This is a genomic window from Bradyrhizobium rifense, assembly GCF_008123425.1.
Classification (GTDB): domain Bacteria; phylum Pseudomonadota; class Alphaproteobacteria; order Rhizobiales; family Xanthobacteraceae; genus Bradyrhizobium; species Bradyrhizobium rifense.
The window spans coordinates 1-54293 of sequence record NZ_VSSS01000050.1 but is presented as its reverse complement, the minus strand read 5'-3'; the positions used below and the strand labels follow the sequence as shown (position 1 = coordinate 54293).

Genomic DNA, 54293 nt, shown 5'->3' with positions numbered 1-54293 from the left:
GGGAAAGTGCCACAGAGAACGAACCGCCCGCCTCCGCAGCGCAAGCTGCGAAGGCAGGTAAGGGTGAAAAGGTGCGGTAAGAGCGCACCGCGGATCCGGCAACGGAGCCGGCATGGTAAACCCCACCGGGAGCAAAACCGAATAGGGACGGCGTAGCGGGCTGTTCGCGCAAGCGATAACGCCGCGGGGCGATGTCAGGCCCGCCGTCCGGGTAGGTTGCTCGAGGCCATGTGCAAACATGGTCCCAGAGGAATGGCCGTCACGTATCGTTCGCGCAAGCGGACGGTGCCTTACAGAACCCGGCTTACAGGCCGGCTGATATTCTAATGCGCTTTCGAGCGAAGTAGAGTTCCGGTTCGCGTGAAGAAAGCGCGTCTTAACTAGGAAGCAACGAGGGGTTCGATGCTAACGCATCGGACCCCTCACCATTTTTGCTAACCGACGATCTCGTCCAACACGCCGATCAACGCCTCCGGCGCGGTCACGTTCGGCGCGTGACTGGCCTCGAGCTCGAAATAGCCCCAGCCCTCTTCGCTCTTGGCCCGCTTCGCGAATTGCCCGAACACATCGCCCGGCGGAATGCGCTTGCAATAGATGTAGCTGCGCGGCATCGCGGATTCGCCTTGGTGAAGCTTCAGCTTCGTCTCAAAACATTTGATCGGCATGTTGATGCGGCGCGCATTGAGCCAGTCGAGATCGGCCTGCGGCGTATCCGGCGGCGGCGGGTTCGGCGGGATGCGGTAGCCATCGCCGGCGGCTGCAGCCTTGCGCATCGGTTCGCGCCCGGCCTCGTTGAGATCGAACAGCGACTGGCCGTCGCGCGGCACGAAGGCGTCGAGATAGATCAATTGCGTCACGCGCTCGCGCGTGCGATCGGCAACGCCGGTCGCGACCATGCCGCCATAGCTGTGGCCGAGCAGCACGATATCGCTGAGATCCTCGAATGTGATGACGTTGAGGATGTCCTGGATATGCGTCTCGAGATCGACCGCGGGACTGGCGAGATGCGATCGCTCGCCGAGCCCGGTGTAGGTCGGTGCGACCAGGCGGTGGCCGGCCTGCGCCATCAACGGATGCATTTTCTTCCAGGCCCATCCGCCGGACCACGCGCCATGACAGAGCAGGAAGGTTTTCGCGCGTGCGGCCATCGGCGTTTCCATCGTTCTTGTTTTGATACGATGGAGTGTAGCGGGCAGCCGTGCGATGTAAACGCCGCCTGGCGTCAAGCCACGCGCGGCGCCTTCACCAGCACGGGCGCAAGCTGACCGGTTTCCCGCCGTAGCTTGCTCGCCTCAAAGCCGTGCATCCCGATCTGCCATTGCAGGCCGACGATGGCGCCCTTGGTCGGTTGCAGCAGCGCGAGCGAAGCAAACAACGTCGCCGGCAACCACACGGACAGTTGCAGCCAGACCGGCGGCGCGTAAACGGTCTCGACCGCGAGGATCGCCGGCACCACGAGATGGCCGACCACGACCATCACCAGATAGGCCGGGAAATCATCGGCGCGCTGGTGAAACAACTCTTCGCCGCAATGATCGCAGCGGTCGGCGACCTTGAGGAAATGGCCGAACATATGCCCTTCACCGCAGTTCGGGCACTTGCCGCGAAAACCGCGCCACATCGCCTTTGCAAGAGAAACTGAACCGGTCGCCATGACGACACCTCTTCCGTTTTGATGATCCATACAATAATATCTTTTATCCATACATTCAAAGGATATGGGCCTAAATTGCATGGACTGGACCCCTACAATCTCGGAGCTGAGCGGGCCGCGCTACCAGCGGATCGTCGAGGCCATGGAGGCCGACATCGCCGCCGGCCGGCTGGTGCGGGGACAGCAATTGCCGACGCAGCGAGCGCTTGCCAAAGCGCTCGGCATCGACCTGACCACGGTGACTCGCGCCTACACCGAGGCGCGGCGCCGCGGCATCATGGAGGCCCGCGTCGGACAGGGATCGTTCGTGTCGGAGACCAGCGCACGCCGCACGGTCGACCTGCCGCATCCGGTGGCGATCGACCTCTCGATGAACGTACCGCCGCATCCGCTCGAGGCGCAGCTCGACGAGCGCATCATCGCCGGCCTCGAAGCCATTCGCGCGCAATCGGGCCTGACCGCATTCCTGAATTACCAGCCACCCGGCGGCAGCGCGCATGAGCGCGAGGTCGCCGCGCGCTGGATGCGTACGCGCGTTCCGCATGCGCATGCCGACAAGCTCGTGATCTTTCCCGGCGCGCAGACGATCCTGTTCAACCTGCTCGCCCATCTTGCGCGGCCCAGAGATGTCGTGCTGACGGAAGCCATCACCTTCCCCGGCATCAAGGCCGCAGCAGCGCAGCTCGGCGTCAAGCTCGTCGGCGTCGCCATGGATGACGGCGGAATTTTGCCCGATGCGCTGGCGAAGGCCTGCCGCACGCACAAGCCGAAGGCCGTCTATCTGATTCCGACGTTGCACAATCCAACCACGGCCACCCTTGCCCCCGAGCGGCGCAGCGCGATCGCAAAAATCGTCCGCGACGCCGATACGATGCTGATCGAGGACGACGCCTACGGGCTGCTCGATCGCTCGGCCTCGCCGATCGCCAACCTCATCCCGGAGCGGACTTATCTTGCGACGACGCTGTCGAAATGCATCGCTCCGGCGCTGCGCGTCGCTTATCTGCTCGCGCCCGACAGCGGCGCGCAGCTTCAGATGCGCGGCCATCTCCAGGCGACCGTGCAGATGCCGGCACCGCTGATGGTCGCGCTGGTGACGCACTGGCTCGAGACCGGCGTCGCCGACCGCATCATCACCGCGATCCGCAACGAGGCCGTCGGACGCCAGCAATTGGCGCAGCGCGCATTGAAGGGTTTTCAGTTCCAGGCGAAGCCGACCGCGCATCATCTGTGGCTGCACCTGCCGGAGGGGCGACCGGACGTCGCCGCGCATCTGCTGCGCAACGGGCTCGCGATCGTTGCCGACGACGCCTTCACCGTCGATGGAACCTCGCCGCATGCGGCGCGCGTTTCACTCGGCGCGGCGCGCAACAGATCGGAATTGACCGAGGCACTGCGCATCCTCGTCGGCGCGCTGCACAAGCCCGCCGACACGAGGCAGATCGTCTAACGAATTACGCTTGCGCGCGGTTTTGAAATTGACCACCCGCGCCGCATCTGTGCTATGCGCCATGAGGCGATCACGGCTCGGGCATCGCCGGCAACGGCAGGGATTCATTGGTGGAAACGCTCACTTACGCGCTGCTCCTGTTCGGCGCGCTGGCCGGCGGCTTCGTCTCGGGGCTGGCAGGATTCGGCACGGCGCTGATGGCGCTCGGCATCTGGCTCTACGTGCTGCCGCCCTCGCTCGCGGTGCCCCTGGTGCTGATCTGCTCGGTGATCGCGCAGACCTCGACGCTGCCCTCGATGTGGAAGAGCTTCGACCTGTCGCTGGTGTGGCCGTTCCTGATCGGCGGATTGATCGGCGTACCGCTCGGGACCATGCTGGTCGCCTCCGCCGATCCAAAAGTGTTCAAGCTCAGTGTCGGCGTGCTGCTGCTGATCTTCTCGACCGCGCTGTACCTGAACAAGAAGCCGCTCGCCATCACCTTCGGCGGCCGCATCGCCGACGGTGCGATCGGATTTGCCGGCGGTATTCTGGGCGGCCTCGCCGGGCTGTCCGGGCCGCTGCCGATCCTGTGGGCCAACATCCGCGGCTGGAACAAGCACGAGCGGCGCGGCATCTTCCAGCTCTTCAATTTCACGGTGCTCGCCGCCGCGCTGGTGTTGCAGACGGCCTCAGGCCTGGTCGCGTTCAAGGTGGTCTGGCTCGCGATGGTCGCATTCCCGGGCACGCTGATCGGCGCCTGGGCCGGCGCGCGCGTCTATCACGCACTGAGCGACAAGCATTTCGGCGATGTCGTGCTCGGCCTGCTGTTCCTGTCAGGTGCCACCCTGGTCTGGAACAGCATCGGCTCGCTCTAGCTACCTGCAGCCCGGCAAACGAGCCGGTGCTGCAGGGATGAAACATGCTGTCGTTACGCGGGCTCGCGTGCGAGCGGCACGACGGGCTCGGGGCTCGCCGGTCCTGCAACTTTCCCCTTCGGAGGCACCAGCCGCTTCCTGAACTCGCGGCGCAGCAACCACAGGCTCTGGACCGCCTGCAGCGTTGTCGCCGCGTTCGACAGATACCAGACGTACTCGATCCGAAAGCCCGGCCGCGTCGAGAGCCAGATCGCCGGCAAGGAGTAGGTGAGCACGCGCGTCGCCGAGCTCCACAATACCGGCTTGGTGTTGCCGAGGCCCTGGAACATGCTGGAGCAGGTGAAGATCAATCCCTGCGCCACCATGTTCAGCGAGATCATCTTCAGAAACAGCAACGCGACGCTCATCGTCTCCGGATCATTCGAGAAGCCGGCGAGCAGCAATCCGGGCTTGAGCTGCGCAAGGATCGTCAGCGCGATCATCACGACGGTCGCGATCAACGCCGCCTTGACGAAGGTCTCCCGCACTCGCTCGTAATTGCCCGCACCGAAATTCTGGCCGACAATGGGCCCTGCCGCCAGGGAGACGGCAAGGGCCGGCATCTGGATCAGGCCCACGACGCGCGTCCCGATGCCGAAGCCCGCCTGCGCCGCGGGACCAAGATCGCGCAGCACGTAATAGATCGCCGCCATGAAGATGAAGATCATCACGAACTCACCGCCCGCAGGCACGCCGACATTGAGGATCCTTCTCCATTGCCGGAGTTGCGGACGCCATTGCGCCGGATGGAACGCGACATAGCGCTTCAGCCTGCGAAAATAGTAGAACAGCATCAGCGCGCCGATGAAAACGGCGATCGTGCTCGCCAGGCCCGCCCCGGCGACACCGAGCGCATATCCGGTGCCCCAGCCCGTGATCAGGACCGGCGCCAGCGCAATATTGATGATGACCGCAAGCGCCTGCACCAGCATGCTCGGCCGCACGATGCCGGTAGCCCGCAGCGCCGCCGCCATCACCTGCGTGACGAATTGCAGCGCCAGCGCCGGCATGAACCAGAGAAAATAGGTGGTGCCGGCATTGATGGTGGCCTCATCGGCGGCAATCGTGCGCATATAAGGGCGCGCCAGCGCAAAGCCGCCGAGCAGCGTCAACAGCCCGAACAGCACCGACAGCACGACCGCCTGGTTGAACACGAGATTGGCGTCGTCGCGATCCTTGCGGCCCACGGCGTGCGAGACCAGCGCCACCGTGCCGACACCGAGCATCTGCATCAGTGCGTTGACGAGGAAGCCGGCGTTGCCGGCCGCAGCGACGCCGGCCACGGCCGCATCGCCGAGCCCGGACACGAAGTACAGGTCGACCAGCTGGCAGATCATGATCGTGATCATGCCGACCACGATCGGTGGCGCCATGCTCAGGATGTGGCTCACGATGGAGCCGCGCGTCAGGTCCTTCATCTCATCCCACCTTCGGCGACGTGACGGCGGGGCTCTCGCCCTGCCGCCACGCGCCTCATTCCGCTGCTGCGATATGCCCGAGCTCCACCACCTGGCGCTCGAACAGGCTGCGATAGATTCCGCCAGGCTTGCCCGCGAGCATGGCATGCGTGCCCTGCTCGACGATCTCGCCGCGGTCGAACACCAGGATGCGATCGAGGCTGCGCACCGTCGACAGCCGGTGCGCGATCACGATCGAGGTGCGGCCTTTCATCAGCCGCTCCATCGCCTGCTGGATCAGTGCCTCCGATTCCGAATCGAGGCTCGAGGTCGCCTCGTCCAGGATCAGCACCGGCGCATCGGCCAGGAAGGCGCGCGCCAGCGCCACGCGCTGCCGTTCGCCGCCCGACAGTTTCACGCCGCGCTCGCCGACCAAGGTGCCGTAGCCCTTCGGCAGGCGCAGGATGAAGTCGTGCGCATTCGCCAGCCGCGCCGCCTGCTCGATCGCCTCGAGGCTGGCGCCGGGCCGCCCATAGGCGATGTTCTCGGCGAGTGAGCGGTGAAACAGGATCGGGTCCTGCTGCACGATCGCGATCTGGCTGCGCAGCGATTGCTGCGTGGCCAGGGCGATGTCCTGCCCGTCGATCAGCACGCGGCCACCGGTGACGTCGTAGAGCCGCTGCACCAGCTTGACGAACGTCGTCTTGCCGGAGCCGGAGCGACCGACGAGGCCGACACGCTCGCCGGCACGGATCCTGACCGACAAGCCGTCATACAGCGGCGCGCGATGGCCGCCATAATGGAACGTGACGTCGTCGAACACGATCTCGCCGCCTTCGATCGCGATCGGCCGCGCGTCCGCGGCATCGGCGATTCCGATCGGCTCGTCATGGATCGCCACCAGCTCCTCCATGTCGTTGACCGAGCGCTGGAGGTTGTTGATGTGCATGCCGACGTCACGCAGATAGGCGTGGATGACGTAGTAGCTCGTCAGCACGTAGGTGACGTCGCCGGGCGAGGCATGCCCGTACAGCCACAGCAGCACCGCGCCGCCGATCACGGACCCCCGCAGGCATAGCAGCAGCGAGAGCTGCGCCATGGCGGTGTAGTTGTAGCGGAACCAGGTCCGCCGCACCCGCACGCGCCAGCGCTTGATGACGCGGGCCAGCCGCGCATCCTCACGCGCTTCCGCGCCGAACGATTTCACCACCGCATTGCATGTCAGCGCATCCGCCAGCGTGCCGCCGACCTTGGTGTCCCAGGCGTTGGAGACACGCGCAGCCGGCGCGATATAGCGCGTCGAGAACAGCACCGTCATCGTGACATAGGCAGCCGCGCCGAACGCGATCACTGCGCCGAGCGAAGCCCAGTGCACGCCGAGCAGGATCATCGATCCGATCAGCACGGCCAGCGACGGCAGCAGCGCCAGCAGGATGGTGTCGTTCAACAGATCGAGCGCCCACATGCCGCGCGTGATCTTGCGCACGGTCGAGCCCGCGAAGGAGTTGGCGTGCCAGTCGGTCGAGAAGCGCTGCACGCGCAGGAATGCGTCCTGCGCCACGTCCGACATGATCTTCAGCGTGAACGGCACGATCACTTGCAGGCCCGTCAGGCGCAGCACCATCGAGGCCGCGCCCAGCACCACGATGCCGCCCAACGCCACCAGTGCGGCGTGGCGGGCGGCAGGATCGGACGGGCCACGCGTCAACGCGTCGACCAGGTGTCCTGAAAACACCGGCATGAACAGGTCGGCGACGGTTGCCCCCAACAGACCGGCGGCAATGGCGAGCGTGCGCCCCGGCTGATTCAGCCAGTGCCGGAACACAAAGGGCAGGACCACACGAATAGCCGCGGGCTTTTTTGACAGAGCGGTCATGGCGTCATCCGGCCGCTTTGCTGCGGGCCGGCTCCATCGATGGACGCAGGCCAGCCGCGAGGGCCGAGACGGCGTCACTTAAAACTGAATTTGACTTGGGAAGCGGAGCGATCGGGGAAAAAAGCCCAATCGAAGCTGGCGGAAGCGGCCTCTAACAGGCCGAGAACGTACCGAGCCAGACCATCATCGAGCGCGGAAATGCGATCTGCGAATGCGACGAAATCATGCAAATCTCTCCCCGGTTCGATTGAATGAGGTGCGCTTTATAGATGTGTGATTCGCGATTTGCAACGGGCCCCGCGCGAGTTCACGCACGAGTGTTGCATTTTGGTGCGCCGGACGCCTGGTCAAGCCGGGCGATGACACCGAATGTGTGACCGCTAATGCGCGTCGCCGCCGGAGCCGAACGGCGAAGCCGGCTTGTTCAACAGCGTGACCAGGAGGCTGAGGCTCAGATAGAACAAGGTCAGAATGAAGAACGCGTCGCCAAAGCTCATCACCACGGCCTGGCGGTGCACGATCTGGCTGAGCTGCTTCATCGCCATCAGCGTCGAGTCGCCGAGCCCCTGGAACTTCTGCTGGAGCATGGTCAGGGTTTCGGTCGCGGTGGCGTTGCCCCAATGCACACGCTCCTGAAGGCGGCTGATGTGCAGGTCGGCGCGATCATTGAGCACGGTGTTGATGACGGCGAGCCCGACTGCACCGCCGAGATTGCGCATCAGGTTGAACAGGCCGCTCGCATTCTTCACCTTGTCAGGCGGCAGCGTGCCGAGCGCGATGTTGTTGGTCGGCACCATCGCGAACATCATGCCGATGCCGCGCAGGATCTGCGGGATCAGGAGCTCGTAGAAATCAAAGTCGCGCGTGATCCAGGTCATCTGGTAGGAGCCGATCGCGAACACGATCAGGCCGAACGCGATCATGTAGCGCATGTCGAGGCTCGCCATCAGCCGCCCGACCAGCGGCGCGACCAGGAACATGGTGATGCCCGAGACGAACATGGTCTCGCCGATCATCAGCGCGCTGTAGCCACGCACCTCGGCGAGATAGCGCGGATAGATGTAGGTCAGGCCGTAGAGGCCGATGCCGATGCAGAATTGCAGCGTCGAGCCGACCGCGAAATTGCGGTTGGTGAAGGTGCGCAAATCGACGATCGGCTCGGCCGCGGTGAAGACGCGCACGAAGAAGGCAATCGCCGAGGCGGCGCAGATCCAGGCGCAGATCGCCACCGTGGTGTCCTGCAGCCATTCATATTGCGGACCTTCTTCCAGCACATATTCCAGCGTGCCGAGGAAGCCGGCCATGAAGATCAGGCCCCACCAGTCGAAACGGTCGAGCAGCTCGAAATGCGGCTCGTCGAAATCGACCAGCGCCCACACGCCGAGGGTGATGGCGATGCCAGGCACGACGTTGATAAAGAACAGCCAGTTCCACGACATCAGATCGGTGATGTAGCCGCCGACCGTCGGCCCGATCGTGGGAGCCAGCGTCGCAACAAGCCCGATGATGGGACCGACGATGTGGAATTTCGAACGCGGGAACACGGTGTAGGCCGAGGCGAACACCGTCGGGATCATGCCGGCGCCGAGAAAGCCCTGGAGCGCGCGCCAGAGGATCATCTCCTCGATGGTCGTGGCGAAGCCGCAGAGCAGGCTCGAAATCGTAAAGCCGGCGGCCGAGATCGCAAACAGCAGCCGCGTGCCGAAGGCGCGCGACAAAAATCCCGAGAGCGGGATCGCGATCACTTCGGCGATCAGATAGGCGGTCTGGACCCAGGAGACCTCGCTGGAGCTTGCCGACAGGCCGGCCTGGATTTCGCTTAAGGAAGCCGAGACGATCTGGATGTCCAGGATCGACATGAACATCCCGAACACCATGATGATGAAGGCGATCAGCCGCTTCGGCGCGATGCGCTCAGAATCGGCGGCCGCCATCATGGCAGGTGAAGCAGTCGTCGCGTTCGCCATGGTCTGACCTCGCAGCGCTGGGTCGCGCTTACTGCGGATGGATCATGGTGGGATCGTCGAGATCGATCTCGCTGTCGGCGTCGGCGGCACCCTTGTTGGTGTCGACCGTCGCGTAGACCGACATGCCGGCGCGGAGCAGGTTCTGCCTGGCAACCGCCTTCGGCACGCGAATGCGGACCGGCACGCGCTGCACGATCTTGGTGAAGTTGCCGGTGGCGTTGTCAGGCGGCAGCAGCGTGAACACTGAGCCGGAGCCGGCCGCGATGCTGTCGACGACGCCGGAGAACTTGCGCATGCCGTAGGCATCGACCTTGATCATCACCGGTTGGCCGGGACGGATGCGCTTGAGCTGCGTTTCCTTGAAATTGGCGTCGATATAGACGTCGTCGAGCGGCACGACATTGCCGAGGCGCTGGCCGACGGCAACGAAGTCGCCGGCGCTGACGAGGCGGTTGGAGAAGATGCCGTCGATCGGCGCGCGCACCGCCGTGAAGGCGAGGTCGCGCTCGGCCTTCGCGAGCGTGGTCTTGAGCTCGGCGAGCTGCGCCTGGGCTTCGGCCTGCTGTGCCTTGGCGACATCGACATTGCTCACGGCAACGTCGTAGGCGGCCTGCGCGGCCTTGACCGCGGCGGCGCCCTGGTCGCGCCCGGCTTCCGCGGTTTCGAACGTGGCGCGCGAGGCAAAGCCCTTGGTGCTCAGCGCCTGCTGGCGCTCATAGTCGAGATCGGCGCGCTTGAGGCCGGCCTCGGCAGAGACGAGCTGCGCCTTCGCCTGCGCGACCTGGCTGTCGAGCGCCGCGATCTGGCGGCCGATGCGGTCGATGGTGGCCTGCTGGGTCGCGATCCGGGTCGCGGCAGCATCGACGGCGATCTTGTAGTCGCCATCGTCGATGCGCAGCACGGTGTCGCCGGCATGCACCAGCGTGTTGTCGCCGGCCAGGATCGAGGAGATATGGCCAGCCACGCGCGCGCCCAGCATGGTGTTGTTGGCGCGGACGTAAGCGTCGTCGGTGGACACGTAGAAGCGGCCGACCAGCGTGTAGTAGCCGGTATAGCTTGCCGCCGCGAGCGCCAGCACGAGGCCGATACCCATCATCACGAATTTGCGCTTGCCCGACTTCGGCGCGGCGGCGGGTGCGGTCGGGGCCGGCTGGTCGGTCACAGGCTTCTCCGGCGCCTCATTGGTGCGGCGCTTGGTTTCTTCGGCCACATGAGACCGTAGCTGTTCGGCGAGGACTGCAGGTGTCCCGGTCGCAGCCTCACCGTCCGCCGTCGTCGTCTCCACCGCTTCCTGGCGAAGGACGCGCGCAGCCTGGTCTCTCGATGTGGCCATAAAGGCCTCCCCAATAAAACGCGACCCGGGGCAGCCGTCTCACGGCCGCTGTCCCGCTCGCCCATCCCAAATATCATTGACCGAACGGTTCGGTCAATATACTTGTATTCTCGGGCCGGACCCTACTGGCCCGAATCCTTTATTTACGTTTCATGGTCCAAGCCCCGGTCCAAAACTTTCCGAGACCCTAAACCAATGGTTGTAGCTGACCGCGAACATCTGCACGTCCTCCAAGAGGAGGACAGCTCCAAGCGCCGCCAGATCCTGGACGGCGCCCGTAAGGTATTCATGGATCTGGGTTTTGACGGGGCCAGCATGGGCGAGATCGCGCGCGCGGCCGGCGTCTCCAAGGGCACGCTCTACGTCTACTTCGCCGACAAGAGCGCGCTGTTCGAAGCCATCCTCGAGGAGGAAGCGCTCCAGTACGGTCAGGTCGTGTTCAATTTCGATCCGGCGCGCGACGTCGAGACCACGCTGAACGATTTTGGGCAGGCCTACATTCGCCTGCTCTGCCGGCCCGGCGGCGGATCGGCGATCCGCACCGTGATGGCGATCGCCGAGCGCATGCCCGATGTCGGCTGCCGCTATTATCTGCGCGTGCTGGACAAGACCATCAACCGGCTATCCGACTATCTCAAAGCCCATGTTGGACCCGGCGATCTCGCGATCGACGATTGCGACCTGGCCGCCTCGCAGTTCATGGAGCTGAGCAAGGCCTCACTCTTCCTGCCTTTCGTCTTTCAGGCCGCGCCGCCGCCGTCGGAACAGCGCATGACGGAAGTGGTCGACAGCGCAACGCGGATGTTCCTGGCCGCGTACAAGGCGAAGTAACGGCGGCGGGCCACGCGTTGCGCGTGCGGTTCGTGTCGCATTATATTAAGCGCCATGTCCCGTGATCTTCGCCCGCCGGTCGATATCCTCCATTACGAGATCGTTCAGGAACAGGCCTCCGCGCTTGGACGGATGGGCCGCGCGCTCGAACAGGCGCTGGCGCAATTGCGCGAATTCGACGCCACGCATGCGCTCCCGGAGATACCGCCCGCGCTGCAGCCGGCCCGGCGCAAGCTGGTGATGGCCGCCGGCCAGGCGCTCTGGATGTTGGTGGTGCAACGCGAGGCGACCGGCTTGCGCGACAGCCGCCACATCATGCGGACCTACAACGTCCCCAGCGAGGTGCAGCTGTGCATGGGCATGGCCCCGGCGCCGTCGAAGCCGTCTTCGAGATGATTTTCTAGCTTAGCAGCGCTACGCCCCGCCTCTTCCATCTTGAGATAGCGGACGATGTCGGCAGGCATTTCGGGTCGTGTCCGACTAATCGTCCGAGAACTCGTCTTCCTCGTTGACCTTCTCGTGCTTGCTCTTGTGCATGCCGAGCGAACCGGTCACGGAGGGATCGCGCGCGTTCGCGTAAGGCGTGCGCCGCTGCGCGCGCGCGGCGACTTCTTCGCCGGAGACTGCGGCCGGCTGGCAGATCAGGCGGCGGCTGGCTCGGCGCATCAGGTCGACGTGAATGTGATCGTAGTGATAGACGTTCGAGCCCGGCGCGAGCACGGTGGTGAAATGCGCGCACGCGCCCGACTGGACGTCGCGCAAGAACCCCTGCTCTTCCGGCATCCCGTGCCAGCCGTCCTTCACACTGATGCGGCGGCCGTCGGCGAGCACGAAGGCGGCGACATCGAGCGCGTTGCCGAAGGCATGCTCGGAGATATGGGCGCTCGGGTTACCGTTCATGCCGCGGCAGGAATAAGCGGAGATCTGCTTGATCTCGACCACGCGGGCGCCGAACCAGCGCATCGCCGAAGGCTGCACGCTGTCGGCGAACCAGCGGTCGAGTTCAGACACAATTGGACAGGCGAGCGTCGCCGTCGGCTTCACCGCGACCGGACCGACAGCGGTGACGGGATCGCCCTGCGCGGGCCCCAGCCGTGGCGGCGGCTGTTGCGCAGGCGCCTGCGAATAAGGTGACGGACCGGGCTGCCTCGCCGGATAGCTCGGCGCATTCATGTAGCGCGCGGCGCCCGCGGCATCGGTGCCCTCGGGCGGCAGGTCGATCTCGTCTTCCTGCGGCGCCACGCCGGGCGCGCTGAGCGACACCGGGCCGGAGGACGCGCCATAGCCGGAAGGCTGGCGCACCGCGCTCTCGGGATAGTTCGGCCGCTGCGGATAGCCGGGCGCCGGATAATTCGATTGCGGCTGGGTCACCGGCCAGCGCGGCTGGTTGCCGACGCTACCGGGCGGGCGCAGCTCTTCATCGGCGAAACCGTAGCTGCTCGTGCCCTCGCCGATGGCGGCGACCTTCAGCGGAAACTCGGCGCCGCACATGCCGGGGCCCGAGATCGGCTCGATCCGGACGATGTCAGGGCTCTCTTTCACGGCGCCCGATTTCAGGCACGCCGCTTCTGCCTCGGCCCGCCACGGTTCACGTTCGGCCTGGAACAAGCCGCGTCCGCAACCCGCGAGCGAAACGAGGACGATGGAGCCGACGAGATACAAACGAACTCCGCGCGTCATGCGCGCACGTTCGGTGAATTTACTTAAAGACTCTTCAACGTGTTGATTTCAGCTTTCCTTTACCACGACGCGTCCACGCGGCCGCAGACGAACGACAGTGAGGCTTACTTTTTAAAACGGTGAGTTTCTGTTAACCATAACGCTCGCGCGCAAAGCGGCGCGCAGAGGGAGCGATCCCAGGCGGGATCTCAGGGAGCAACGTCATGACGTTCGTCGGGAGACTGAGCGTTGTCACCGCGTATCTTGCCATGGCCTTTGTCGGCGCCATCGTGCTCGGCATGATCTAGCAGCGTCCACCGACCGCATCACGGGCCGCCCGGCTGAGCCAGATTGTCTGGCCGCCGGGTGCTGTGCGTTGCTCAGAAATTCGAGCAATCCGATCCGGTGATGCCGCCGATCTTGAAATCGCGGCATATCATGCCGGGATTATCAGGATCGGGATAGCGATCGTCCTTCTCGCGCACGGTGTGGCCGAAGCGCCAGCCGCGTGCGCGCATGCAACGCTTGTACTCTGCCGATGTCGCCGTGCCGTTCTGCGGCGCGCCGAGCTGCGCATCGCAGAACGAGCTGTCGACATTGAGCGCGTCGTCGCCGCGCTTCTGCTTCAGCACATTGGTCCAGATGTCGGTGTCGGCGTGAGCCGAGATCGCGCTGCCGATCAGCAGCGCAGCGATGAGGCCAAGAGGTTTGCCAAAACGTTGACCGGGGCGTTTCATATGCAATCTCCTTGCATGCGTCGTCAGCCATCGGTCGCGTCGAAGCGAACTGCAGGTTCGGTGCAGGACGATTACAAATTGGACGGGCGAGATGCGTTGCCTATGACCGCGCGCCCCACTGGCGCGATGTCGTGATCAGCTGCTCCGGCCGCGCCTCGACCCGCGTCCAGTCATTGCCGGAGCACCAGAAGCGGCTGAGCGCGCAGGCTTCGACGTGGAGCGTGCCGGAGCTCTTCAGCGTCATCGTCGCATAATAGGTGTTGCCGCTGGAACGGCTGTAGATGTTACCGGTCCAGACGTCGTGCGCTTTCGGCTTCATGTTGACCAGCACGCTCTCGCCGCGGGTCGACGCCTCGGTCAGCGCGTAACCGCACAGCGCGGGACCGCAGCGTTCGATGCGGACCGTGCCCTTGGCGCCGTCGCTCTCCCATTTGCCGAGCGGCATATAGGCCGTCTCGTCGTCACTGCGCTGTGCGACGCTTGCAGTCTGCGTGATCTCGGGCCGCGGGGCGACGACCGGCTCCATGCGCGGCGGATCTGTGGGCGATAGCTCGACCCGTGGCGGGTTGGGGCTCAGAGCTTCGACCCTTGGTGTCTGCAGCTTTGGCGCCGGCGGCAACACGATTGGCTGCGAATTCGCCGCGGCAAGGACGGGGACTGTCGGCGCCGGCGGCGGCGCGACCACGCTCGCTTGTGGCGGGCGAATCGGGGCGGCGGGAGTGACCGGCTGCAGCGCCTGGACCACCGGCGCTGGTGGCGGAGCTGGTGCCGTGGCGACGTCCTCGGTCGGTCGCAGGCTACGATCGGTAGAGATCGAAACGCACGACGTCGATCGGCAGTTGCGCGGCGCATCGACATGGAACCGATGGCCGCTGATCGTAAAGGCGTAGGAACCGGCCTGCGCCGCGGGCGCGATCACCGTCAGAGCGATCAACGTCCCAGGCAAAATCGCAAGCCGTTTCATCGACGTCTCCCTCTCGATCGCGAGGATGTTACGCAGATGAAGGGCCGTCGAATGTGCGCTGGCTCACCCTGGCAGCCGTTGTGAGGTCCATCACAGAAGGGCGGGGGCATCGAGCATAGGGTCGAACCACACCCGGTCCACGACCGACTTCAGTCCATATCGGGACCCACGCCATTTCGGAGGTTGTCATGAACAAGCTCACCATCGCCGCCACCGCCCTCTTCCTCGCATCGACCGCCGCAGCCCATGCCGGCAATTCGGTCTCGTTCCAGATCGAAGGCCAGCGCATCCGCATCGAGACGCCGCGTAACTGCGCCTCGCTCGATTGCGTGACCATCGTGGCGCCGGGCCTGTCGGACAAGCCGATCAAGCTGAACAACATCAACCTCAACGGCCTTGGCGGCTCCAAGGACGATGACGACACCACGCCGGCGACGACGGCAAAGCCCGCGCCGGCTCCGCTGCAGCAGCAGCCCGTGCAGCAGGCGCCCATGCAGGCTACCGCGCCGGTTGCTCCCCCCGCCCCGGCCACGACCGTCGCCGCGGCGCCGTCTGTCGACACGACGACGCAGGCTGCGCCGGTTGCAGCCCCTGCTCCGGTTGCCGCTCCCGCGCCGGTCGCCGCTACTCCTGCTTATGCGCCGGCTCCGGCACCTGCTCCCGTCGCGCCCGTGCAGGCCGCGAACACGCCGGTCGGCGTGTGGGCGACCGAAGAGAACAAGGGCAACGTCCGCGTCGAACAGTGCGGCACCAACCTCTGCGGCTATGCCGAGAAGAGCAATGAGCGCATCCTGATCAACATGAAGCCCGACGGCGCCAAGTGGAGCGGCCGCATCCACGATCCCGACTCCGGCAAGAACTACGACTCGACGATCGCGATGAAGGGCCCGAACGCAATGCGCGTGCAGGGCTGCGCCTTCGGCGGCATGTTCTGCGGCGGCCAGACCTGGAAGCGGGTCAGCTGATATCGACGCCGCTGCCAAGCATTTTTGTTCCCATCATGACGCCACGTCCCTGACACCGGGACGTGGCGTTTGAATATTGGCGTTTGAACGTTCGCCCGTCCCGTGCGACAGACGTTCATCCGCCATTCAGCCAGCTCCGGCTGATATCGGCCGATCTCGCCTCGTGTTCTCACCGGGACCTCATTCGTGGCTTTGATGGTGGCTTGGCGCCGCGTCGTGTTTGCTTTGCCGCTGCTGGCGCTGCCGCTGGCCGGCGCGGACAGCGCGTGCGCGTCCGATGCAATCGAGCTGGCCCAGGCACAAGCGCAGCCGCAGGCACAACCGACGCCCGCCCCCTCCCCCGCGCCATCGGCCTCGCCTGCGCCCGCCGCGGATGCGCAGCCCGCCGCCGTGGAGCCGATCGGCAACGTCGCGACCGTGACGGGGATCGCGACCGTGATCCGCGACAAGAATTCCTATCCGCTGAAGGTGCGCGACGACATCTATCTCAACGACGTCGTGCAGACCTCCTCGAACTCGTCGCTCGGCATCACCTTCAACGACGCCACCACGTTCAACCTCTCCGCCAGCTCCAAGATCACCATCGACAATTACGTCTATGAGGACGGCGGCAAGCAGAACTCGGCGATCTTCGACATCGGCAAGGGCACGGTCGCCTTCGTCGCGGCGGCGGTGGCGAAAACCGGCGACATGAAGATCGCAACGCCGACCGCAACGCTCGGCATTCGCGGCACCACCGGCGTCGTCGACGTGCCCGAGAACGCGACCGCGAACACTGCGAACAACGTCAACATCAAGCTCTATCCTGACGCCGACGGCCGGGTCGGCCATATCGACGTCAACGACCGCGCCAGCGGCACGCGGCTCGGCGCGCTGACCCAAGCCTCGAGCGGCTTTGCGATCCGGCCAGGTGCGGCCGGCCCGGGCGGCATGCGCTTTGCCGCAGTGCCGATCACAATTCCAGCGCAGCAGATTGCGCGCGACCGCGGCTTCGTCAGCCAGGTGCATGCGGCGCAGACCACCGGCCGCCAGATCGTCACCGAGCAGCGCGACTTCCGCCGCGCCAATCCGGCCGCGGTCAGCCGCATTCCGCGACCGGCGCAGCCGCCGCAACAACAGCAATTGCGTCCGAACACGGCGCCGAACCAGCAGCCGCAGCGGCCGAACGGCCAGCCGGGTCAGAACAACCGTCCGGGTCAGCAGCAGCCGGCTGCGCCGAACCGCCAGGGTACGCCAGGCACGCAGACGCCGCAGCGGCAAGGACAAGGCGGCGCCGTGCAGCCGGGCACACCGCGCGCGGGCCAGGGTCAGCAGCAACCTGGCCAGCCGCAAGGCACGGGCCAGCCGCGCACCGGACAAGGCACGCAGCCCGGCGGCGCGCCGCAGACGCAGCCCCAGCGCAGCGGACAATCTCCGCAAGCACCCGGCGCGGTCGCGCCTCAGCCGGGCACGACGCCACAACCGCAAACGCCGCGCACCGGATTGCAGCCCGGCACACAGCCGGCCGCCCAGCCGCAACAAGGCGCCGCACCACGCCAGCCCGGCCTGCAGCAGCGCCTGCCCGCCGCACAACGCCCCGCCGTGCCGCGCCGGCCTGCGCCGGCTCCGAAGGAAAAGAAGAAGCGGTAGCGCCGAAGCACGCGGTGCGCTCCCTCGCCCCGTTCTTACGGGGAGAGGGTTGGGGTGAGGGGCTGCTTCCGCGAGTTCGATTTGAATTGCGGATCGAGGATCCAACTCCACGGTCGTGATGCGAGTCGGATGGACTTCCCTCTTGGCAACGGAGTGCCATGCCCCTCACCCGGATCGCTTACGCGATCCGACCTCTCCCCGCAAAAGGGCGGGGAGAGGTGAACAGAGAAACCTCACGCCTCGCCGCGCAGCCAGGCTCGCACCTTTTGCAGCAGGCCGTGCCGCAGCTCGTCGACGGAGGCAGCTTCCGCGGGCGTGAGCGTCTCCAAAGCGGCGTCGACGTCGTCGGCCGCGAGCATTGGCGCCGGCTCCGGCGCTGGAGGCGATGCGAGGCCGGCGGCGGCGATCGCGATCGGGCCGACCTGGGTCAGGAACGCACGCTCATATTCGCGCGACAGGCGTGCGAGCGCGTCGTCCAGCGTCAGCCAGTCGATGGCCTTGATGTCGTTCATCAACTTGCGGACTTGGACGCCCTCGGCCTCCATCCGCCAGAAATGCACGATCTTGATGGGGCCGCCGGACTGGTAGGCGATCGTGCCCAGAAACTCGTGCACGACTACGTCGTGGCCGGTCTCTTCCAGCACTTCGCGGTGCGCGGCTTCCTTCGGCGTCTCGCCGTCGTCGAGCTTGCCCTTGGGCAGCACCCATTCATTGCGCTTGCGCTGACGCACGATGGCAATCAGCGGCGTGTCGCCACGCCGCAGCACGATACCACCCGCCGCCATCACCGGCGCCCGCGCCATCACAAAATCCGTATCGAGCGAATTGTCCCGGCGACGATATAGGCGGCCGAGACGGCGGATTGAAGGCTATTTTTTCCTCAGCAGCGCCTGACCTGCGCGGATGCGCGTCCCTTCGGCAATGCCATCGCAGAACGAAAAATCGCCCGGCGCCAGGATGATGATGGTCGAGCCATGTTCGAACCAGCCGAGCTCCTCGCCCTTGGTCACGTTGACGTCGCAGGGGAAATTGACCGGCCCCTTGGTCTGCGCGTTCAGCACCATGTCGAGGAAGTGCAACCGGATGCTGGCAACCAGGATCGCTGCAACCGGTACCAGCGTCACGGCCTCGCCGGTCGACAAATGCGTGCGGATCACCGCGCGCTCGTTCTTGCAGAAGAGACGCTCGACCCGCTTCAGCGCGATCGGGTTGACGTTCCAGACGTCGCCATGGATCAGCGTGACGCGCTCGATATGCGCATCGAACGGTGCGTGGAAGCGGTGATACATGCTCGAGGTCAGCCGCAGCGTAACGAAGCTTCCGTTGCGGTGCTGCTCGACCAGCGCAGGGTCGCCAAGCAGGTCGAGCAGCGAATAGGGCGCGCCCTTGACCTGGAACAGCTCGGTATCGGCAATCCGGCCATGGGCGCCAACGATGCCGTCCGAGGGACTGGCGACCACCGACGGATCCGGATCAAACGGCCGCAGGCCCGGCTTGAGCTCCCGGGTGAAGCAGTCGTGCAGACTCCTGAAATGGTCTTTCTTCGCCTCCGACAGATCGAGGTCAGAGAACAGCTTCCACAGCGCGATGGAGGCGTCCCGCACCAGCGGATTCTCGATCTTGGAGAACCAGCCCATGAAGCGGGTCAGTGCCGCGCGGGGGATGCGGTTGGTCAACAGGAAGTTGAGGTCTTCCTGCTGGGTGAAAGAGGCGATGAGGGCTTTGACTGTCATGAATCTGTCAGCTCGCAGTATTAGCGCTTGTTGTCATGGAAACGACACTCCCGATTCTCTCATTTTCCGTGGCCGCCGCAGCGTCCGCTGCCGCCGCCTTCCCGAAGCTCAAGGCGCGGCTCGAACTGTCCCGCGCCAAGCATCGCTCGCTCGCCGGGCACTCCAAGATGTCGCGCCGGGTGGCAAAGCTGCTCCCGTTCTACGAGTTCGAGGGCGACAAGTATTTCGGCTGCGACGGCGCGCCGGCGAACGTGGTGATGCAGCGCAAGGAGGCCTTCTTCCGCCTCGCGCGAATCTACGCCGATCGCTACCCCAAGGGTCGCGCGATGACGAAGGAGGCGGCGGAGACGATCTCCGACCTCAACTTCACCGAAACCTACCGCGTGCCGTTCCAGTTCTCGCGCCTCGTTCGCGAGCATCTCGGCACCTCGACCTTCATGGAATCCTCGAGCGGCGTCACCGTCACGGATGTCGACGGCAACACCTCCTACGACCTCACCGGATCCTACGGCGTCAACATCTTCGGCAACGACTTCTACAAAGAGTGCATCGAGGGCTCCGAGAAGCGGGCGCACGCGCTCGGCCCGGTGCTCGGCCCCTACCATCCCGTCATCCTCGAGAACGTGCAGCGGCTCTGCCAGATCTCGGGCCTCGACGAGGTCTCGTTCCACATGTCCGGCACTGAAGCGGTGATGCAGGCGGTGCGGCTCGCGCGCTACCACACCAAGCGCACGCACCTCGTTCGCTTCGCCGGCGCCTATCACGGCTGGTGGGGCGACGTGCAGCCGGGTGTCGGCAATCCGATCGCCGCGCACGAGACCTACACCCTCTCCGAGATGTCGGAGAAGACGCTGCATGTCTTGCGCACGCGCAAGGACATCGCCTGCGTGCTGGTCAATCCGCTGCAGGGCCTGCACCCGAACGGCAACGCGCCCGGCGATTCCTCGCTCGTCGATTCGTCGCGCGGCGGCAATTTCGACCGCGCCGCCTACACCGAATGGCTGCACAAGCTGCGCGAGGTCTGCACCGAGCGCGGCATCGTGCTGATCTTCGACGAGGTCTTCGTCGGCTTCCGTCTCGCCGCCGGTGGCGCCCAGGAATATTTTGGCGTCAAGGCCGACATGGTGACCTACGGCAAGAGCCTCGCCGGCGGCCTGCCGGTCGGCGTGGTCTGCGGCAAGAAGGATCTGATGCGCCGCTTCCGCGACGATCGTCCCGCCGACATCTGCTTCGCCCGCGGCACCTTCAACTCGCATCCCTACGTCATGACGGCGATGGACGAATTCCTGAGCCGGCTCGCCAGCCCGAACTTCCGCGCCATCTATGATGGACTGGATGCGACCTGGAACGGCCGCGTCCAAAAACTCAACAAGATGATGACGGATGCCAAGCTGCCGGTGCAGTTCGCCAACTTCTCGTCGATCTGGACGGTGAAATACACCACCCCATCCCGCTACAACTGGATGCTGCAATATTACCTGCGTGCCGAAGGCCTGTCGCTGAGCTGGATCGGCACAGGACGGCTGATCTTCAGCCTGAACTACACCGACGCCGACTTCAGCGAAGTCGCCGACCGCTTCGTCCGCGCCGCCGAGAAGATGAAGGCCGATGGCTTCTGGTGGCACGACGGTGTGCTCACCAACAAGAACATCAAGCGGCAGATTTTGAAAGAGATGCTGGCCAAGCGTCTTGGACGCTGAGGCTACACCGCGCGCGCTCGCTCCGCCTCTCCCGCTTGCGGGAGAGGCCGACGCGCTCGCAGAGCGCGGCGGGTGAGGGTTCTCGCCACACAGGGACATCCTCAGCAATCCTCGACAATCCCGACGCGGAGACACCCCCACACCAGCCCTCCCCCGCAAGCGGGAGAGGGAGCCCACTGCCGAGGCCGCTGCATTGTGTGCATCATATGCGATTGCCCTACCGCGCGCCGGGAGAGGCGAAGAAACCCCCAAGACGTGAATGCCCGGGACAAGCCCGGGCATGACGTAGCCAATCGACATCGGAGTATTTTGTGAGAACAGCGCGCTCAGGCGTGCTGCTCTTCGAGCGTGGGCTCGGAGATGAGGCCCAGCGTGTGCTCGGGGTTGAGGTGCAGGCCGGGATCCATCAGCTCGCCGCGCATCAAGGCGAGCGGAGCGCTGCGATAGAGCATCAGATCGTGGAAGGGATCGGTCAGGATTTTGGTCATCCAGACCAGGCCAGTCTCGACGTCGCGGATGAAGAACAGGTGCACGGTGCGGAACAGGAGACCGCCGCCGCCGATCACGAGCCAGATCTTGGCAACCTGACGCATGAAGTCGGTCGCGGAAGCCCAGGGCGTGAACAGGCCGAATAGCGTCGGATCGACGAACAGCACCAGCGGTGACAGCGCCCAGATCGCCATCAGCACGACCTTGCGCTGAAGGTTGTAGCCGACCTTGATGTCTTCCTTGTACTCGTGCGTCGCCTGGTTGATGTGGTCGTAATCGTGCGGCTCGAAGAAGAAGTGACCGGCCTGGCGCGAGGTCATCGAGACCAGCCAGCCGACCAGCGCCGAGATCATCGGATCGACGAACAGCCAGACATAGGCAAAGAGGAAGCTCAGCGCGCTGACGAAGTGCAGGCTCTGATTGATGCGGCTGTGGTGATAGTAGCGATGGTCGTCCCAGCGCTGGATCCGCAGCTGCTTGAGATAATTCTTGATCATGCTATGCCCCAAAATGCTTTCGGGTAAGGGATTTACAGGGATTCGATGTACGCCGTGTGACATCATCATTTTGTCATGGGACGATGTGCAGCGACGCGATGACGCACGCGAACGCGTGAGCGGCGGATCGAACCGCCGCTCTCTCGCAGCCTTGCTCAGGCTGCCTTGGCGACGTCGACCTTGCGGAAGCGCACCAGCGAGAAATGACCCAGCGGCGGAATCAGGCGACGCTCGGCGAGTTCGATTCCCTTGGCGCCGGCGAGCCATTTGGCGTAGCGCGACCAGGCGAACTCGGCGGTGCGGAAGCCGAGCGGACGCACCACCGGCTGGAGCTTCTGCTCGATGAAGCGGCGCATGCCGGTGTCGGCGCTGACGCGGGTGAGGATGATCAGCTCGCCGCCCGGACGCAGCACGCGGGCGAATTCGTCGAGCGCCGTCTCCGGATTCGGCACCGCGGTAACGACATATTGCGCCATCACGACGTCGAAGGAATTGTCGGGGAATTCGAGCTTCTCGGCGTCCATCACTGCGAGGCCCTCGACGTTCTTGAGGTTACCTTCGCTGACGCGGCGGCGCGCCTTGTCGAGCATCGCTTCCGAAATGTCGGTGCCGAAGATGCGGAGGTTCGGGGCATAGAGCGGCAGCGAGATGCCGGTGCCGACGCCGACCTCGAGCACGCGCCCGCCGATCTTGTTGGTAGCTGCGATCGCGGCCTGACGGCCCTTGGCGAACACGCCTCCGAACACGAGATCGTAGACCGGCGCCCAGCGATCATAGGCCTGCTCGACCGTACCGCGGGTGAGGTCGAGCTGCTGGGTGCCGTCAAGGTTCATGATCTTAGCCATCGATGAGGTTCTCGCTGTGGGTCAAAGTATGATCAGCCGCGCACCGGCCGCCGCGCCATGCGAGGCGTGGCGCGCAGGATGCGGCTGGGCTGGAGTGAGGTGAGATTGCCGACGAACTGGCGCGCGCTGTTCTCCCAGGAGCGCTCCAGCGCGAAGTTGCGGCAGGTCTCGCGCGACATGGTGAGTGCGCGCAGGCAAGCGGCGCGCAGGTCGTTGTCGATCGCGCCGATCGGATGATCGGCGATGACGTCCTTCGGGCCCGTCACCGGAAACGCCGCAACCGGCGTGCCGCAGGCGAGCGCTTCGAGCTGCACCACGCCAAAAGTATCGGTGAGGCTTGGGAACACGAAGACATCGGCGGCGGCGAGATGCGCGGTGAGATCCGCGCCCTTCTTCTCGCCGAGGAAGACGGCGTCCGGATATTTCTTCTCGAGCGCAGCTTTCTGCGGGCCGTCGCCGACCACGACCTTGGTGCCAGGCAGGTCGAGCGAGAGGAACGCCTCAAGATTCTTCTCCACCGCGACGCGGCCCATGGTCATGAAGATCGGGCCCGGCAGGTCGAGCTTGGCCGGAGCATCCGGATGGAACAGCTCGGTGTTGACGCCGCGCCCCCAGAAGCCGAGCCGCTTGAAGCCGCGCCCGGAGAGCTCCTGCCGCAGCGACGGCGTCGCCACCATGGTCATGGCGGCGGCATCGTGGAAATGGCGCAGCACGGCATAGCCGACGGCGTCAGGGATGCCGGTCCGCACCGAGACGTATTCCGGAAAGCGCGTCGTGTAGGAGGTGGTGAAAGCGAGGCCGTTGCGGCGGCAATAGGCCCGCGCGGCCCAGCCGATCGGCCCTTCGGTTGCGATATGCAGCGCTTCGGGCGCGGCCTTCTCGATCCGCCGTGCGATCTCTTTGCCGCTCGGCAGCGCGATGCGCAGGCCCGGATAGGTCGGCAGCGGCCACGACCGGAAGCCGTCCGGCGTCAGGAAGTCGATCTCGACATCGAGGGCCTTGGCGGCGGCCGCCAGCGAGGTCAGCGTCCGGACCACACCGTTGACCTGCGGATGCCAGGCGTCAGTCGCGATTAATACCCGCATGGGGAAATCCCGAGAGTTTGATGATTCTCGGCTTAGGACCATCAACCACGGATATTTCAGGCGTGTGACGTCACATAAATGTCGGCGCGCTGTTTTGTTCGTTAACAACCTGGCCGAGCCACGAAACTGTCATGAAACAATCCTTGCCGCGATGAAACCGTTTTCGGTTTTCCGCGCAAACGTCCCGAAACTTCTTTCCATTAATGAATTAGGCAACGGAGCACCGAAACGGTGCCGGGGTGACCAAGAAACACCACGCAAACAGGGGCGACCAATGTTCAATCTGGACACGTTCAAGACGTATTCGCGCGCCGTTGCCGTCAGTGCAGTGGCTGTGACCGCAATCGCTTTTGCCGGCCCGGCCAAGGCCGCGCCCGTGCAGCTGTTTCCGTTCTTCCAGCCGCTGCCGGAGATGACCGCGCCGCAGCCGCTTCAGCCTTACCAGCCCTATCAGGCGCCGACCTATCAGACCGCGCCGTCCGAGGATCAGGACGCCGTCGAGACGCCGGCCCGCTTCCGCCGCCAGACCGTTAGCTATTCAACACGTGAAGCGCCGGGCACCATCATCATCGATACGCCCAACACCTATCTCTATTACGTGCTCGGCAACGGCCAGGCGATCCGCTACGGCATCGGCGTCGGCCGCGATGGCTTCACCTGGTCCGGCACCCAGTCGGTGACCAAGAAGGCCGAGTGGCCGGATTGGACCCCGCCGCCGGAAATGATCCAGCGCCAGCCCTATCTGCCGCGCCACATGGCCGGCGGCCCCGGCAATCCGCTCGGCGCCCGCGCCATGTATCTCGGTGGCACCGTCTACCGCATCCACGGCACCAACGCCCCCGAAACCATCGGCAAGCACGTCTCCTCCGGCTGCATCCGTCTGACCAATGACGACGTCTCCGACCTCTACTCCCGCGTCAACGTCGGCACCAAGGTGGTCGTGCTGCCGATGACCGAGCGCCGCGCCGAACTGCGGTAGCGCGAGGCGCTGAGCGATACAGGACAATGTGACGCAAAACGGCCCCGGAACAGACCGGGGCCGTTTTCGTTTGCAACGAGCACGCCGAGTCACCCCAAGCGGAGCCGCAGATGCAATCACGCCTGCAGACATCGCGCGACATATGGCTCCCGCCGATCGCCGCCGTGGGAGCCTTGACGCTGCTGCTCTGCGCGTCATCCGCGCTGGCGCAGCAGCCGGCGGGCGGTGATGCAGCCCAACAGGCTTTCAACAATTCCTGCCGCACCTGTCATTCGGTGAAAGAAGGCGACAATCGCCTCGGTCCCAACCTGAACAGGATCGTCGGACGAAAGGCCGGTTCGCTGCCGAACTATAACTACTCGCAGTCGATGAAGGAAGCCGGCTTCGTCTGGGATCAGGACAAGCTCACGCGCTTTATGCTCAAGCCGGACGAAGTCGTCTCGGGCAACAAGATGCAGCCCTATGGCGGCATCCCGTCCGACGAAGCCGCCAAGGTGGTTGCATATCTGCGGGCGACATCGGGGTCGCAGTAGCGGTCCGGAGGACGAGCCAACCTCGATCCAGGACGGGCAATTGCATCGCCACCACCCCCATGGTTTGCTCTGCGATCATGACGCCCGCCCCACACGCCACCCCGACAATCAAACTGCTCACACCGGCCGACGCCGCACGCTATCGCACAATCCGGCTGGAAGCGCTCGCGGCGCATCCCGAGGCCTTTACCAGCACGTTCGAACGCGAGCGGGAAAAACCTCTCGCGTGGTTCGCGGAGCGCCTCGCGACATCGGACGTGTTCGGCGCGTTCATCGCGGACGAGCTGGTGGGGACCGCCGGCTTCCGCCGGGAGGACGGCGCGAAGACTGCGCACAAGGCGGTGCTGTGGGGCATGTATGTGCGGCCCGGCGCGCGCAGATCCGGCACGGGAAGGCTGCTGGTCGACGCGATCGCGGCTCACGCGGCACAGCGCGTCGAGCAGCTTCATCTCGTCGTCGTCAGCGAGAACGTGGCCGCGTTGCGCCTCTACGCGGCTGCAGGGTTCGTCGAATACGGCCGCGGCGTGAGGGCGCTGAAGCACGATGGCCGATACTACGATGAGACGCTGATGGCCCTGTTCTTCGACGGCAGCGGCGCGATACGGCCCCGATAGTGCCGGGGCCGCTCCCTCGCTCGTGCCGCTTACCCGCCGCCCCAACGCCGTGCCGAGATCAGCCTCAGCCACGCCGCCGAGTGAAACGCGCTCATCAGCAGATACATCGGCACCATCCCGCCCAGCGACAGCCCGTGTCCGGCGGAGCAGAGCATGTCCGCCGGACCGCCACTGATCACGGCCGTCAGCACGGCCATGATCGCGAACGTCGGCGTGGCCGCAAGACCCAGCCATCGGGCGAGGCGGGATGCGGCCTCGCTGCCGTCACAGTTGGCGCCGGCGGGATGGACGGCGCTCACTGCGCGCCCGGCGTGCGGAGCGCGATCTCCCCGGCGTCCGACACCTCGACCCATTTCTTGTCGGGTGCCGCACCCACCTCGTAGCTGTCGTTCCAGTTCCACCATTTGTAGGTGGGCGACTTCGGATAGCCGGCCGGCGAATCCTCCCAGGGCTCCTGGCGGCCGAGCGGGGTGATGTCGAGGTAGTTCCAGGTGCCGCCCATCTGCTCGTCGCCGCGGCTCTTGATCAGATAGGTGCGGAAGATGCGCGTCCCGTCGCGGTAGAACACGTTGGTGCCGTGCCACTCGCCGACGCCGAAATCGGCGTCAAAACTGTCGGTGATGGTGACCCACGGGATGTTCCAGCCCATCCGCGTCTTCAGCCGCGCGATATCGGCCTGCGGCGCGCGCGAGGCGAACACCAGCGTGGTGTCGCGGGCGTTCAGATGGGAGACATGGGCGACCTGGTCGGCCACCATGGAGCAGCCGCGGCAGGCATGGTCGGGCCAGCCGAACACGCCCGGCTCGAAGAAGGCCCGGTAGAGAATGAGCTGCTTTCGGCCCTGGAACAGATCGAGCAGACTGGCCTTGCCCGAGGGCGCCTCGAATGCGTAGGTTTTGTCCACTTCCATCCACGGCATCCGCCGGCGTTCGGCGGCGAGTGCATCGCGGGCGCGGGTATGCGCCTTTTCCTTCACGAGCAGTTGCTGACGGGCTGCCTCCCAGTCCTGCGGCGACACCACTGGCGGTGTTTGCATGGTGGCGTTAGTTCCTGCTGATGTCATCATGGCTCTCCAAGCTTCCTGCTCACCGCACATTGTCGGCCGTCAACGATTTCTGGCACCAAGCGGTTGCGTGGTGGGAGTAACAAGTGTGGCGGGATTTTCATGGAGTCGCTGATCACGGCCGCCGCGCGCGCGTTAGAGGCCGGCGATCCGCTCGGCGCGCTGAACCGCGTCGCGCTGCGCAACGATGCACCGTCGCTGGCGCTGCGCGGCATCGCGATGGCGCAGCTCGGCGATCTCGCGAAAGCCAAGACGCTGCTGCGCAGCGCCGCGCGCGCGTTCGGTCCGCGAGAAGCGGTCGCGCGCGCCAGATGCGTGGTGGCCGAGGCCGAGATCGCGCTCGTCTCGCGCGACCTGAGCTGGCCGGCGCACACGCTCGCAAGCGCACGCGCAACGCTCGCAAGCCATGGCGATCTCGCCAATGCCGCCCATGCCGGCCATATCGAGGCCCGCCGTCTGCTCCTGCTCGGACGCGTCGACGAGGCCGAGCGCACGCTGGCCGAGATCAGCGTCTCCCCGCTCCCGCCTGCATCGCTCGTCGTTCGCGAGCTGGTGGTTGCCGGCATCGCCATCAGGCGGTTGAAAACAAGAGATGCGCGCGCAGCGCTCGACCGCGCAGGCAAGGCAGCGCAGCTGGCAAGAATCCCGGCGTTAGTGGCTGAGGTCGACAGCGCGAGCCTGATCCTGAACACGCCGGCCGCGCGCCTGATCGCGCGCGGCAGCGAGCACCCGCTGCTGCTCGGCGAGGTCGAGCGACTGGCGACATCGACGGCGCTCGTCATCGACACCTTCCATCATGTCGTGCGCAGGCAAGGCACAGCCGTATCGCTCGGAACGCGCCCCGTGCTGTTTGCGCTCGCCCGTCTGCTGGCGCAGGCATGGCCCGCGGACGTCTCGCGCGAGGCGCTGATATCAGGTGCGTTCCATGCTAGGCACGTCGACGAGTCACACCGCGCGCGACTGCGCGTCGAGATCGGGCGGCTGCGCACCCAGCTCAAGCCGCTCGCCGAGATCAGCGCGACCAAGCAGGGTTTCGAGCTGGCGCCGCGGAGGACACGCGACGTCATCGTGCTGGCGCGGCCCGTCGAGGAGAAGCACGCCGCGGTCCTCGCCATTCTCGCCGACGGCGAACCGTGGTCGAGCTCGGCGCTCGCGCTCGCGCTTGGCATGAGCGCACGCACGGTGCAGCGAGCCCTTGAGGAGCTCGCCCGATCGGACAAGGTGCAGTCGTTCGGCCACGGACGGGCGCGGCGCTGGATGACCCCGCCCGTCCCCGGATTCCCGACAGGCTTGTTACTCCCCGGACCGCTGTTAAAAGCGTAGGCTGGTCGCATCACAGGGATCGGGCAGATGAAGCGTTCCGCCGCCGAGATCATCAGGGAGTACGGGCCTTTTCCGGGCGTCGAGGCCGTGCACGGCGTCACCTATGACGGCACCCATGTCTGGTTCGCATCGGGCGACAAGCTGAATAGCCTTGATCCGGCCAACGGCAGAATCGCGCGCTCGCTCGATGTCGCCGCACATGCGGGCACGGCGTTCGACGGCCGCCATTTGTTCCAGATCGCGGAGGATCGCATCCAGAAGATCGACGCTGCGACAGGCAAGGTGATCACCACGATCCGCGCGCCCGGTGGCGGCGGCGATTCCGGATTGGCCTGGGCCGAAGGCTCGCTCTGGGTCGGTCAATATCGCGAGCGCAAGATCCATCAGATCGATCCGGACACTGGCAAGGTGCTCCGCACCATCGAAAGCAAGCGCTTCGTGACCGGCGTCACCTGGGTCGACGGCGAGCTCTGGCATGGCACCTGGGAAGGCGAGGACAGCGACATCAGGCGGATCGACCCTGACACGGGCAAGGTGCTCGAGCAGCTCGACCTGCCGGCCGGGACGATGGTCTCGGGGCTGGAATCCGACGGCGGCGATCGCCTGTTCTGCGGCGGCGGCGAGGCCGGCAAGCTGCGCGCGGTCCGCCGTCCCAAGCGTGGCTAGCCGCCTGAACAGACGGACACAGCCGTTAACCCATCTGCCCCAATTCCACCCCATCGGTGCGCTCTAGCGCCCCTCTCGCCTGCCCTATAAACTCCGGCCTGGGCGGCCTGGGGGATTGATGCGTCTGACGTTGAACTTGAAGACTGTCCTGATCGCCGTTGCGGTGCTCGCGGCGTCGTTTTTCATCAGCCTGAAGGCGATGGATTTGCTGTCGCCGCGTGCGACCAATTCGGCGCCGCCGGTCGCGCAATTGCCGCCGCTGCCGCCGGTCTCGAAAAGCTCGATCGTGGTGGCGCCGGTGGCGATCGCGCTGTCGGCGATCCGGGAGCAGGCCGAGAAGGCTTCACCGCGCAATTTCGCCGGCAAGGCCGAGAATCCGATCTCGCAGATCCTGCAGGACGCCGATATCGGCTGGGCCGCCGTCCGCGGACCGATGTCGGCGACCGGCGACAAGGACGTGCTGACGCTGTCGACGCCGATCACCGGCAAGCTGAACGTGACGGGGTCGCTGTCGGCGAAAGCCACCGGCGCGCTCGGCGATGCGCTGGGCAGCGTGCTCGGCGGCGACGCGGCGAAACGGATCGGCGCGGTCAACATCAAGAATCTGAATGCCAGCGCCGAGATCAAGGGCAACGTCGTCGTCACCGCGCGCCCCAAGCTCGCGGCCGCCTGGCATCTCGAGCCGAATTTGGGCGCGCAGGTCAATCTCGGCGACACCAACCTCAACGTCGCCGGCGCCAAGGTCAACGTACCGGCGCAGGTCAAGCCGCTGATCGACAAGACGGTCGGCGATCAGCTCAACGTCGTCTCGGAGCGTATCCGCAACGACCCCAGCCTGCGCGAGAACGCGAAGGTGCAATGGGCCAAGGCCTGCCGCTCGATCCCGCTGCAAGGCAGCGGCTCCACGGCCGCGCTGCCGCCGCTCTGGCTCGAGATGAAGCCGACCCGCGCGATCGCGGCGCAGCCGCGCGTCGACGCGCAGAACGTGACGCTGCTGCTCGGCCTCGAGGCCGAGACGCGCGTGACGTCGGCGCAGACCAAGCCGGACTGCCCGTTCCCCGACAAGATCTCGATCGTGCCGCCGACCGGCACCGGCGTGAACATCGGCGTTCCCATCGACGTGCCCTTCACCGAGATCAACAAGCTGATCGCAGCCCAGATGGTCGGCCACACCTATCCCGAGGACGGCTCCGGTCCGGTCGAGGTCACGGTGAAGAGCGTCAACGTCGTCCCCTCCGGCGAGCGGCTTCTGATCTCGCTGCTGGTGAGCGCCAAGGAAAAGAAGAGCTGGCTCGGGCTCGGCGCCGAGGCGACCGTGCACATCTGGGGCCGGCCGATGCTCGACCAGGCGCAGCAGACGCTGCGGCTCGCCGACATCCAGCTCGCGGTGGAGTCCGAGGCGGCCTTCGGCCTGCTTGGCGCTGCCGCCCGCGCGGTGGTGCCGCAGATGCAGCAGGCGCTGGCGCAAAAAGCGACACTCGACCTGAAGCCGATCGCCGCCAACGCGCGCGAGAAGATCGCAGGCGTCATTGCCGACTTCCAGAAGAGCGAGGACGGCGTCAAGGTCGAGGCCAATATCAGCAGCCTGACGCTGTCCGACATCGCCTTCGATTCCAAGACACTGCGCGTGGTCGCGGAAGCCGGCGGGACGCTCAACGTGTACGTGACGAAGCTGTCGGGGATGTAGCGCGCTTTCATGCACGGAATCCGCGCAGCCCTTATCGCTTGCGCCGCTGGCATTCTCGTCGGAGGGTGCTAAGCTGTTTCTCGCAACCTCGAACGAGGCTGCCGACCGCATCGTAGGGGACACGCGAGGACAACATGGAAGCCGGCATGGTGACGCCTGCGCCGGCATTGGTGCGCTTTTCCGGCATTCAGAAGACCTATGATGGCGAGCACCTCGTGGTGAAGAACCTCGATCTCGACATCAAAAAAGGCGAGTTCATCACCCTGCTCGGTCCGTCCGGCTCGGGCAAGACGACCACGCTGATGATGCTGGCCGGCTTCGAGGTTCCGACCCAGGGCGAGATCTACCTCGCAGAACGGCCGATCAAGAACATGCCGCCGCACAAGCGCGACATCGGCATGGTGTTCCAGAACTATGCCCTGTTTCCGCACCTGACGATCGAGGAGAATGTCGCCTTTCCGCTGTCCGTCCGCAAGGTCAGCAAGGCGGAAACGCAGGCGCGCGTCAAGGCGGCGCTGCGCATGATCAAGATGGAAGCCCTGGCGCAGCGGCGGCCCGGGCAATTGTCCGGCGGCCAGCAGCAGCGCGTGGCGCTGGCCCGCGCGCTGGTCTTCAACCCGCAGCTCGTGCTGATGGACGAGCCCCTGGGCGCCCTGGACAAGCGCCTGCGCGAGCAGATGCAGCTGGAGATCAAGCAACTGCACGAGACGATGGGCATCACCGTCGTCTACGTCACCCACGACCAGAGCGAAGCGCTCACCATGTCGGACCGCATCGCCGTGTTCAACGACGGCATCGTGCAGCAGATCGACAGGCCCGACGCGCTGTACGAGCATCCGGTCAACAGCTTCGTCGCCAATTTCGTCGGCGAGAACAATGTGCTGGCCGGCACCGTGGAGACGATCGAGAAGGACTATTGCCGCGTCGCGCTGGCGGCCGGCGGCTCCGTCATGGCCCGTGCGGTCAACGTATCAGGCGCAGGCGCATCGACCTCCTTGTCGGTGCGCCCGGAGCGGATCGCGATTATCCCCGATGGCACCTCCAGCGACGGTCCGAACCGGCTGCCGGCCAAAGTGCAGAACACCATCTATCTCGGCGACCACGCGCTGGCCGTGCTCGATGTCGCGGGGAATGCCGAGTTCATGGTCAAGCTTCAGCCGGGGGTGCATGATAGCTTGAGGCCTGGTGACAATGTCTTCGTCACCTTCGGCCCCAAGGACTGCCTCGCCCTCGATCCCGTCTGATCCAACCAGCGCACCGCAATCAATCGACCTCAACGCAACGCAGATGAAGAAGGAACAAGGACCATGCTGAAGCGCAAGATTGGCAAGATTGCTCTGGGTTTCGCCGCCGCGTTCAGCGCCAGCGCCGCGCTCGCCACGGTCGCCCAGGCGCGTGACCTCACCGTCGTATCGTGGGGCGGCGCATATCAGGATGCCCAGAAGAAGGTCTATTTCGAGCCGTTCAAGAAGACGGCCGGTGTTGCCATGAACGACGAGTCCTGGGACGGCGGCGTCGGCGTGTTGCGCGCCAAGGTCCAGGGCGGCGCCGCCACCTGGGACCTCGTCCAGGTCGAGAGCGACGAGCTCGCGGTCGGCTGCGAGGAAGGCCTGTTCGAGAAGCTCGACTATTCCAAGATCGGCGGCGAGGCCGCCTACATCCAGCCGTCGGTCAATCCCTGCGGCGTCGGCGCCATCCTCTACGATTTCGTGCTCGGCTACGACAAGGACAAGCTGAAGGACGCGCCCAAAGGCTGGGCCGACTTCTTCGACACCAAGAAGATTCCGGGCAAGCGCGCCCTGCGTCAGGGCCCGAAGACCACGCTGGAGATCGCCCTGATGGCCGACGGCGTCGCGCCGAAGGACGTCTACAAGGTGCTGGCGACCGACGAGGGCGTCGATCGCGCGTTCAAGAAGCTCGACACCATCAAGGGCGACCTCGTCTGGTGGAAGGCCGGCGCGCAGCCGCCGCAACTCCTCGCCTCCGGCGAGGTGGCGATGACCTCGGTCTACAACGGCCGCATCGACACCGCGAACAAGAACGAGAAGAAGAACTTTGGCATGGTATGGGACGGCGCTCTCTTCACGCTCGACAGCTGGGTCATCCTGAAGGGCAGCCCGAACAAGGACGCGGCCTACAAGTTCCTGGACTTCGCCGGCAAGGCGGAGAACCAGTCGAAACTGTCGGAGAACATTGCCTACGGCACGTCGAACAAGGACGCCGCCGCCCTGATCCAGCCGGCCGTCCTGAAGGACCTGCCGACCGCGCCTGACAACATCAAGAACGCGGTCGAGATCAACGTTGCCTTCTGGCTCGAGAACATCGACCGCCTGACCGAGCGCTTCAACAAATGGGCCGCGAAATAGCGCGCCCAGCAAGGCTCGACCCAGGGATCGACCAATGACGGAAGCGCTTCTGACCGGCGCCAATGCGTCGACCGAGGTGCCGCTCAAGCGCCGATTGAGGCGTGCGGAGCGGACACGCCAAGTCAAGGCATTGGCGCTGGTGCTGCCGCTTCTCGTTTTCCTGCTCTTCACTTTCGCTGGGCCCATCGCCGGCATGCTGTGGCGTGCGGTCGATGACCGCGAGGTGCGCCAGGCTCTGCCTCAGACCGTCGCGGCTCTCGCCAACTGGGACGGCAAGGACCTGCCGGACGAAAAGGCCTACGCGGCGCTTGCAGGCGACATCCTGGCCGCGCGCGCCTCCGGCACCATCGCCATCGCAGCCAAGCGGCTCAACTACGCCCTGAACGGCTTTCGCACGATCCTCACAAGCACCGCACGCAATCTGAAGGCGGTGCCGGAGCCCGGCACCGCGAAGGAGACGCTGGGCAAGATCAACCCGGCCTGGCGCGAACGCACCACCTGGACGACGATCAAGGATGCCGGTGGCCCGGTCACCGGCTTCTACCTTCTGGCTGCGCTCGACCTGACGCGGAACGTAGACGGCGCGATCGTCGCGGCTCCGGCAGATCAGGCGATCTACCGCGATGTTTTCGGCCGCACCTTCCTCATCAGCCTCGGTGTCACCGCGCTCTGCCTGATCCTTGGCTTCCCGGTCGCCTACCTGCTGGCGACACTGCCGCCCGGCCGGTCGAACCTCTTGATGATCTTCGTGCTGCTGCCGTTCTGGACCTCGCTTCTGGTGCGCACCTGCGCCTGGATCGTGCTGCTGCAGAGCAAGGGCGTCGTGAACGACAGCCTGCACTGGCTTGGCATCATCGACGAGCCGTTGCGCCTGATCTACAACCGCTTCGGTGTCTGCGTGGCCATGACCCACGTGCTGCTGCCGTTCATGATCCTGCCGCTGTACAGCAGCATGAAGGCGATCTCGCCGGCTTACATGCGTGCCGCCGCCTCGCTCGGCGCGCCACCTCTCACCGCCTTCCTGCGGATCTATTTGCCGCAAACCCTGCCCGGCATCGGCGCGGGAGGCCTGCTCGTCTTCATCCTGGCGCTCGGCTACTACATCACGCCTGCCCTGGTCGGCGGCGCCGCCGATCAGATGATCAGCTATTTCATCGCGCTCTACACGACCGAGACCGCCAATTGGGGCCTTGCGTCGGCGCTAGGTGCAGTGCTGCTGCTGGCCACCATTCTGCTGGCTCTCGTCTACGGCAAGCTGGTGCAGGGCCAGCAGGTCACGGGAGGGATGAAGAATTGAGCGACAATGCTTCCATCCGCACGCCCAGCCAGCGCATCGCGTGGACCGCAACCATATTTATCTCGACGCTGGTGTTCATCTTCCTGATCACCCCCATCCTCGCGATCATGCCGCTATCGTTCAGCTCGGGCTCCTACCTCACCTATCCGCTGCCGGGCCTTTCCTTGCGCTGGTACGACGATTTCATCAATTCGCCGCGCTGGATGAATTCGCTGAAGAACAGCATGATCATCGGCGTCGCCTCGACCATGCTGTCGATGGTTTTGGGCACGCTGGCCGCGCTGGGGCTCGCGCAGTGGAAGAGCCGGTTCAAGCCGCTGGTGCTGGCCTTCGTGCTGTCGCCGGTGGTCGTGCCCGGTGTCATCACCGCAGTCGGTCTCTATTTCTTCTTCGCGCCGATCGGGCTGACCGGCAGCTATCTCGGCCTGATCCTGGCTCACACCGCGCTGGCGACGCCGTTTGTGGTGATCACGGTCGGCGCGACGCTGCAAAGCTTCGACACCAACCTCGCGCGCGCCGCCGCCTCGCTCGGCGCCTCGCCGCTCGAAGCGTTCCGCCGCGTGATCCTGCCGCTGATCCTGCCGGGGCTCGCGTCGGGCGCGCTGTTCGCCTTCGCGACCAGCTTCGACGAGGTGGTGATCGTGCTGTTCATGGCGGGGCCAGAGCAGCGCACCCTGCCGCGCGAAATGTTCAGCGGCATCCGCGAGAACATCAGCCCGACCATCACTGCAGCCGCGGTGGTCCTGACGACGGTCTCGGTCATCCTCCTCGCTACGCTGGAAGGCCTGCGCCGACGCAACGAGCGGCTCAAGGGCAGCAGCGTCTGAGCGTAGGTGTTGCTCCTCCCTCTCCCGGCTTGCGGCGGGGCGATCGCATATTGGAATGATTTCCCTGTGGCCATCCTTCGAGACGCCCGCCGTTGGCGGGCCCTCAGGATGAGGACCGAGTGTGCGGCCGTCATTTTGACGAGCACCGGTGCCGCTTAGCCTCATCCTGAGGAGACCGCGAAGCGGTCGTCTCGAAGGACGAGGCGCGCGCTTAGGTCGTGCAAATGCCATATGCCATCGCCGCTTGCGGGAGAGGCGAAGGAAACACCGCCGCCCCCTACTTATTTCTCACCCCTCTCCATACCCCCCCGGCTTTGCCCCCGCGACGGTTTGTCGCTAGAACAGTCCCCGCAACAAAGCCCCAAACAACAAGGCTGAGGGAGAAAACGATATGCAGAAACTCATCGCCGCGGTCGCGGCCGGCTTCGCCATCGCCGCTACCTGCGGCACGGCGCAGGCGCAGATTTCCGACAACGTCGTCAAGCTCGGCGTGCTCACGGACATGTCGAGCCTTTATGCCGACGCGACCGGCAAGGGCTCGCTCGCCGCTGTCGAGATGGCCGTTGCCGATTACGGCGGCAAGGTCGCGGGGGTGCCAATCCAGATCGTTTCCGCCGACCACCAGAACAAGCCCGACGTCGGCGTCAATATCGCCCGCAACTGGTACGACAACGAGAAGGTGGACGCAGTCCTCGACGTGCCGACCTCTTCGGTCGCGCTGCCGATCTCGGCGCTGACGCGCGAGAAGAACAAGATCAACATCAATTCCGGCGGCGGCTCCTCCGACATCACCGGCATCGCCTGCTCGCCCAACACGGTGCACTGGACCTACGACACCTACGCGCTGTCGAACGTCGCCGGCAAGGCGATGGTGAAGCGCGGCGAGGACACCTGGTTCTTCGTCACCGCAGACTACGCGTTTGGCATGGCGCTGCAGCGCGACGCCGCCAACGTCGTCAAGGAGAGCGGCGGCAAGGTGCTCGGCGAGGTCCGCCATCCGCTCAACTCATCCGACTTCTCGTCCTTCCTGCTGCAGGCCCAGGCCTCCAAGGCCAAGGTGGTCGCGCTGGCGAACGCCGGCGGCGACACCACCAATGCGCTGAAGCAGGCGGCCGAGTTCGGCCTGGTGCAAGGCGGCCAGAAGATGATCGCGCTGCTCCAGGAGATCACTGACACGCATTCGCTTGGCATCAAGGCCACGCAGGGCCTGATCGTCACCGACGCGTTCTACTGGGACATGAACGACGAGACCCGCGCCTTCTCCAAGCGCTTCAACGAGAAGGTCGGCCACATGCCGACCATGATCCAGGCCGGCCTCTACTCGGCGACCATGCACTATCTGAAGGCGATCGAGGCCATCAAGACCGACGAAGCGCCGAAGGTGATGGAGCAGATGCGCAACACGCCGGTGAACGACTTCTTCGCCAAGAACGGCAAGATCCGCATCGACGGCCGCATGGTCCACGACATGTATCTGTTCGAGGTGAAAAAGCCGGAAGAATCCAAGGGCGAGTGGGACCTCTACAAGCTGATCGCCACCGTGCCCGGCGACGAAGCCTTCCGCCCGCTCGACAAGGGCGGCTGCCCGCTGGTGAAGTCGAACTGAGGCGAAGCCTCGACCACACTGCCAACTCCTCATCCTGAGGAGCTTGCGAAGCAAGCGTCTCGAAGGATGAAGGCCCGGCCGGTGGCCTCGCCCTTCGAGACGCGCGCAAGAGGCGCGCTCCTCAGGGTGAGGGTCAACACCCCACAATGACGGGAGTGAAAAAAGACACGACAGCGCGCCCGGTGAAAACCGGGCGCGCTTCGTTTAGGCCATCACGCGATCCGCACTACTCCGAGTACTTGAACTCGGGCATGTTCTTCAGCTCGTCCTTGGTCGCATTGAACACGGCGTGATCCGGATACCACTTCGACGAGGACGACGCTGTGGTCGTGGTCGTCGTGGTCTTCTCGGTGCCGGTCGCAGCGCCGGTGGTCGTGGTCGCAGCCGGCCTGGTGCCCGGCGTCGCGCCGGTGCCGGCCGCGCCGGTATAGGCAACTGCCTCGTTGACGAATTTCAGCTTCTCATACGGCACCGCGACGAGATGCTCGCCCATGCCGAGGAAGCCGCCGACGCCGATGACCGCGATCTTCACGGCGCCGCTCTTGTCCATCAGCAGGTCGTTGATCGAGCCGATGCTCTCGTTGGCGTCGTTGTAGATCTTCAAGCCGGCCATTTTCGACGCGCGCCACTCGCCCGAAGCGGTCGTGGTGGTCGTCGTCGCGGTGGTGGCCGCGGTTGGCGACTTGTCGGTGGTGGCGGTGGGGTTTTGCGCAAACGCAACGGTCGCAAGCAAAGCGGTGCCGGCAAGACCGGCGGCGATCGATTTCATCAACATTGTTGTCCTCTCCTTCAGCAGAAAACGCATGTGGAGAGAACAGCCACGATCACTCGCAGTTCCTAAGCTGCGGCAATTTCGTCGCGCCATTATGGCGCTGCGTTGCGAGGAAAGTTCCTGTCGAGGAACGTGCGAGATGCACAGTTCCTCGCCGACGATCTTGCGCCCTGGGATGTAGCACGATCGCGGCGAGGAACGCGCCGACCCGCGTCGCTCAGGTCAGCTCTGGTAGTCGATCAGAAGCGCGGAGATGTCCGTGCTGCTTGAAGAGCTCGTCGTGCCGTTCGCACTGTAGGACGAGCTCGACGAGGACTGCGATTGCTGCAGGGCCTGGAGGAATTGCTCGAGGATTTTCGCCGTGCTGGAATCCGTCGAGCTGCTGCTCGTCGAGTCCGTCGACGACGAATCCGAAGACGAGCTGTCGTCCGAGGGCGGCGGTCCGGGCGGCGGGCCGCCTGCACCATGCGCGCCGCCGGGACCACCGGGCCCTTTGCCGAAGGCGGACTGAAACACGCCCTTCAGCTCGTCGGCCTGGACCGACGTCAGCGTCCCGTTCGAGACCTCGTTGGAGATGAGATCGTCGATCTTCGACTTCAGGCCGTCCTTGGACGGCTTGGTGCCGCTGGACTGATCGCTCGACTTGCTCTGCTGGAGCGACGTGTCGATGTCCTGCAGGGCGGTCGTGAGCGCGGACTGGTCCGAGGAGGAGATCGTCCCGTCGGATACTTCAGATTGCAATTCCTGCTGCAGCTTCTGCAGCGGCGACTGGTAATTACCGGCGGAGGCCGCCGAAATCGAGGTCATGAGTGCACCGTGGTTTTTGCGGGGTTTCGTACGCGACTGCCCCACGGTATGGTTAACGGGCTTAACGAGACCTTGCCGTATAACGACCCAGTCGTTGCGGGGTGTTGCGGAAATACATTCGGAAACAAACTGAAACAAAAATCTTCGCCTTTTGGCCCGAATCTTGGACAAACAAAGCGCATGGCCAACCTCTCTCCCAACATCCTGGTCGTCGAAGACGACCGCGAAACCCGGACGTTGATTGCGAAATATCTCCGCAACAACTCCTGCAACGTTACCGCTGTGAGCGACGGCCGCGAGATGTCGCGTGCCATGGCCGACCACCGCGTTGATCTCATCATCCTCGACGTCATGCTGCCGGGCGAGGACGGTCTCAGCCTGTGCCGCAAGGTGCGCTCGGAGGCACAGACGCCGATCATCATGCTGACCGCGCGCGGCGAGGACGTCGATCGCATCGTCGGCCTCGAGATGGGCGCGGACGATTATCTGCCGAAACCGTTCAACCCGCGCGAGCTGCTCGCCCGCATCAACGCGGTGCTGCGGCGCCAGGCCTCCGCACAGGCCGCGAGCTCGATCGAGGGCGCCTCCACGCTCGCCTTCGAAGGCTGGCGCATCGACCTGCGGCTGCGCGAGCTGCGCAATCCGGAAGGCGCGCGCGTTGCGGTGACCAGCGCCGAGTTCGACCTGCTCAGGACGTTCTGCGAGCGTCCCGGCCGCGTGCTGTCGCGTGACAGCCTGCTCGACCTCACGCAGGGCCGCAACACCGGCTCGTTCGAACGCTCGATCGACGTGCTGGTCAGCCGCATCCGCCGCAAGATCGAGCCCAATCCGGCCGATCCCACCATCATCAAGACAGTGCGCTCCGGCGGTTATTTGTTTACGCCCAGAACGGAAGCGGTTACGACGCCCCTGAGCAACTGACGGGGCGTTAAGACGATGAGGCCGTTCGGGTTCTTCCACCTCAAGGGCATCGGCGGGCAGATCGCCGCGCTGGTGCTGGCCTCGACCGTCGCGCTGCATCTCGTCGTCACCACCGCCTTCCTGATCAGCCGGCCCGATCGTCCGGACACGCCGCCGGACGGCGCTCCGCAATTGCTGGATGCGGCGCTGCTGCTCGGCTCGGCCAGGCCGGACGATCGGCCGCGTCTCGCCGCAGATATCGCGCGCGCCTTCCCGAAGCTCAACATCGAGATATCGGCGCCGGGCACGGCGACGGTGGTCGAGGACAGCGAAAGCCAGCACCTGCACGGGCTCCGCCGCCATCTCGGCCGCGGCTACAAGGTGGTGCAGCTCGCGCCGGAGGGCGATGCCCACCGCATTGGCGTGGTCTTGCCTGACGGCACCACGATCGCCGGCCATGTCGAGAACGGTCCGCGTCCCTGGTTCTGGGGCGCGCCATGGCTGGTGACGCTGATGACCGCGTTCATCTCCATCAGCGTGCTCGGCCTGTGGGCGGCACGTGCGCTGGCGACGCCGTTGTCGTCCTTTGCCAAGGCCGCCGAGGATTTCAGCCTCGACGGCACCTCCGAACCCCTGCCCGAGCGCGGCCCGGAGGAGATCCGCTCCGTGGCCCGCGCGCTCAACCGCATGCATGAGCGGATCGGGCGGCTGATGTCGGATCGCACCCGCATGCTGGCTGCGATCAGCCACGATCTGCGCACGCCGATCACGCGGCTGCGCCTGCGCGCCGAGTTCATCGAGGACGAGGGCAACCGCAAGCGCATGCTGATCGATCTCGACCAGATGCGCTCGATGCTGGAAAGCGTGCTGTCGCTGCTGCGCAACGACCGCAAGATCGAGGCGATCACGCTGGTCGACATCGCGAGCACGCTGCAGCTGATCGCCCACCAGTTCGGCGACATGGGCCATGTCGTGCACTATGACGGCCCGTCATCGGCGACCGCCGCGGCACGTCCCGACGATCTGCATCGCGGCGTCACCAATCTGGTCGAGAACGCGGTGCGCTTCGGCGCCGAGGTGACGATCCGCCTCGATGTAGACAGCACAAAACTCGTCATCGACGTCGAGGATGACGGCCCCGGCATTTCGGACGCGCGCAAGCAGGAGATGCTGGAGCCGTTCGTGCGCGGCGACGATGCGCGCACCATGGACGATTCCACCGGCTTCGGCCTCGGCCTGTCGATCGCGCGCGCGATCACGCTCGCCCATGGCGGCGAGCTGTCGCTGCACGACCGCCAGCCGCACGGGCTGATCGTGCGGATGCAATTGCCGGTGTGGCAGCAGCCGAGGCTTTCGGCGCAAGCCGCCGCTTAAGCCGCGAGCGGCGGATACGCGACTGCGGGCTCGTCGAAGATCGCGATCGCCTCGAAGCGATAGTTGCAGGCATGGCAAGTCCAGAGATAGGAGACCCGCCCCTCGCCCGGCTCGATCCAGTCGGGCTGCGCGATCGGCGCGCCGCACTGGGCACATGGGTTCTGTCGGGGAATGTCGCTGCCGTGGGTGTTGACCATGGTTGTTTTTGTCATGGCACCTCTCCCGTTTCGCAGGCGCTTCATACTCGCTTTCGAGGGCCCGCGCGACTAGACAGGCTTGCTGTCGCGACGCGCGTGTCCGCCTGAGGAACTCCTGCGCCAGCATTGAGTCGTAACCACGGCTCTGCGCCGCGAAATCGCGAGCGGCGGCGTTTGGCCACATCATCGCCGCGTTCGGGAGGCCTAACGGCAAACGGCGCAGGTCGCTTAAAAATTGCCACTCAGGACGTCCGGGATATCTGATGAAAATTTTACGCATCGCCGCGTTCGTCGCGGCCGGACTGGTGTCGCCGCAGGCCGCATTCGCGGGCCAGGCCGACTATACCGAGATGGTCGCCATGCATGCGCGCGCCAACGGCGTGCCGGAGGCGCTGGTGCATCGCGTCATCATGCGCGAGAGCCGCTATCAGCCTGGCCTGGTCGGCCGTGGCGGCGCGATCGGGATGATGCAGATCAAGCTCGCGACCGCCCGCGGCCTTGGCTACACCGGCGATGCCGCCGGCCTGCGCGACCCCAACACCAACCTCACCTATGCGGTCAAATATCTCGCCGGCGCCTATCACGCCGCCAACGGCGATCACGACCGCGCCGTGCGTTATTTCGCGGGCGGCTATTACTACGTTGCAAAGCACCAGCGCCAGCAGGCCATTCGACAGGCGAGCTTCGAGCCTCAACTCGAGCCAAACGGCAATCCGCAGCCGATGTTCGGCGCGCCGCCGCATCGCAAGCTCGCCCAGCACATCCGCAACGCGCGGGCGCAGGTTCCCGGGAACATGCGTTGACACCAGCCGTCACTAGCCTACATTAGAGCCGTTCCGAGGGGTGCTCCGAGGAGGAGCTGAGATACCGCTAAATGGGTCAGAAGGCCCAGGACCGCGGTGACCCTTTGAACCTGATCCGGGTCATGCCGGCGAAGGGACAGGGATGTTGCAGACGACCAAGCGACCGGAGTCTCCGGTATCCATCATCGGTGCAGGCATAGCCGGAGCCTGGCAGGCGCTGTTGTTCGCGCAGGCCGGCCATGCCGTGACGCTACACGAGCGCAGTGACGCAGGCATGACCGACGCCACCAGCCATTGGGCCGGCGGCATGCTCGCACCTTATTGCGAGGCGGAGGTCGCCGAGCCCATCATCAGCCGGCTCGGCCTGCGTTCGCTCGACATCTGGCGGCGCGAATTGCCGGACACCCCCTTCAACGGCTCGCTCGTCGTCGCCCATCCGCGCGAGCGCAACGATTTTGAGCGCTTTGCGCGGATGACCGAGGGCCATCGCCGGCTCGATGCAGCGGCCTTAGCCGCGCTCGAGCCGTCGCTGGAAGGCCGTTTCCGCGATGCACTGTTCTTCCCGACCGAAGGCCATGTCGAGCCGCGCCGCGTGTTGCCGAAACTGCACGCGCGCATCGTTGCGGCCGGCGGCACCATCAAGTTCGGCAGCGACGTTACCGCCAGCGATCTGGACGGAATCGTCATCGACTGCCGCGGCCTTGGCGCACGCGACGAGCAGCCCGAGTTGCGCGGCGTCAAGGGCGAGATGATTTTGATCGAGACCGGCGAGGTGCAGCTTTCGCGCCCGGTGCGGCTGATCCATCCGCGCTGGCCGCTCTACGTGATCCCGCGCGAGGACAATCTGTTCATGCTGGGCGCGACCTCGATCGAGGCCGAGGATACCGGCGTCAGCGTCCGCTCGGCGCTGGAGCTGCTGGGCGCCGCCTATGCCGTACATCCGGCCTTCGGCGAGGCCCGCATTGTCGAATTCGGTTCGGGCCTGCGCCCCGCGTATCCCGACAATCTGCCCCGCATCGGCGTGCGCGGCGGCAAGATCAGCGTCAACGGGCTCTACCGCCACGGCTTCCTGCTCGCGCCGGCGCTCGCCGAGCTGACGCTCCACTTCGTCGAGCGCGGCCAGATCGACAATGAGGTGATGCAATGCGCGTGATCGTGAACGGCGAACAGCGCGAGATCAATGCGGCCAGCGTCGACGCGCTGCTCAGCGAGCTCGACTACGAAGGCACGCATTTCGCCATCGCGCTCAATTACGACGTCGTGCCGAAAAGCCGCTGGGCCGAGACCCACCTGAAGGCCGGCGACGAGATCGAGATCATCACGCCGCGGCAGGGAGGGTGAGGACATGGTGACCTTCTACGGCAAAACCTTCGCCTCGCGCCTGCTCATCGGCAGCGCGCTCTACCCCTCGCCCGCCATCATGCAGGACGCGATCCGCGCCTCCGGTTCGAACATCGTCACGGTCTCGCTGCGGCGCGAATCCGCCGGCGGCAAGACCGGGGACGCATTCTGGAATCTCATCCGCGAGCTCGACGTCACCGTGCTGCCGAACACCGCCGGCTGCCGCAGCGTGCGCGAAGCCGTGACCACGGCAAAGCTCGCGCGCGAATTGTTCGGGACGTCCTGGATCAAGCTCGAAGTGATCGCCGACAACGACACGCTGCAGCCCGACGTCGTCGGCCTGGTCGAAGCCGCCGCCATCCTGATCAAGGACGGCTTTGAGGTATTCCCCTATTGCACGGAAGACCTCTCGGTCGCAAACCGGCTGGTCGATGCCGGCTGCAAGGTGGTGATGCCATGGGCCGCGCCGATCGGCAGCGCGAAAGGCATCACCAACCGCGACGCACTCAAGCTGATGCGCGAGCGGCTGCCCGATATCACGCTGGTGGTCGATGCCGGCATCGGCGCGCCCTCGCACGCGGCCGAGGCGCTTGAGCTCGGCTATGACGCCGTGCTGCTCAACACCGCGATCGCAAAGGCCGCGGACCCGATCGCGATGGCCAAGGCCTTCCGCCTCGGCTGTGATGCCGGCCGCACCGCGTTTGAAGCCGGGTTGATGAACGCCCGCGACTTCGCCTCCCCTTCCACCCCTGTCGTTGGGACCCCGTTCTGGCATGCCGTATCCTGATCGTTTTTATCCCGTCGTCGACAGCCTCGCCTGGGTCGAGCGCCTGACCAAGCTCGGCGTCGGCACGATTCAATTGCGCACGAAGGACCTCGACGACTCGCAGGCCCTGCAGATCGTCACCGATGCGCTGGCCATCACCAACGGCACGCAGGCCAAGCTGGTCGTGAACGACTATTGGCGCGCCGCGGTCGTCGCGGGCGCAAAATACCTGCATCTCGGCCAGGAAGATCTGGCGGAAGCCGACCTCAAGGCGATCCGCGAAGCCGGCCTCTCGCTCGGCGTCTCCACCCACGACGACGCCGAGCTTGAAACCGCGCTCGCGGCAAAACCCGATTACGTCGCGCTCGGCCCGATCTTCTTCACCACGCTGAAATCGATGCGCTTCGAACCGCAGGGCATTCCAAAGATCACGGAATGGAAGAAGCGCATCGGCAGCATCCCACTGGTCGCGATCGGCGGCATCAAGTTCGAGCACGCCGCGGAGATCTTTGCGGCGGGCGCCGATTCCATCGCCGTCGTCAGCGACGTCACCCAGAACGCCGACCCGGATGCCCGCGTGCGGCAATGGCTCGGCCAATCCGCGGAGGCGGCGTGATGCGCCTCGCTCTCTTCACTCGTCATTGCGAGCGAAGCGAAGCAATCAAGAGTCTCTCCGCAGAGACAGTCTGGATTGCTTCGTCGCAAGTGCTCCTCGCAATGACGGAGCAAGAATTCACCGCCGTCGCCCAGACGCACACACCACAGAATTAAACCGGAGGATCCCATGAACATCCGCTCCAACCCCGACAAGACCGTCCCCGCCGTCACCACCGGCCCGCTGCCGTCCTCGCGAAAGATCTTCGCGTCGCCCGACGCCGCGCCGGATATCCGCGTGCCCCTGCGCGAGATCATTCTCTCCGAGGGCGCTGGCGAGCCGAACCTGCCGGTGTACGACACCTCGGGCCCCTACACCGATCCGTCCGTCACCATCGACGTCAATGCCGGCCTCGCACGCGGCCGCAAACAGTGGGTGCTGGAGCGCGGCGGCGTCGAGGAATATCAGGGCCGGCAGATCAAGCCGGAGGACAATGGCAGCGTCTCCACCGACAACGCCGCGCGTTCCTTCGCCGCCTATCACCAGCCGCTGCGCGGCCTCGACGGCCACAAGATCACCCAGCTCGAATTCGCCCGCGCCGGCATCATCACCAAGGAGATGATCTACGTCGCCGCCCGCGAAAACCTCGGCCGCAAAGAGCAGCTCGAGCGCGCGGAAGCAGCGCTTGCCGATGGCGAGAGCTTCGGCGCCGAAGTCCCGGCTTTCATCACCCCGGAGTTCGTCCGCTCCGAGATCGCGCGCGGCCGCGCCATCATTCCCTGCAACATCAACCACTCCGAGCTCGAGCCGATGATCATCGGCCGCAACTTCCTCACCAAGATCAACGCCAATATCGGCAACTCGGCGGTGACCTCGTCGGTCGAGGAAGAGGTCGAGAAGATGGTGTGGGCGATCCGCTGGGGCGCCGACACAGTGATGGACCTCTCGACGGGCCGCAACATCCACACCACCCGCGAATGGATCTTGCGCAACGCGCCGGTGCCGATCGGCACCGTTCCCATTTATCAGGCGCTGGAGAAGTGCAACGGCGACCCGGTGCAGCTGACCTGGGAGCTCTACAAGGACACGCTGATCGAGCAGTGCGAGCAGGGCGTCGACTATTTCACCATCCACGCCGGCGTACGCCTGCAATACATCCACCTCACCGCCAGCCGCGTCACCGGCATCGTCTCGCGCGGCGGCTCGATCATGGCGAAGTGGTGCCTGGCGCATCACAAGGAGAGCTTCCTCTATACTCATTTCGACGAGATCTGCGACCTCATGCGCAAGTATGACGTCTCGTTCTCGCTCGGCGATGGCCTGCGTCCGGGCTCGATCGCGGACGCCAACGACCGTGCGCAGTTCGCCGAACTCGAGACGCTCGGCGAGCTGACCAAAATTGCGTGGGACAAGGGCTGCCAGGTGATGATCGAGGGCCCCGGCCACGTGCCGATGCACAAGATCAAGATCAACATGGACAAGCAGCTCAAGGAGTGCGGCGAAGCGCCGTTCTACACCCTCGGGCCCCTGACCACCGACATCGCGCCGGGCTATGACCACATCACGTCAGGCATCGGTGCGGCCATGATCGGCTGGTTCGGCTGCGCCATGCTCTGCTACGTCACGCCGAAGGAGCATCTTGGGCTACCCGACCGCAACGACGTCAAGGTCGGCGTCATCACCTACAAGATCGCCGCCCACGCCTCCGATCTCGCCAAGGGCCACCCCGCCGCTCAGCTCCGCGACGACGCCCTCTCCCGCGCCCGTTTCGACTTCCGCTGGAGCGACCAGTTCAACCTCGGCCTCGATCCCGACACCGCAAAAAACTTCCACGACGAGACCCTGCCGAAAGAAGCCCACAAGGTCGCGCATTTCTGCTCAATGTGCGGCCCGAAATTCTGCTCGATGAAGATCACGCAGGACGTGCGGGACTATGCAGCGACGCTGAACGATCCGAACTCGATCGGCATGTCCATGAGCGGCACCGCCGAGGACGGCATGAAGCAGATGAGCGCGAAGTTCAAGGAGATGGGCTCAAGCGTGTATCTGGATGCGGAGAAGGTGAAGGAGAGCAACAAGGCGCTTTCCTGAGAGATCTCGTCGCCTATTCGAGCGAGAGGCCGGGCAACTAGCCCGGCCTTGTTGTTAGTTCATCGCGTCGAAATGAAATCATTTCTCCCTCGTCGTGCCCCCCGGGCTTGACAAGGGCATCCATAAAGCCGGGTGAATGCCCGGCTTTCTTCATTCGAACATCTTCATCTGGGGCATTCCATTCGTATGCAATCTTAGCTAGAATTAATCCATTTTCGTCGTATTGGATGGAGCGTGCCATGACTGCAGAATGCAAGCTATTTTCCTCGCTCTTGCATGATCTCGTAGAATCTTCGGCGTTCGCCCTGCTAAACTCGTCCGCTCAAGTTGATATCGAATCCATCGGTTGGGATGTTGTCCCCGCGGGCGTCAAAAATCAGGCTCTCGGCATGGGAGCAAACCTGATGAACGGGATTAGCCAAGTTCGAGCTGCAACCGTCGGAGGGTGGGACATACAATGCAATCTCATCCAGATAGTTAGTCCTGGGAAGACATGGTGCGTCATTCTTGCCAAGACATTCGATCCCATCTCTCTGCAAAAGATTGCGCGAGAAGATGCTGGGCCGATCTATCCCTATTAGAGCAGTGACGTGGCAAGCGTAGCCCGGATGAGCGAAGCGACATCCGGGATCGACAGTTGCCCCGCATGTCGCTGTCGCTCATGCGGGCTACGGAGTCGCACCGAGCGCAACGTCAGCTCAGCTCAACGACGCAAGCTCCCGCGCAAGGTTGTCGCGCGCCGTCCGGTCATATTTCGCGGCGAAGCCACCATCGGGATAGATGACCGTGCGGGCGGCGAACTGACGCAACACCCGGGCACGGCCGGCGCGATAGTCGCTGTCGCTGACGTGGATGAATTCCTGTCGGATCGCAGCCGCATACGCGTCGTAGCGCGCGGGCGCTGCGCCGAGAATGCTGAGGTCGATCGAGATCAGGATCGCGCCGAGGCGATCGTCCGCTTGGACCGCATGCGTCTTGGTGAGGCGGATCAGGCGGCCCACCTCATCGCGAAGATCGGCGCGGATGTTCCTCTCGGCCAGCTGCGCGCTGAGCTCTTCATTGTCCGATCGGGTCGGATCGTAAACGATGTCATGCCACCAGATCGCCTCCGACAGGATTTCACGCTCGGCTGCCGAGATCCCTTCCACTCGTGCGAGCGCAGCGAGACAGTCCTCGATGTGCGAGAGGTTGTGATAGTGGCGGCCGGGCGCCGCATAGGCGGCGGCCAGTTCCTCGCGGTTCGTCGGCACGGCCTTAATCCTCGAACAACTCCTTGAACAGCGCCTTCGCCCGTTCGAGTCCCTCCTGGGTGAACACCACCGACTTTACCTTGCCAACGGGATCATCAATCATTCCCTTGTCATGCAGGCGGCCGAGCACATCCCAGTCGAAGCCCTTCCACGCTCGATAGTCATCGTGCAGAGTCAGATAGAGCAAGGCCAATGCCGCGTCATCGATTTTGTCCTTGCTGACGGCCATCGTAAACCTCCCGCGTGACGTTGGGACTATCCTATTCGGCATTATGCAATCCGCAATGGTTCCCTCCAACGCGCCATATGCAATCCAATTGAGCGAGCTGATTGGTCTCACCGAAATGCCCGTGCCCACTCTCCAACGCCTCCCCGACCAGCTCCGCCCCAACCTCCGCCTCGTCTTCGTCGGCACCGCCGCCAGCACCCGCTCGGCCGAACTCGGGCACTACTACGCCCATCCCGACAACCGCTTCTGGCGCGCGATCCATGAGGCCGGGATCACGCCGCGACGCTATCAGCCGGGCGAGTTCGCTTCGCTGATCGAGCTTGGGATCGGCTTCACCGATCTCTCCAAGTCGGGTGCGGGGATGGATCATCAGATCGAGGCCGCATCGATCGACGTGTTGGGGTTCAGGGCAAAGATGGAAAAATATCGGCCAAGGACGATTGCGTTCACAAGCAAGAAGGCGGCGAGCTTGTTTTACGGCCGGCCGTCGAGCAGCATTGCGCTGGGGCGGCAGCCGCGGGATGAGAGTTTGCCGGAGATTTTTGTGTTGCCGTCGCCGTCCGGTGCGGCGTCCGGGCATTGGACGCTGGAGCCGTGGCGGGATCTGGCGGATTGGATCGCTGTGCTGAACGTTCAACATCCACAGACCTCATCCTGAGGAGACCGCGAAGCGGTCGTCTCGAAGGATGGCCGCGGGTGAGATACGGGGCCTGCATGGTTCGAGACGGCGCTTCGCGCCTCCTCACCATGAGGAGGAGCACCGTCAGCTTCGTAGGATGGGCAAAAGGCGCTCTTGCGCCGTCCCCACCATCACTCCTCAAATCCGGTAGGACGGTAGGCACGCTTGCGCTTTGCCTACCCTACGGCGCTGTCGGAATCCGCCCCGCTCGTTCGTCCTCTGGATCCAAAGCGCCATCACCCCGGAGACCCCGCATGCCCACCATCACCGCCTTCGCAAACTCGCCCGACCGCGGCAGGGGACAGGCGCGCGACATGCGGGTGCGCTGGGCGCTCGAGGAGGTGGGGCAGCCCTATGACGTTCGCCTGGTGTCGTTCGAGGCGATGAAGCAGCCGTCGCATCTCGCCCTGCATCCGTTCGGGCAAATCCCGACCTTCGAGGACGGCGATCTCGCACTGTTCGAGACCGGCGCGATCGTGCTCCATATCGCCGAGCATCATGACGGATTGCTGCCGGCCGAGCCGAACGCCAGGGCGCGCGCCATCGCGTGGATGTTTGCCGCGCTCAACACGATGGAGCCGCCGATTGTCGAGCTCGGGATGGCGATGCTGTTTGAACGCGACAGGAGCTGGCATGACGAGCGCCTGCCTGTCCTCCAGAATAGCGTCCGCGTCCGGCTCGACGAATTGTCCCGCCATCTCGGTGGGGCCGACTGGCTCGACGGCGCATTTTGCGCCGGCGATCTCCTGATGGTGACGGTGCTGCGCAGGCTGAACGCATCGCGCATCCTCGACGGCTATCCGACCCTCTCGTCCTATGTCGCCCGCGGTGAAGCGCGCCCGGCCTTCCGCCGCGCGTTCGATGCGCAGCTGGCGGTTTTCACGGCGGCGTCGACGAGTTAAGCCCGCCACACCCACCGCCCTCATCCTGAGGAGACCGCGAAGCGGTCGTCTCGAAGGATGGCCGCGGGCGAGATCGGGGCCTGCATGGTTCGAGACGGCGCTTCGCGCCTCCTCATCATGAGGAGTTAGAGCACGCGCCGCCGCCCTACAGATCGAAATTGGTCGGCAGCATGACCACGTCGCGGATGGTCATGCCGCGCGGCCGGGTCAGCATGAACATCACCACGGTAGCCACTTCACTGGCCTCCAGCAGGCTGCCCGAGTCCCTGGCTTCCTGCAGCTTCTCAGGTGGCCAGTCCGCGAGCAGCGAGGTCACGACCGGGCCGGGCGAGATCGAGCCGACGCGAATGCCGTGCTTGAAGACCTGGCGCCGCACCGTCTGGACGAAGCAGTTGATCGCCCATTTGGACGACGCATAGACCGGCTCCCACGGCGTCGGAAAATGCGCCGCCAGCGAACTCGTGACGATGATGTCGCCGGTCCGTCGCGCGATCATGTGCGGCAGCACGTCGTGCACGTTCTTCATCACGACGTTGACATTCAGGTTCAGCATCCGGTCGATCGCCATATTGTCGGCATCGATGAGATCGCCGCCGACATAGGTGCCCGCATTGGCATGCAGGATGTCGAGCTGCCCTGCCTTCTCCAGGACGCGCGGCAGCAGCGTTGCGCAGTCCTTGGGATCCAGCAGATCGACGACCAGCGGGATCACCGCGTCGCCATGCTTGCTGCCGAGCGCCTTCAGCGCGGCCTCATCGCGGTCGACCATCACCACGCGCGCGCCCGCGGCCAGCATTGCTTCAGTGCTCGCCAGCCCGATGCCCGACGCGGCCCCGGTCACGGCGGCAATTTTGCCTGCCAATTCGTTTCCCATGAGATCACCATTCTGCTGAGGTCGGCAGTATAGCGACCCAGGGCTAACGGGCGAAGTGGATCGCTGCGCAGGGTGGGCTGGCGCAGCCCACCGGGGCCTCCCGTTTGCAACATTTTCCCGGAATAGGAACTTTGACGGACAGAGGAGATTGACGCCGGCAAATGTGATGGAGGCGACAATGAACGGTTTGATTTACCTCGTGGGCTTGGTCGTGGTGATCCTCGCTGTGCTGTCCTTTTTCGGCCTACGCTGAGCAAGGATGATGGAAATGTCCATGGAAAGTCTTCCCCCGGCACCGCGCGCCGATATCGAGGCGTACCGCGCCGATCGCGGGCCGCGATATCTGCAATGGTCGCCGATTCTGCTCGGCGCGTTTGCGGCAACGGCGCTGTCGTTTGTCCTGGTGACATTCGGCGCCAGCGTCGGGCTGGGCGTCACGTCCGCTTCGCCGACCTGGCGCGACGCCTCCGCGGCGTTGTGGATCCTGTCCGGCATTTACCTGATCCTGCAGGCGATCCTCAGCTTCGGGTTGGGCGGCTATGTCACCGGCTGGGTTCGAACACCGGCCGCCCCGGGAGGCCCCGTGGAGCACACCGAGCAGGTGGATGGCCTGCATGGGTTGGCGGTCTGGGCCCTGGCCGTTGTGATGGGCGCGATCCTCGCCACGCTGCTGGGTGCGGCGACCTTGTCGCGCAATCCTGCAGGCGCGACGTCGGCGCGGACGAGCGCCGCCGAGCCGTTGCTGAGCTATGAACTGGACCGGCTTTACCGCGCCGGGCGCCGGGCCCCCACGACCGATCTCAGTTCGGAACGCGCTGAAGCGGGCCGCATCCTGCTCACATCGTCAAGCCATGACGGCATGAGCACGGACGACAGGAGTTACCTGATCCAGCAAGTCGCCGGCGCAACCGGCCTCGCGGCGACCGACGCCGAACGCCGGGTCGACACCGTCATTGCCAACGCCAAGACCGCGATCGCGCGATCCCGGCGGAGCACGATCATCCTGGCGTTCTCGGTGGCAACAGCCATTCTGCTCGGCGCCATCGCGGCCTGGGCGGCGGCGTGCGCGGGTGGCAGGCATCGCGACGGCGAGCCGCTGCCGCAATGGATGGTCCATTCGAATTCGTTGGACCGGCGGCGAACCGTGTTGCCATAAGGATGAGGTTCGGATGTAAAATGCCGGCGCGACGAGCGCCGGCATGACTGTCGCCCTCACCCCGCATACGCCTTGTCCAACTCCGCGATCACGATCTTCTGCATCCCCATCATCGCCTGCATGACGCGGTTGGCCTTGGTCCGATCGGCATCGCCGAGATATCGGCCGAGCGCTGATGGCACCACCTGCCAGGACAGCCCAAACTTATCCTTCAGCCAGCCGCAGCGGGATTCCTCGCCGCCGTCGGCGGTGAGGCGGCTCCAGAAATAATCCACCTCGTCCTGCGTCTCGACGCTGATGAAGAACGACACGGCCTCGTTGAAGCGGTATTGCGGCCCGCCATTGAGTGCGTTGAAGCGCTGCCCTTCGAGCTCGAACACCGCCATGAAGTCGCTGACGGTCTCGACCTTCGCATTGGGGAACACCGATTTGTAGAAGGCGACAGCTTCCGGAACGTTGTTGTCGAACCAGAGAAACGGCGTGATGGAGGTCATATGCGCTATCCTTTGCCTCGAACCGGACGCGCACACGCGCGCCGTCGCTCGAAGGACGAACGCGCGGGCGATAATCCGACAGGCGGAATAGCACTTTTTCGACCCTGAGAGGCGCGGCCTCAGCCAAACGAATGATATCTGGCATCCTCCGATCGATCGACGTCGCGTGCGGACTATTGCAAGGGCGTGATGGCGGCGATACCACTTGGGGTGGAAGAACGTGGGACGGAACAGCCGAGCCTCAACCGGCGCACTTCATGTCGAGGAAGCCACTGCTGTGAGCGACGATCTCTCCGGTGCCTGGGACGGCACATACATCCAACCCGGCACGGGAATGGTCACGTTCACCGCGACGCTGGTCGAGGCCGGCGGCGCGATCGAAGGCCACGTCACCGAACCCTGCTCGAATCCGCGCTGCCCGGTGCGAACCCACAGCGCCTCGATCACGGGCCATCGCGCCGGCAGCGTCGTGTCGTTCGTCAAACGCTATGAGCCGCCGGGCTACGGCTTCGACATTGTCCAGTACGACGGCATCATGAACGGAGAGGCGACCGAGATCGACGGGCGCTGGCAGCTGCCGGGCACATCAGGATCGTTCCTGATGATCCGCTCCAGCAAGCGAGCGCAGGCGAGCACCACCGCCGACCAGGTGCCAACACGTTGATGGCGCGTTGAGATTGATTGACTCGACGCGAGCCCGGAAACCGGTCACCTCTCCCGTAGGGAGAGGTGGTCGACAGCCGATGGAGCTTGATTTCGTCAACCACGAACCAGGAGCGAGATGTCAATGCTGACCCTCTATTCCTATCCGCAATTGTTCGGCGTCGCCGACAACAACGGCTACGGGCTCAAGGTCTACGCGTTCCTGAAGCTCGCGGGCGTGCCGTTCGTGCACGAGCACGTGTTCGATGCCTCCGCCGCCCCACGCGGGCAGCTTCCTTACATCGTCGAAGACGGCGAGACTATCGGCGACAGCGAGACGATCATCGCGCACGCGATCGCAAAGTATCATCTGACCATCGATGCCGCGCTGTCGCCGGCGCAGCGCCGCACCCATCATCTCGTCACGCGCATGCTCGACGATCTCTACTGGGTGATGTCCTATTCGCGCTGGAAGGACGAACGCTATTATCCGGCGTTTCGCGACGGTTTCATCGCGCAGCACCCGCAGATCGACGCTGATGGCTTCGAGAAGGCGAAGGCCTATAATGCGCAGCGCTATCACTACCAGGGCATCGGCCGCTACACGCCCGAGCAGGCTTACGCGCGGGGGCTTGCCGATCTGCAGGTGCTGGCCGAGATCGTGCCGGCGAACGGCTTTGTGGATGGCGAGCGGCCGACCAGCTGTGATGCCGGCATCTACGGCTTCATCGCGAATATCTATTATTTCCCGATCCCGACGCCGTTGAAGGCATTCGTCGATGCGCAGAAGAACCTCGTCGCGCATTGCGAGCGGGTTCATGCGATGGTGAGCGTGTAATCGGTTCCGTCATTGCGAGCGTAGCGAAGCAATCCAGAATCTTTCCGCGGCGACGGTCTGGATTGCTTCGCTGCGCTCGCAATGACGATGTTGATGCAGCGCGCTCCTACCGCATCGTGATCGCAAGCCCGCTCAGATCCGCATTGGCCATCAACCCGGTCTGGTAGCCCGACAGCTCCAGCACCGCGCCCTTCTGGTTGGTGAGTACGATGGCGCGGGCGCCGCGGCCGACGGCGAGGCCGGCACCGGCAGCGCCATAGACGCCGGCGACATCGGAGGGACGGTTGATGTTGGAGACGCGGCCGCGCAGCACGGTCTTGGAGCCGCCGAAGACGAGACCGTAATCAAGCCCGCCGGTCGAAAGCGAATAGGCGCGGCCGCGGAAGTTCAGCACGCCCGAGCCACCCGAACCACCAATGATCCAGCCCGCCTTGTAGATCGTCAGCACCACGGTGCCGCCATCGGCCAGCGCCGCGGTCGAGAGGCCGGCCAACGCGGCAATGGCGACCAGCGCGGCACGCAAGGTGGAAGCAATCTTCATGGGGCGTCTCCGGGGGCTATTTTTCAAGGGGAAAGCGAATCAGATGCTGCAATCTATCCGATCGATCGCGGCGGCAACATGATGGGGATGGCGCGCACGGTGCACTCCCTCGCCCCGTTCTTACGGGGAGAGGGTTGGGGTGAGGGGCCGCTTCGGCAATGGAGGTAGCAGTCGGACTCGCGAAAGGTCCTCATTCTCCGTCATTGCGAGCGAAGCGAAGCAATCCAGGATCTTTCCGCCGAGACAATCTGGATTGCTTCGCTGCGCTCGCAATGACAGGTAGATGGATTCCGGCCTCTCCCGCCAGCGGGCCGCGCGGGTAGAGGCGCACACCCACGCATCCCACCGTGCCATCCTGCCCCTGTTTTGCCCGACCA

General features: G+C 64.9%; 56 protein-coding genes, 1 other RNA gene and 1 riboswitch (1 of these 58 running past the window's edge). Of the genes, 33 read left to right on the top strand and 24 right to left on the bottom strand.

Annotated features, from left to right (window positions below; translation table 11 throughout):
• An RNA gene (gene rnpB / locus FXB40_RS30090) (RNase P RNA component class A) lies at window positions 1-323 on the top strand; it begins 108 nt to the left of the window's first position.
• Between the two features lie 111 nt (window positions 324-434).
• Here rnpB and FXB40_RS30085 read toward each other — a convergent pair.
• Both FXB40_RS30085 and FXB40_RS30080 read right to left on the bottom strand, forming a co-directional pair.
• Entirely contained in the window at window positions 435-1148 is a 714-nt protein-coding gene (locus FXB40_RS30085; RefSeq protein WP_187437241.1) for an alpha/beta fold hydrolase, read from the bottom strand.
• Between the two features lie 74 nt (window positions 1149-1222).
• Window positions 1223-1684: a DUF983 domain-containing protein gene (locus tag FXB40_RS30080; RefSeq protein ID WP_187437240.1), complete on the bottom strand. Its 462-nt coding sequence runs from the start codon at window positions 1682-1684 to the stop codon at window positions 1223-1225.
• Window positions 1685-1733: 49 nt separating this feature from the next.
• On the opposite strand from FXB40_RS30080, the gene FXB40_RS30075 reads away from it, so the two are divergent.
• The gene (locus tag FXB40_RS30075; protein ID WP_187437239.1) at window positions 1734-3104 is read left to right on the top strand and encodes an aminotransferase-like domain-containing protein; all 1371 of its coding nucleotides are present in this window, start codon (window positions 1734-1736) and stop codon (window positions 3102-3104) included.
• Between the two features lie 110 nt (window positions 3105-3214).
• Window positions 3215-3958: a sulfite exporter TauE/SafE family protein gene (locus FXB40_RS30070; protein WP_148775734.1), complete on the top strand. Its 744-nt coding sequence runs from the start codon at window positions 3215-3217 to the stop codon at window positions 3956-3958.
• Window positions 3959-4011: 53 nt separating this feature from the next.
• Here the strand turns inward: FXB40_RS30070 and FXB40_RS30065 are convergent, their stop codons facing one another.
• The 4 genes from FXB40_RS30065 to FXB40_RS30050 all read right to left on the bottom strand — a co-directional run bounded on the left by FXB40_RS30065 (window position 4012) and on the right by FXB40_RS30050 (window position 10570).
• Window positions 4012-5415: an MATE family efflux transporter gene (locus tag FXB40_RS30065; RefSeq protein WP_148775733.1), complete on the bottom strand. Its 1404-nt coding sequence runs from the start codon at window positions 5413-5415 to the stop codon at window positions 4012-4014.
• Between the two features lie 55 nt (window positions 5416-5470).
• A complete protein-coding gene (locus FXB40_RS30060) occupies window positions 5471-7270 on the bottom strand; it encodes an ABC transporter ATP-binding protein (RefSeq protein WP_148775732.1) in 1800 nt (599 codons plus the stop codon).
• Between the two features lie 380 nt (window positions 7271-7650).
• Entirely contained in the window at window positions 7651-9237 is a 1587-nt protein-coding gene (locus FXB40_RS30055; RefSeq protein WP_148775731.1) for a DHA2 family efflux MFS transporter permease subunit, read from the bottom strand.
• Window positions 9238-9265: 28 nt separating this feature from the next.
• A complete protein-coding gene (locus FXB40_RS30050) occupies window positions 9266-10570 on the bottom strand; it encodes an HlyD family secretion protein (RefSeq protein ID WP_148775730.1) in 1305 nt (434 codons plus the stop codon).
• 195 nt (window positions 10571-10765) lie between these two features.
• On the opposite strand from FXB40_RS30050, the gene FXB40_RS30045 reads away from it, so the two are divergent.
• Together FXB40_RS30045 and FXB40_RS30040 are read left to right on the top strand one after the other, a co-directional pair.
• Window positions 10766-11401, top strand: a complete 636-nt coding sequence (locus FXB40_RS30045) for a TetR/AcrR family transcriptional regulator (RefSeq protein WP_148775729.1) — start codon at window positions 10766-10768, stop codon at window positions 11399-11401.
• Window positions 11402-11455: 54 nt separating this feature from the next.
• On the top strand, window positions 11456-11797 hold the full coding sequence (locus FXB40_RS30040) for a DUF6665 family protein (protein WP_148775728.1): 342 nt from the start codon (window positions 11456-11458) through the stop codon (window positions 11795-11797).
• Window positions 11798-11881: 84 nt separating this feature from the next.
• On the opposite strand, the gene FXB40_RS30035 is transcribed toward FXB40_RS30040, so the two are convergent.
• The 3 genes from FXB40_RS30035 to FXB40_RS30025 all read right to left on the bottom strand — a co-directional run bounded on the left by FXB40_RS30035 (window position 11882) and on the right by FXB40_RS30025 (window position 14761).
• A complete protein-coding gene (locus tag FXB40_RS30035) occupies window positions 11882-13081 on the bottom strand; it encodes an extensin-like domain-containing protein (RefSeq protein ID WP_148775727.1) in 1200 nt (399 codons plus the stop codon).
• A 359-nt stretch (window positions 13082-13440) separates the two neighbouring features.
• On the bottom strand, window positions 13441-13797 hold the full coding sequence (locus FXB40_RS30030; RefSeq protein ID WP_148775726.1) for a hypothetical protein: 357 nt from the start codon (window positions 13795-13797) through the stop codon (window positions 13441-13443).
• 100 nt (window positions 13798-13897) lie between these two features.
• Window positions 13898-14761 carry a DUF2147 domain-containing protein gene (locus FXB40_RS30025; protein ID WP_148775725.1) on the bottom strand — a complete coding sequence of 288 codons (864 nt, stop codon included), beginning with the start codon at window positions 14759-14761 and terminating at the stop codon, window positions 13898-13900.
• Between the two features lie 188 nt (window positions 14762-14949).
• Here FXB40_RS30025 and FXB40_RS30020 point away from each other — a divergent pair, with 188 nt between their 5' ends.
• Both FXB40_RS30020 and FXB40_RS30015 read left to right on the top strand, forming a co-directional pair.
• The gene (locus FXB40_RS30020) at window positions 14950-15726 is read left to right on the top strand and encodes a DUF2147 domain-containing protein (RefSeq protein ID WP_148775724.1); all 777 of its coding nucleotides are present in this window, start codon (window positions 14950-14952) and stop codon (window positions 15724-15726) included.
• A 195-nt stretch (window positions 15727-15921) separates the two neighbouring features.
• On the top strand, window positions 15922-17355 hold the full coding sequence (locus tag FXB40_RS30015) for a FecR family protein (protein ID WP_187437253.1): 1434 nt from the start codon (window positions 15922-15924) through the stop codon (window positions 17353-17355).
• Between the two features lie 233 nt (window positions 17356-17588).
• Here FXB40_RS30015 and FXB40_RS30010 read toward each other — a convergent pair whose 3' ends face one another.
• Entirely contained in the window at window positions 17589-18158 is a 570-nt protein-coding gene (locus tag FXB40_RS30010) for an NUDIX hydrolase (protein ID WP_148775722.1), read from the bottom strand.
• 66 nt (window positions 18159-18224) lie between these two features.
• Complete coding sequence (gene asd, locus FXB40_RS30005; RefSeq protein WP_148775721.1) at window positions 18225-19088, bottom strand: archaetidylserine decarboxylase; 864 nt, start codon at window positions 19086-19088, stop codon at window positions 18225-18227.
• A 35-nt stretch (window positions 19089-19123) separates the two neighbouring features.
• Between asd and FXB40_RS30000 the strand changes: the two genes are divergently transcribed.
• The gene (locus FXB40_RS30000) at window positions 19124-20788 is read left to right on the top strand and encodes an aminotransferase class III-fold pyridoxal phosphate-dependent enzyme (protein WP_148775720.1); all 1665 of its coding nucleotides are present in this window, start codon (window positions 19124-19126) and stop codon (window positions 20786-20788) included.
• A 326-nt stretch (window positions 20789-21114) separates the two neighbouring features.
• Here the strand turns inward: FXB40_RS30000 and FXB40_RS29995 are convergent, their stop codons facing one another.
• From FXB40_RS29995 to FXB40_RS29985, 3 genes are all read right to left on the bottom strand, one after another.
• Window positions 21115-21774, bottom strand: coding sequence for a hypothetical protein (locus tag FXB40_RS29995; protein ID WP_148775719.1), 660 nt, complete (start codon window positions 21772-21774; stop codon window positions 21115-21117).
• A gap of 155 nt (window positions 21775-21929) precedes the next feature.
• Window positions 21930-22619 (bottom strand): class I SAM-dependent methyltransferase, encoded by a 690-nt coding sequence (locus FXB40_RS29990; protein ID WP_148775718.1) that lies wholly within the window; start codon window positions 22617-22619, stop codon window positions 21930-21932.
• A gap of 32 nt (window positions 22620-22651) precedes the next feature.
• Window positions 22652-23704, bottom strand: a complete 1053-nt coding sequence (locus tag FXB40_RS29985) for a glycosyltransferase family 4 protein (RefSeq protein WP_187437238.1) — start codon at window positions 23702-23704, stop codon at window positions 22652-22654.
• Window positions 23705-23978: 274 nt separating this feature from the next.
• On the opposite strand from FXB40_RS29985, the gene FXB40_RS29980 reads away from it, so the two are divergent.
• The 3 genes from FXB40_RS29980 (at window position 23979) to FXB40_RS29970 (ending at window position 25830) form a co-directional block, all read left to right on the top strand.
• A complete protein-coding gene (locus tag FXB40_RS29980) occupies window positions 23979-24683 on the top strand; it encodes a L,D-transpeptidase (protein ID WP_148775716.1) in 705 nt (234 codons plus the stop codon).
• Window positions 24684-24793: 110 nt separating this feature from the next.
• Window positions 24794-25216, top strand: a complete 423-nt coding sequence (locus tag FXB40_RS29975; protein ID WP_148775715.1) for a c-type cytochrome — start codon at window positions 24794-24796, stop codon at window positions 25214-25216.
• 77 nt (window positions 25217-25293) lie between these two features.
• Window positions 25294-25830 carry a GNAT family N-acetyltransferase gene (locus tag FXB40_RS29970; protein WP_187437237.1) on the top strand — a complete coding sequence of 179 codons (537 nt, stop codon included), beginning with the start codon at window positions 25294-25296 and terminating at the stop codon, window positions 25828-25830.
• Between the two features lie 29 nt (window positions 25831-25859).
• On the opposite strand, the gene FXB40_RS29965 is transcribed toward FXB40_RS29970, so the two are convergent.
• Together FXB40_RS29965 and FXB40_RS29960 are read right to left on the bottom strand one after the other, a co-directional pair.
• Complete coding sequence (locus tag FXB40_RS29965; RefSeq protein WP_148775713.1) at window positions 25860-26183, bottom strand: hypothetical protein; 324 nt, start codon at window positions 26181-26183, stop codon at window positions 25860-25862.
• Complete coding sequence (locus FXB40_RS29960) at window positions 26126-26896, bottom strand: DUF899 domain-containing protein (protein ID WP_148775712.1); 771 nt, start codon at window positions 26894-26896, stop codon at window positions 26126-26128. The genes FXB40_RS29965 and FXB40_RS29960 overlap by 58 nt, the downstream gene beginning before the upstream one ends.
• A gap of 99 nt (window positions 26897-26995) precedes the next feature.
• On the opposite strand from FXB40_RS29960, the gene FXB40_RS29955 reads away from it, so the two are divergent.
• The 8 genes from FXB40_RS29955 (at window position 26996) to FXB40_RS29920 (ending at window position 36665) form a co-directional block, all read left to right on the top strand.
• Window positions 26996-28216 (top strand): helix-turn-helix domain-containing protein, encoded by a 1221-nt coding sequence (locus FXB40_RS29955; protein WP_148775711.1) that lies wholly within the window; start codon window positions 26996-26998, stop codon window positions 28214-28216.
• Between the two features lie 27 nt (window positions 28217-28243).
• Window positions 28244-28882 (top strand): Vgb family protein, encoded by a 639-nt coding sequence (locus FXB40_RS29950; RefSeq protein WP_148775710.1) that lies wholly within the window; start codon window positions 28244-28246, stop codon window positions 28880-28882.
• 118 nt (window positions 28883-29000) lie between these two features.
• The gene (locus tag FXB40_RS29945) at window positions 29001-30569 is read left to right on the top strand and encodes a DUF4403 family protein (RefSeq protein WP_148775709.1); all 1569 of its coding nucleotides are present in this window, start codon (window positions 29001-29003) and stop codon (window positions 30567-30569) included.
• A 134-nt stretch (window positions 30570-30703) separates the two neighbouring features.
• Window positions 30704-31813 (top strand): ABC transporter ATP-binding protein, encoded by a 1110-nt coding sequence (locus tag FXB40_RS29940; RefSeq protein WP_148775708.1) that lies wholly within the window; start codon window positions 30704-30706, stop codon window positions 31811-31813.
• 63 nt (window positions 31814-31876) lie between these two features.
• Complete coding sequence (locus tag FXB40_RS29935) at window positions 31877-32935, top strand: ABC transporter substrate-binding protein (RefSeq protein WP_148775707.1); 1059 nt, start codon at window positions 31877-31879, stop codon at window positions 32933-32935.
• A gap of 34 nt (window positions 32936-32969) precedes the next feature.
• Window positions 32970-34232: an ABC transporter permease gene (locus FXB40_RS29930; protein ID WP_148775706.1), complete on the top strand. Its 1263-nt coding sequence runs from the start codon at window positions 32970-32972 to the stop codon at window positions 34230-34232.
• Window positions 34229-35059, top strand: a complete 831-nt coding sequence (locus FXB40_RS29925) for an ABC transporter permease (protein ID WP_187437236.1) — start codon at window positions 34229-34231, stop codon at window positions 35057-35059. Before FXB40_RS29930 ends, FXB40_RS29925 begins: the two co-directional genes overlap by 4 nt.
• A 391-nt stretch (window positions 35060-35450) precedes the next feature.
• Window positions 35451-36665, top strand: a complete 1215-nt coding sequence (locus tag FXB40_RS29920; protein ID WP_148775705.1) for an ABC transporter substrate-binding protein — start codon at window positions 35451-35453, stop codon at window positions 36663-36665.
• 226 nt (window positions 36666-36891) lie between these two features.
• Here FXB40_RS29920 and FXB40_RS29915 read toward each other — a convergent pair whose 3' ends face one another.
• Window positions 36892-37440 (bottom strand): PRC-barrel domain-containing protein, encoded by a 549-nt coding sequence (locus FXB40_RS29915; protein ID WP_148775704.1) that lies wholly within the window; start codon window positions 37438-37440, stop codon window positions 36892-36894.
• Window positions 37441-37659: 219 nt separating this feature from the next.
• Window positions 37660-38244 (bottom strand): hypothetical protein, encoded by a 585-nt coding sequence (locus FXB40_RS29910; protein WP_187437235.1) that lies wholly within the window; start codon window positions 38242-38244, stop codon window positions 37660-37662.
• A 180-nt stretch (window positions 38245-38424) separates the two neighbouring features.
• Between FXB40_RS29910 and FXB40_RS29905 the strand changes: the two genes are divergently transcribed.
• Both FXB40_RS29905 and FXB40_RS29900 read left to right on the top strand, forming a co-directional pair.
• Window positions 38425-39165: a response regulator gene (locus tag FXB40_RS29905; RefSeq protein WP_148775703.1), complete on the top strand. Its 741-nt coding sequence runs from the start codon at window positions 38425-38427 to the stop codon at window positions 39163-39165.
• 15 nt (window positions 39166-39180) lie between these two features.
• Window positions 39181-40518 carry an ATP-binding protein gene (locus FXB40_RS29900; RefSeq protein ID WP_148775702.1) on the top strand — a complete coding sequence of 446 codons (1338 nt, stop codon included), beginning with the start codon at window positions 39181-39183 and terminating at the stop codon, window positions 40516-40518.
• Here the strand turns inward: FXB40_RS29900 and FXB40_RS29895 are convergent.
• Window positions 40515-40730 (bottom strand): hypothetical protein, encoded by a 216-nt coding sequence (locus tag FXB40_RS29895; RefSeq protein WP_187437234.1) that lies wholly within the window; start codon window positions 40728-40730, stop codon window positions 40515-40517. The two genes, FXB40_RS29900 and FXB40_RS29895, sit on opposite strands and share 4 nt — an antisense overlap.
• Before the next feature lie 248 nt (window positions 40731-40978).
• Between FXB40_RS29895 and FXB40_RS29890 the strand changes: the two genes are divergently transcribed.
• The 7 genes from FXB40_RS29890 (at window position 40979) to FXB40_RS29860 (ending at window position 46892) form a co-directional block, all read left to right on the top strand.
• The gene (locus tag FXB40_RS29890; protein ID WP_148775700.1) at window positions 40979-41518 is read left to right on the top strand and encodes a lytic transglycosylase domain-containing protein; all 540 of its coding nucleotides are present in this window, start codon (window positions 40979-40981) and stop codon (window positions 41516-41518) included.
• Window positions 41519-41544: 26 nt separating this feature from the next.
• Window positions 41545-41673: riboswitch (TPP riboswitch) on the top strand.
• Window positions 41661-42671 carry an FAD-dependent oxidoreductase gene (locus tag FXB40_RS29885; RefSeq protein WP_148775699.1) on the top strand — a complete coding sequence of 337 codons (1011 nt, stop codon included), beginning with the start codon at window positions 41661-41663 and terminating at the stop codon, window positions 42669-42671. Its footprint overlaps the riboswitch before it by 13 nt.
• Window positions 42662-42859, top strand: coding sequence for a sulfur carrier protein ThiS (thiS, locus tag FXB40_RS29880; RefSeq protein ID WP_140480916.1), 198 nt, complete (start codon window positions 42662-42664; stop codon window positions 42857-42859). Before FXB40_RS29885 ends, thiS begins: the two co-directional genes overlap by 10 nt.
• Window positions 42860-42863: 4 nt before the next feature.
• A complete protein-coding gene (locus FXB40_RS29875; RefSeq protein WP_148775698.1) occupies window positions 42864-43646 on the top strand; it encodes a thiazole synthase in 783 nt (260 codons plus the stop codon).
• The gene (locus FXB40_RS29870; protein WP_148775697.1) at window positions 43633-44241 is read left to right on the top strand and encodes a thiamine phosphate synthase; all 609 of its coding nucleotides are present in this window, start codon (window positions 43633-43635) and stop codon (window positions 44239-44241) included. Before FXB40_RS29875 ends, FXB40_RS29870 begins: the two co-directional genes overlap by 14 nt.
• A 168-nt stretch (window positions 44242-44409) precedes the next feature.
• Window positions 44410-46311, top strand: a complete 1902-nt coding sequence (gene thiC, locus FXB40_RS29865; protein WP_148775696.1) for a phosphomethylpyrimidine synthase ThiC — start codon at window positions 44410-44412, stop codon at window positions 46309-46311.
• A gap of 239 nt (window positions 46312-46550) precedes the next feature.
• Entirely contained in the window at window positions 46551-46892 is a 342-nt protein-coding gene (locus FXB40_RS29860; RefSeq protein ID WP_148775695.1) for a hypothetical protein, read from the top strand.
• Window positions 46893-47009: 117 nt separating this feature from the next.
• On the opposite strand, the gene FXB40_RS29855 is transcribed toward FXB40_RS29860, so the two are convergent.
• The gene (locus tag FXB40_RS29855) at window positions 47010-47561 is read right to left on the bottom strand and encodes an HD domain-containing protein (protein WP_148775694.1); all 552 of its coding nucleotides are present in this window, start codon (window positions 47559-47561) and stop codon (window positions 47010-47012) included.
• A gap of 4 nt (window positions 47562-47565) precedes the next feature.
• On the bottom strand, window positions 47566-47790 hold the full coding sequence (locus FXB40_RS29850; RefSeq protein WP_148775693.1) for a DUF6429 family protein: 225 nt from the start codon (window positions 47788-47790) through the stop codon (window positions 47566-47568).
• Between the two features lie 115 nt (window positions 47791-47905).
• Here FXB40_RS29850 and FXB40_RS29845 point away from each other — a divergent pair, with 115 nt between their 5' ends.
• Together FXB40_RS29845 and FXB40_RS29840 are read left to right on the top strand one after the other, a co-directional pair.
• A complete protein-coding gene (locus FXB40_RS29845; RefSeq protein ID WP_148775860.1) occupies window positions 47906-48448 on the top strand; it encodes a mismatch-specific DNA-glycosylase in 543 nt (180 codons plus the stop codon).
• Between the two features lie 275 nt (window positions 48449-48723).
• Window positions 48724-49371: a glutathione S-transferase family protein gene (locus FXB40_RS29840; protein ID WP_148775692.1), complete on the top strand. Its 648-nt coding sequence runs from the start codon at window positions 48724-48726 to the stop codon at window positions 49369-49371.
• Window positions 49372-49516: 145 nt separating this feature from the next.
• On the opposite strand, the gene FXB40_RS29835 is transcribed toward FXB40_RS29840, so the two are convergent.
• Window positions 49517-50245, bottom strand: a complete 729-nt coding sequence (locus tag FXB40_RS29835; RefSeq protein WP_148775691.1) for an SDR family oxidoreductase — start codon at window positions 50243-50245, stop codon at window positions 49517-49519.
• A 268-nt stretch (window positions 50246-50513) separates the two neighbouring features.
• Here FXB40_RS29835 and FXB40_RS29830 point away from each other — a divergent pair, with 268 nt between their 5' ends.
• On the top strand, window positions 50514-51401 hold the full coding sequence (locus FXB40_RS29830; protein ID WP_148775690.1) for a hypothetical protein: 888 nt from the start codon (window positions 50514-50516) through the stop codon (window positions 51399-51401).
• A gap of 56 nt (window positions 51402-51457) precedes the next feature.
• On the opposite strand, the gene FXB40_RS29825 is transcribed toward FXB40_RS29830, so the two are convergent.
• Window positions 51458-51895, bottom strand: a complete 438-nt coding sequence (locus FXB40_RS29825) for a VOC family protein (protein ID WP_148775689.1) — start codon at window positions 51893-51895, stop codon at window positions 51458-51460.
• A gap of 277 nt (window positions 51896-52172) precedes the next feature.
• Here FXB40_RS29825 and FXB40_RS29820 point away from each other — a divergent pair, with 277 nt between their 5' ends.
• Window positions 52173-52559 (top strand): hypothetical protein, encoded by a 387-nt coding sequence (locus FXB40_RS29820; RefSeq protein WP_148775688.1) that lies wholly within the window; start codon window positions 52173-52175, stop codon window positions 52557-52559.
• 123 nt (window positions 52560-52682) lie between these two features.
• Window positions 52683-53375 (top strand): glutathione S-transferase family protein, encoded by a 693-nt coding sequence (locus FXB40_RS29815; RefSeq protein WP_148775859.1) that lies wholly within the window; start codon window positions 52683-52685, stop codon window positions 53373-53375.
• 106 nt (window positions 53376-53481) lie between these two features.
• Here the strand turns inward: FXB40_RS29815 and FXB40_RS29810 are convergent, their stop codons facing one another.
• Window positions 53482-53916 (bottom strand): hypothetical protein, encoded by a 435-nt coding sequence (locus FXB40_RS29810; RefSeq protein WP_148775687.1) that lies wholly within the window; start codon window positions 53914-53916, stop codon window positions 53482-53484.
• Window positions 53917-54293 lie beyond the last annotated feature (377 nt).

What these genes read in the sequence shown, in the direction of transcription:
- FXB40_RS30085 (WP_187437241.1), bottom strand. Translation starts at nt 1,148, where the DNA reads ATGGCCGCACGCGCGAAAACCTTCCTGCTCTGTCATGGCGCGTGGTCC.
- FXB40_RS30080 (WP_187437240.1), bottom strand. Translation starts at nt 1,684, where the DNA reads ATGGATCATCAAAACGGAAGAGGTGTCGTCATGGCGACCGGTTCAGTT.
- FXB40_RS30075 (WP_187437239.1), top strand. Translation starts at nt 1,734, where the DNA reads ATGGACTGGACCCCTACAATCTCGGAGCTGAGCGGGCCGCGCTACCAG.
- FXB40_RS30065 (WP_148775733.1), bottom strand. Translation starts at nt 5,415, where the DNA reads ATGAAGGACCTGACGCGCGGCTCCATCGTGAGCCACATCCTGAGCATG.
- FXB40_RS30060 (WP_148775732.1), bottom strand. Translation starts at nt 7,270, where the DNA reads ATGACCGCTCTGTCAAAAAAGCCCGCGGCTATTCGTGTGGTCCTGCCC.
- FXB40_RS30055 (WP_148775731.1), bottom strand. Translation starts at nt 9,237, where the DNA reads ATGGCGAACGCGACGACTGCTTCACCTGCCATGATGGCGGCCGCCGAT.
- FXB40_RS30050 (WP_148775730.1), bottom strand. Translation starts at nt 10,570, where the DNA reads ATGGCCACATCGAGAGACCAGGCTGCGCGCGTCCTTCGCCAGGAAGCG.
- FXB40_RS30045 (WP_148775729.1), top strand. Translation starts at nt 10,766, where the DNA reads ATGGTTGTAGCTGACCGCGAACATCTGCACGTCCTCCAAGAGGAGGAC.
- FXB40_RS30040 (WP_148775728.1), top strand. Translation starts at nt 11,456, where the DNA reads ATGTCCCGTGATCTTCGCCCGCCGGTCGATATCCTCCATTACGAGATC.
- FXB40_RS30035 (WP_148775727.1), bottom strand. Translation starts at nt 13,081, where the DNA reads ATGACGCGCGGAGTTCGTTTGTATCTCGTCGGCTCCATCGTCCTCGTT.
- FXB40_RS30030 (WP_148775726.1), bottom strand. Translation starts at nt 13,797, where the DNA reads ATGAAACGCCCCGGTCAACGTTTTGGCAAACCTCTTGGCCTCATCGCT.
- FXB40_RS30025 (WP_148775725.1), bottom strand. Translation starts at nt 14,761, where the DNA reads ATGAAACGGCTTGCGATTTTGCCTGGGACGTTGATCGCTCTGACGGTG.
- FXB40_RS30020 (WP_148775724.1), top strand. Translation starts at nt 14,950, where the DNA reads ATGAACAAGCTCACCATCGCCGCCACCGCCCTCTTCCTCGCATCGACC.
- FXB40_RS30015 (WP_187437253.1), top strand. Translation starts at nt 15,922, where the DNA reads ATGGTGGCTTGGCGCCGCGTCGTGTTTGCTTTGCCGCTGCTGGCGCTG.
- FXB40_RS30010 (WP_148775722.1), bottom strand. Translation starts at nt 18,158, where the DNA reads ATGGCGCGGGCGCCGGTGATGGCGGCGGGTGGTATCGTGCTGCGGCGT.
- asd (WP_148775721.1), bottom strand. Translation starts at nt 19,088, where the DNA reads ATGACAGTCAAAGCCCTCATCGCCTCTTTCACCCAGCAGGAAGACCTC.
- FXB40_RS30000 (WP_148775720.1), top strand. Translation starts at nt 19,124, where the DNA reads ATGGAAACGACACTCCCGATTCTCTCATTTTCCGTGGCCGCCGCAGCG.
- FXB40_RS29995 (WP_148775719.1), bottom strand. Translation starts at nt 21,774, where the DNA reads ATGATCAAGAATTATCTCAAGCAGCTGCGGATCCAGCGCTGGGACGAC.
- FXB40_RS29990 (WP_148775718.1), bottom strand. Translation starts at nt 22,619, where the DNA reads ATGGCTAAGATCATGAACCTTGACGGCACCCAGCAGCTCGACCTCACC.
- FXB40_RS29985 (WP_187437238.1), bottom strand. Translation starts at nt 23,704, where the DNA reads ATGCGGGTATTAATCGCGACTGACGCCTGGCATCCGCAGGTCAACGGT.
- FXB40_RS29980 (WP_148775716.1), top strand. Translation starts at nt 23,979, where the DNA reads ATGTTCAATCTGGACACGTTCAAGACGTATTCGCGCGCCGTTGCCGTC.
- FXB40_RS29975 (WP_148775715.1), top strand. Translation starts at nt 24,794, where the DNA reads ATGCAATCACGCCTGCAGACATCGCGCGACATATGGCTCCCGCCGATC.
- FXB40_RS29970 (WP_187437237.1), top strand. Translation starts at nt 25,294, where the DNA reads ATGACGCCCGCCCCACACGCCACCCCGACAATCAAACTGCTCACACCG.
- FXB40_RS29965 (WP_148775713.1), bottom strand. Translation starts at nt 26,183, where the DNA reads ATGGGTCGAGGTGTCGGACGCCGGGGAGATCGCGCTCCGCACGCCGGG.
- FXB40_RS29960 (WP_148775712.1), bottom strand. Translation starts at nt 26,896, where the DNA reads ATGATGACATCAGCAGGAACTAACGCCACCATGCAAACACCGCCAGTG.
- FXB40_RS29955 (WP_148775711.1), top strand. Translation starts at nt 26,996, where the DNA reads ATGGAGTCGCTGATCACGGCCGCCGCGCGCGCGTTAGAGGCCGGCGAT.
- FXB40_RS29950 (WP_148775710.1), top strand. Translation starts at nt 28,244, where the DNA reads ATGAAGCGTTCCGCCGCCGAGATCATCAGGGAGTACGGGCCTTTTCCG.
- FXB40_RS29945 (WP_148775709.1), top strand. Translation starts at nt 29,001, where the DNA reads ATGCGTCTGACGTTGAACTTGAAGACTGTCCTGATCGCCGTTGCGGTG.
- FXB40_RS29940 (WP_148775708.1), top strand. Translation starts at nt 30,704, where the DNA reads ATGGAAGCCGGCATGGTGACGCCTGCGCCGGCATTGGTGCGCTTTTCC.
- FXB40_RS29935 (WP_148775707.1), top strand. Translation starts at nt 31,877, where the DNA reads ATGCTGAAGCGCAAGATTGGCAAGATTGCTCTGGGTTTCGCCGCCGCG.
- FXB40_RS29930 (WP_148775706.1), top strand. Translation starts at nt 32,970, where the DNA reads ATGACGGAAGCGCTTCTGACCGGCGCCAATGCGTCGACCGAGGTGCCG.
- FXB40_RS29920 (WP_148775705.1), top strand. Translation starts at nt 35,451, where the DNA reads ATGCAGAAACTCATCGCCGCGGTCGCGGCCGGCTTCGCCATCGCCGCT.
- FXB40_RS29915 (WP_148775704.1), bottom strand. Translation starts at nt 37,440, where the DNA reads ATGTTGATGAAATCGATCGCCGCCGGTCTTGCCGGCACCGCTTTGCTT.
- FXB40_RS29910 (WP_187437235.1), bottom strand. Translation starts at nt 38,244, where the DNA reads ATGACCTCGATTTCGGCGGCCTCCGCCGGTAATTACCAGTCGCCGCTG.
- FXB40_RS29905 (WP_148775703.1), top strand. Translation starts at nt 38,425, where the DNA reads ATGGCCAACCTCTCTCCCAACATCCTGGTCGTCGAAGACGACCGCGAA.
- FXB40_RS29900 (WP_148775702.1), top strand. Translation starts at nt 39,181, where the DNA reads ATGAGGCCGTTCGGGTTCTTCCACCTCAAGGGCATCGGCGGGCAGATC.
- FXB40_RS29895 (WP_187437234.1), bottom strand. Translation starts at nt 40,730, where the DNA reads ATGACAAAAACAACCATGGTCAACACCCACGGCAGCGACATTCCCCGA.
- FXB40_RS29890 (WP_148775700.1), top strand. Translation starts at nt 40,979, where the DNA reads ATGAAAATTTTACGCATCGCCGCGTTCGTCGCGGCCGGACTGGTGTCG.
- FXB40_RS29885 (WP_148775699.1), top strand. Translation starts at nt 41,661, where the DNA reads ATGTTGCAGACGACCAAGCGACCGGAGTCTCCGGTATCCATCATCGGT.
- thiS (WP_140480916.1), top strand. Translation starts at nt 42,662, where the DNA reads ATGCGCGTGATCGTGAACGGCGAACAGCGCGAGATCAATGCGGCCAGC.
- FXB40_RS29875 (WP_148775698.1), top strand. Translation starts at nt 42,864, where the DNA reads ATGGTGACCTTCTACGGCAAAACCTTCGCCTCGCGCCTGCTCATCGGC.
- FXB40_RS29870 (WP_148775697.1), top strand. Translation starts at nt 43,633, where the DNA reads ATGCCGTATCCTGATCGTTTTTATCCCGTCGTCGACAGCCTCGCCTGG.
- thiC (WP_148775696.1), top strand. Translation starts at nt 44,410, where the DNA reads ATGAACATCCGCTCCAACCCCGACAAGACCGTCCCCGCCGTCACCACC.
- FXB40_RS29860 (WP_148775695.1), top strand. Translation starts at nt 46,551, where the DNA reads ATGACTGCAGAATGCAAGCTATTTTCCTCGCTCTTGCATGATCTCGTA.
- FXB40_RS29850 (WP_148775693.1), bottom strand. Translation starts at nt 47,790, where the DNA reads ATGGCCGTCAGCAAGGACAAAATCGATGACGCGGCATTGGCCTTGCTC.
- FXB40_RS29845 (WP_148775860.1), top strand. Translation starts at nt 47,906, where the DNA reads ATGCCCGTGCCCACTCTCCAACGCCTCCCCGACCAGCTCCGCCCCAAC.
- FXB40_RS29840 (WP_148775692.1), top strand. Translation starts at nt 48,724, where the DNA reads ATGCCCACCATCACCGCCTTCGCAAACTCGCCCGACCGCGGCAGGGGA.
- FXB40_RS29835 (WP_148775691.1), bottom strand. Translation starts at nt 50,245, where the DNA reads ATGGGAAACGAATTGGCAGGCAAAATTGCCGCCGTGACCGGGGCCGCG.
- FXB40_RS29830 (WP_148775690.1), top strand. Translation starts at nt 50,514, where the DNA reads ATGTCCATGGAAAGTCTTCCCCCGGCACCGCGCGCCGATATCGAGGCG.
- FXB40_RS29825 (WP_148775689.1), bottom strand. Translation starts at nt 51,895, where the DNA reads ATGACCTCCATCACGCCGTTTCTCTGGTTCGACAACAACGTTCCGGAA.
- FXB40_RS29815 (WP_148775859.1), top strand. Translation starts at nt 52,683, where the DNA reads ATGCTGACCCTCTATTCCTATCCGCAATTGTTCGGCGTCGCCGACAAC.
- FXB40_RS29810 (WP_148775687.1), bottom strand. Translation starts at nt 53,916, where the DNA reads ATGAAGATTGCTTCCACCTTGCGTGCCGCGCTGGTCGCCATTGCCGCG.